The organism is Halomonas sp. 328 (assembly GCF_015645095.1).
GTDB lineage: Bacteria > Pseudomonadota > Gammaproteobacteria > Pseudomonadales > Halomonadaceae > Bisbaumannia.
Window position 1 is genome coordinate 1 of record NZ_JADOTW010000011.1, and the last position, 55,954, is coordinate 55,954.

Below are 55,954 nucleotides of genomic sequence, written 5' to 3' on the forward strand. Positions count from 1 at the left end.
GGGGGCGCGGGAGGACGCGCCCCCTCACGAGAAACCGCAGCCCCACCTTTCGGGGCGCCCGCCCCCGGAAAGACGCCCGGGGCCGCGGCCCGGGGCCCCCTCCCCGTCGTCATGAAGGCCTGTCGCTCACTTGGCGAATAGCTGGTTTCTGTCCTTGAAGGCCTTGAACTCCAGGGCGTTGCCGCAGGGGTCGAGCAGGAAGAGGGTGGCCTGCTCGCCCACCTGGCCCTCGAAGCGGATATGGGGGGCGATCACGAAGTCGGTGCCGAGCGACTTCAGGCGCTCGGCCAGGGCCTCCCACTCCTTCCACTCCAGCACCACCCCGAAGTGGGGGACCGGCACGTCATGGCCATCCACCGCATTGGTATGGGCCTGCTCCTGGTGGGGCAGCTTCGGATGCTCGTGGATCACCAACTGGTGACCGAAGAAGTCGAAGTCGACCCAGTGGTCGTCGGCGCGGCCCTCCGCCAGGCCGAACACCTCGCCGTAGAAACGCCGGGCCGCCGGCAGGTCGTGGACGGGAATCGCCAGATGGAAGGGGCTAAGGCTCATGGAAGGGCTCCTGGCAGGGGAGGGAAGCCCCGCGGGGACGCGGGGCGACTCCCGCCAGGATAGCACCGGACTGTCGCCCTCCATCAACGCCGTCCGCGGGCTACCCTTTTAGGGCCGCTATCGTCGGGAGAGCCAGCCATGAGCCACGTCGTACGAGACCCCGCATGCCTGCGCAATATCGCCCTGGTCGGCCAGGCCGGGGCAGGCAAGACCCGCCTGGCCGACGCCCTGTTGGCCGCCGCCGGGGTCGAGGAGCCGGCCGCGCCACGCAAGGGGGCGCCTCCGGGAGAGGGTCAGGAGGCGGCCCTCGAGCACTCCATCACCGCCACGCCCCTGGGCCTGCCCTGGCGAGAGGCCTGGATCAACCTGATCGACACCCCCGGCTACGCCGACTTCCAGGGCGCGGCCCTTTCCATCCTGCCCTCCGTGGAGACGGTGGCGGTGGTGATCGACGCCGAGCGGGGCCTCGACGCCATGGCCCGGCGCCTGCTGGCCTGGGCCGGGGAGCGCGGCCTGTGTCGGATGATCGTCATCAATCGCATCGATGCGGCCCCGGCACGGCTGCCGGCGCTGCTGGAGGCCTTGCGCGAGCAGGTCGGGCCGGAGTGCCTGGCCCTCAACCTGCCGGCCCGGGGGGCGACCCGGGTGGTCGACTGCTTCTTCACCCCCGAGGGGGAAGCGGACTTCGCCTCGGTGGCCGAGGCCCACGAGCAACTGGTGGACCAGGTGGTGGAGCTGGACGACGACCTGATGGCGCTCTACCTGGAGCAGGGCGAGGCCCTGGAGCCGGGCCAGCTCCATGACCCCTTCGAGGCGGCCCTGCGCCAGGGCCATCTGGTGCCGGTGTGTTTCGTCTCGGCGGCCACGGGCGCCGGGGTCGAGGAACTGCTGGAGGTCTTCGCCCGGCTGATGCCCAGCCCCCTGGAGGGCAACCCGCCGCCCTTCCTGCGCATCGATGACGAGGGCGAGAGCGAGTTCCCGGCGCGACCGGATCCCCGGGCCCATGTGCTGGCCCATGTGGTGCGCATCGAGCACGACCCGTATCTCGGCAAGGTGGCGCTGTTCCGGGTCCATCAGGGCACCGTGGGGCGCGATACCCGGCTGTTTGCCGGCGAGGCCCGCAAGCCCTTCCGGGTCGGGACCCTGCTGCGCTTCGAGGGGCGAAGCCCCCGGGAGGTGGCGAGCTGCGGCCCCGGCGAGCTGTGCGCCCTGACCAAGGTGGAGGAGGCGACCCTGGACAGCGTGCTCCACGACTCCCACGACGAGGATCATATCCGCCTGCGCCCGCTGGCCCTGCCGGCCCCGGTGTTCGGCCTGGCGATTGCCGCCACCCGCCATGGCGACGAGCAGCGCCTCTCCGAGGCCCTGACCAGGCTGGTGGAGGAGGACCCGGGGCTCGCCGTGGAGCAGGACGCGGTGACCCAGGAGACGGTGCTGCGTGGCCTCGGCGAGCTGCACCTGCGCACCGCCCTGGAGCGGCTCGCCCAGCGTTTCAAGGTGGAGGTGGCCACCAGCACGCCTTCCATCGCCTACCGCGAGACCATCGCCGCCGCCGCCGAGGGGCATTATCGGCACAAGAAGCAGAGCGGCGGCGCCGGCCAGTTCGGCGAAGTCTTGCTGCGGGTCGAGCCCTTGCCCCGCGGGGCCGGCGTCGAATTCGCCGACACCATCCGCGGCGGCGCCATTCCCTCGTCGCTGTTGCCGGCGGTAGAGAAGGGCGTGCGCCAGGGGCTGGCCGCCGGCGCCCTGGCGGGCTATCCGCTGCAGGACCTGCGCGTCACCGTGCTCGATGGCAAGACCCACCCGGTGGACTCCAAGGAGATCGCCTTCGTGATCGCCGGTCGCAAGGCCTTCCTCGAGGCGGTGCGCCAGGCCAGTCCCCTGGTGCTGGAGCCGGTGGTCGAGCTCACCGTGGAGGCGCCGGGGCGTGCCATGGGCGACCTGACCGCCGACCTGACCACCAGTCGCGGGCGCATCCTCGATACCCAGACCCTGGGCGAACTGGTCAGCCTCCAGGCCCTGGTACCGCTGGCCGAGGTGCTCGACTATCCCCACCGCCTCAACGCCATGACCGGCGGCGCCGGCACCTATGCGCTGCGCTTCAGCCACCACGAGCCGGCCCCGGAGAGCGTGCAGAAGCCACTGATCAAGGCCTATCGTCCGCAGGAGGACGAGAGCTGAGCGCCACTGAAGGCGCCGTCACCCTGGGCAATGTCCCGGCGCGTAGCCGGTGATCGCTCCACCAGCCGATGGTTTCGCCCGGCGGGGGCTTATCCGGAGGGCAGAGGTCCCCGGGGAGGTCGAGAGAGGCTGGCCACCAGCTCGCGCATCCGTGGCAGGTGACTGCCGTGCCAGTAGAGCCGGTCGCAGTCGCGGCATCGCAGGAAGTGGCGCACATGGCGGCGGGTCAGGGGAGCCAGGCGATCGACGATCTCGGCCTTGGGCACCGGCCCGAGGGGCCCGTTGCAGTGGCTGCAGCGGGTGAAGGGGGCGAAGGCATTGAAGAGATCGAAGACCGTGCAGACCTCCTCGAGCTGGTGGCGCGGCGCCGTGGCGCGGACATAGTGGCCGAGCGTGATACAGCGGCGCATCAGCAGGCGACGGTCCCGGGTCAGCAGCACCCGGCCCTCCGACGCGCTGCAGGCGGCCAGCGTTGCGTCATCCAGGTCGTTGCGGTAGCGACAGTCGAAGCCGAGCAGGCGCAGGTAGCCGGCCAGGCGCCCTAGGTGGACGTCCAGCACCCAGCGCGGCGGCCACTCGGGCCGCGGGCGCAGGTGATGGACACGCACCAGGGCGGGGGTCTGAGACCAGGGATAGATATCGAGGCGTCGCGGGACCCCCTCGGCGGGGTCGAGGCGGTGATCGAAGCCCACCGAGACGCCGTCGGCGACGATGACATTGACCTCGGGGTGGGGCACGCCCTGGGCCTCGATCAGGTCCTTGACCGAGGCACGACGACTCAGGACCTGGCGGAAGGGGCGCCGGCGCCGCGTCGGCGGCAGGAAGTCGTTCAGCTCGGCATGGGCCCGAATCTCGATCTCGATACTGGCCATGGCACCTCCCGGGGAGATTCCTTTCAGGGTAGTCGCCGAGCCGCGACACTGAGGGGGGCGACCCAGACCACGCCCCGGGCGCTCAGGGCGTGGGCGGGGCATCCTGCCGGCGCTTCAGGCGCAGCAGGCCGGTGGCGATGGCGGTGCCCACCAGGGTGATGGCCATGCCGGCGAGGACCTGCAGCCCGAGCCGCTCGCCCAGCAGCAGATAGCCCCACAGCAGGGCGCTGACCGGCACCAGGAAGGTCACCGTGGAGGTGGCGGTGGCCCCGGCGCTGGCGATCAGCCCGAAGTAGAGCAGGAAGGCGCCGGTGGTGCTGAAGGCGGCGAGCGCCAGGCCGTTGGCCCAGGCCAGGCCGCCGATCGGCTCCGCCGGCCACAGCCAGAGCCCCGGCAGCAGCAGGAGCAGCGCCGACATGGCCGCGCTGCCCGCCGCCAGGACCCGCACCGGCAGGTGGGCCAGGTAGGCCTTGGAGTAGTTGCTGGCCAGGCCGTAGCAGAAGGTGGCGCCGAGCACGGCGAGGATAAACCAGCCGTCGCCGCCCAGGGCGAAGTCGAGGCGATCCGCCGAGAGCACATAGACGCCGAAGAAGGCCAGGGCCAGCCCCAGGTACTGCTGGCGCCGGATCGGGGTGGCGAAGCAGAGCGCCCCCAGCAGGGCGGTGAAGATCGGCGTGGTGGCATTGATCAACGAGGTGAAGCCCGCCTCCAGCCGGGTGGTGGCCAGGGCCAGCAGCGAGAAGGGCAGCACATGGTTGACCAGGCCCAGCAGCAGCAGGCCACCCTTGTTCTGCCACACCAGGCGCAGGTAGCGCAGGCTGAGCAGCAGCGGAATCAGCAGCAGGGCCCCCACCCCCATGCGCACCAGGATCAAGGGCACCGGGCCGAACTCCGGCACCGCCACCCGCATAAAGATGAAGGAGAGCCCCCATAGCGAGGAGAGCAGCAGCAGGCGCAGGGAATCGGCCGGTGACATAGGGGCTCCGTCAAGAGGGGGCAAGGCCTGGCATCGCCTGGCACTAGGGTCTGGCGATGGCTCTGGTATAGTAGGGGAGCATCCCCAGGGAACACCAGATACGCCTATGTCCGCCGATCTGAATGACTTCGAGGAGAGCATCCGTCGCGAGATCGATGCCTTCACCAAACCCAAGAAGCCCCCGACCCCCAAGCCGCCGAAGCCGGCGGTGAGCTCCCATCGCGTCGGCTACCGCGTCAAGCTGGCGGTGCGACCCCGACAACTCGCCCTGGACGAGGTCTTCGAGTACGAGTCCTCCAGCATCTCCAAGCTGGAAGCGCAGATGGAGGCCGAGAAGGCCGCCCGCCAGGCGGGCTACCCCATCATCGGCTACCTGATCGATATCGAACGGCTCTGAGCCGGCTTCCCCAACGCAAAGGACGGCACCCATGGAGCTATGGACCTGGCTGACTTACGTGGGCGTGATCAGCGCCCTGATCATCTTTCCCGGCCCGGTGGCGCTGCTGTGCACCGCCCACGGGCTGCGCTTCGGCCGCCACCGCGCCACCGCCACGGTGCTCGGCGGCACCCTGGCCTCGCTGGTGATGATGACGCTCTCCGCCCTGGGGCTCGGTGCCATCCTGGCTACCTCCGAGGCCGCCTTCCAACTGCTCAAGCTGCTCGGCGGCGCCTACCTGATCTTTCTCGGCCTGCAGGCCTGGCTGGCCCGGCCCGAGACCCCCAGCCAAGGGGGACCGGCGCCGGAGAGGGTGGTCGGCACCTCGATTCCGCGGCTGTTTCGCCATGGTTTCATGGTGGGGATCAGCAATCCCAAGGACCTGCTCTTCTTCGCGGCCCTGTTTCCCAACTTCATCAGCGTCGGCGAGCCGCAGTTCATGCAGTTCGCCATCCTGGCGCTGACCTGGCTGGTGATCGACATCAGCCTGATGTCGACCTATGCCGCCATGGGCTCCGGCCTGGGGCGCTGGTTCGACCGCCCCGGCCGGGTGCGGGCCTTCAATCGCGCCACCGGCGGACTCTTCATGGCGGCCGGGGGCTCCCTGGTCGCTACCAGTCAGTAGGCCTATCGTTCAGGAGTCGAGGATGCAGATCACCCATGTCGCCATCTATCCGGTCAAGTCGCTGGGCGGCATCGCCCTGGACGCGGCCGAGCTCGGTCCCCGAGGGCTCGAGTGGGACCGCCGCTGGATGGTGGTGGACGAGAGCGGGCGCTTCGTCACCCAGCGCCAGTTGCCGGCCATGGCGCGGGTCTCCGTGCGCCTGGAGGCGACGGCCCTGGTGCTGGAGCACCCCGAGGCGGCGCCGCTGAGCGTGCCGCTGGCGCCGCGGGAGCGCCCCCGTCTCGAGGTCGAGATCTTCAAGCAGCGTTGCCCGGGCCTCGATGAAGGGGAGGCGGCGGCCGGCTGGCTGACCGAGGTGCTGGGCCGCGTCCGGGGGCAGGGCCTGCGGCTGGTGCGTTTTCCCGACGACCATCGCCGCGCGGTGGAACCCGACCATCTGCGCGATGGCGAGCACGCCCATACCGGCTTCGCCGATGGCTACCCCCTGCTGGTGGCCAACCAGGCCTCCCTGGACGCCCTCAACGAGGTCTTGCGGGGCAAGGGCCTGGCCCCGGTGCCCATGGCGCGTTTCCGGCCCAATCTCGTTGTCGCCGGTGCCGAGGCCTTCGCCGAAGATGGCTGGGAGAGCCTGGTGGCCGGGGATGGCCGCTATCACCTGGGGCTGCGCAAGCCCTGCAAGCGTTGCCAGATTCCCACCGTCGATCAGAGTAGCGGTGAGATCCCCCAGGCCGGCGAACCGCTGCAGACCCTGATCGAGATGAAGACCCAGCCCCACCTCAAGGGGGGGTATTTCGGCCAGAACGCCATCCTGCTGGCCGGGGAGGGGGAGACGCTGCGGGTGGGAGAGACGCTCACCACGAACTAAGCTGGGATCAGGGTCGCCGGGCCACGGCGGCCGCCCCATCCGGGGCCTGTGGAGGGAGAGGCGCGCCATGGCCCAGCGACCCCTGATCCTGCTGCATGGCTGGAACGACACCGGCGAGGCCTTCGAGCGCCTGGCCGGTCACCTGCGTCGCCACCTGGGGGCCAGGCGCATTCAGCGCATCGCCATCGGCGACTACCTTTCCCGCCACGACGCCCTGCGCTTCGATGACCTCCAGGCGGCCCTGGAGCAGGCCTGGACCCGGGAAGGCTTGCCTCGCGCCCCGGCCAGCGTGGATGCCATCGTCCACTCCACCGGCGGCCTGGTGATCCGCGACTGGCTGGCCCGCCACTTCGCCCCCGACGCCTACCCCATCAAGCACCTGGTGATGCTGGCCCCGGCCAACTTCGGCTCGCCCCTGGCCCATCACGGGCGCTCGCTGGTGGGGCGGGCGATCAATGGCTTCTTCCATGCCCAGCCGGAGCAGCCGCGCTTCGAGGCCGGCGCCGGGATCCTGCGCGGCCTGGAGCTGGCCAGCCCCTACAGCTGGGAGCTGGCGCTGCGTGACCGCTTCGCTAGCGAACCGGGCCCCTTCGCCCCGGGGCGCACCCTGTGCAGCGTGCTGGTGGGCAACCAGGGCTATGGCGGCATCCGCTCGGTGGCCAACGAGGCGGGGGGCGATGGCACGGTGCGCATTTCCACCGCCAACCTCAACTGCGCCCGGGGCCAGATTCACTTCGAGGAGGGCCACCAGGCGGGGCAGCCGGTCACGGTGCCGCGCCTGGCGGGCTGGCAGGACTCCAGCGGACGCTGCGCCTTTCGCCTCGTCGACGGCCTGGATCACACCACCATCAAGCTCGATGCCCCGGAGAGCCGGTTCAGCGGTGCCCAGCGCCTGGCCCTGGGGCTGATCCTCGAGGCCCTGAGGGTGGAGGATGACGGCTTCACGGCCCACTGCGACGCCTGGGAGGCGGCGACCGCGGCCCTGACCCAGGCCCCCGGCGAGCGGCGGGGCAAGCCCGGCTACCAGAACACCCTGGTGCGGGTGGTGGATCAGTTCGGGGCGCCGGTGTCGGACTATTTGATCGAGTTCTACGATCCCCGGGACGATCGCCGCGACGGTGGCGCCCTGGCCCGGGTGATGCACGAGAAGGTGATCCTCAAGGTGCATCCCTACGGTGATGACACCTCCTACCGCAGCTTCTATATCGATACCGCCCGGCTGCGTCACGAGGTGGCCAAGGCCGGCACCGAGCTTGGCCTGTCGATCACCGCCGACCCCATGCTGGGGCCGGAGGCGGCGGATCCCCCGGTGGGTTTTCTCACCTACGCCGACGAGGATATCGACGACCTGCGGCTGGACGCGGGCCAGCTGGCCGCCTTCTTCCGGCCCCATCGTACCTTGATAGTGGACATCGTCCTGCATCGTTCCCAGCACGAGCGGGTCGTGACGCTGCGCGACGCTGCCGCCCCGGATTAGCGGCTGGCACGCACCCGGCGCAGGTCGGTGAGCACCGGGGTGCCGGTGGCCGGGTCGCTGAGCAGGGTGCACTCCACGTCATAGAGCGCGCGGACCAGCTCCCGGGTGACCACCGCGGCGGGCGGGCCCTGGGCGATGATGCGCCCGTCGCGCATGGCCACCAGGTGATCGGCGTAGCGGCAGGCACTGGGCAGGTCATGCAGTACCAGGGCCAGGGTGCGGCCGGCCTCGGCCAGGCGGCGCACCAGCTCGAAGACCTCCAGCTGGTGGCCCAGGTCCAGCGCCGAGGTGGGTTCGTCGAGCAGCAGCAGCGGGGTCTGCTGGGCGATGGTCATGGCGATCCAGGCGCGCTGGCGCTGGCCGCCGGAGAGCGATTCCAGGGGTCGCTCGGCCAGGCTCTCCAGGTCCGCCGCGGCCAGGGCCTCCTCGACCGCCCGCTGGTCGTCGCCGGACCACTGCCGCAGCCAGCCCTGGTGGGGCTGGCGGCCGAAGCGGATCAGGTCGCCCACGGTGAGCCCCTCCGGGGCCGTGGCCTCCTGGGGTAGCAGCGCCAGGCGCCGGGCCAGGGTGCGCGCCGGCAGGCGCCGGATGTCCTCGCCGTCGAGCAGTACCGCGCCGCCCCCCGGCGTATGCAGCCGGGCCAGGCCGGCCAGCAGGGTCGACTTGCCGCAGCCGTTGGGGCCGACGATGGCGGTGACCCGGCCCGGCGGCAGGCTCAGGTCGAGGCCGTCGATCACGGCCTGGCGGCCGTGGGCCAGGCGGAGGTCCTGGGCCTGGAGGCGATGGGAGTGGGCGGCGGTCATCTCGGACTCCTTTCGATGGGGGCTTCAGGCCAGGGATTTGGCGGCGGGGCGCAACAGGATCCACAGCAGCCAGGGGCCGCCGACGATGGCGGTGACGATGCCCACCGGCAGCTCGATGGGGGCCAGCAGCAGCCGTCCGGCCAGGTCGGCCAGGACCATCACCAGGGCCCCGGCCAGGGCCGAGGCGAGGATCGGCACGCCGCGTCGAGAGGCCAGGGAACGGGCGATCTCCGGCCCCACCAGCCCCACCAGGCCCACCGGGCCGGCCACCGCCACCGCCAGGCCGGTGAGCAGCACCGACAGCGACAGCACCTGCCAGCGGCGCCGGCGCAGCATGACGCCGAGGCCGCTGGCCACGGCGTCGCTGAAGCGCATCAGGTTCAGTGAGCGGGCCAGCGCCAGCGCCAGCGGCAGGCCGACGGCCAGGCCGATGGCCAGCACCGTGACCGCCTGGCCGGAGCGGGCATTGAGGGTGCCCACCGTCCAGGGGTAGGCGGCATTGGCGGTATCGATGGCCACCCGCGCCAGCAGCAGTTGGGTGACGGCCCCGAACACTGCCCCCACGCCGATGCCGGCGACGATAAAGCGGTAGCCCCGGGTGTCGCCACCGCTGGCCAGGCCGAAGGTGAGGGCCGCGGCGGTGGCGGCCCCGGCCAGGGCCATGGCCGGCGGGGCCAGGGAGACGCCGAGGCCCACCACCGAGGCCACGGCGAAGGCGGTGGCGCCGTTGTCGATGCCGATGATCCCCGGAGTGGCCAGGCGGTTGCGGGCCAGGGTCTGCATCAGGCAGCCGGCCACGGCGAAGGCGGCGCCGGTGAGCCAGGCCGCCACCAGGCGTGGCAGGCGCAGCTCCTGAACCAGGAAAACGGCCATGGGGTCGCCGCCGCCGATCAGGCCGGCGAGGAGTTCGCCGGGGCCCAGGGTCACGCTGCCCAGGGCCAGGTAGGCGGCGGAGGCCGCCAGCAGGCCGAGCAGCAGCAGCAGGGTGACGACCAGGTCGCGCTTGTCGATGAGCAGGCTATGGCCGCCCCGGGCCAGGCGCCAGCGCCCCGGCGGTACACCGACCTCGGAGGACGTCTCGGCGCGCCGGCAGGCGGTATCGACGGAACTTAACAGCATGAGGGCTCCAGGCGTTTCTTTCCTGACTCAGAGGGTCGGCAGGCGGCGGGCGCGGACCACGGCCACCAGCACCGGGGCGCCGCACAGGGCGGTCAGCACGCCCAGCGACAGCTCTGAGGGGGCCACCAGCAGTCGCGAGACGATATCGGCGGTGATCACCATCAGTGGGCCCAGGGGCAGGCAGAGCCAGAGGGTACGGCGAATGTCCGGCCCGGCCAGGGCGCGGGCGGCGAAGGGCACCACCAGGCCGACGAAGGCGATGGGGCCGGCGATGGCGGTGGCCGCCCCCACCAGTAGCGCCACCGCCAGGACCACCAGGCCGCGCACCCGTCCCGGGCGATGGCCGAGCCCCGAGGCGACCCGCTCGCCCAGGGCCAGGGCCGCCAGGGGGCGGGCCACCAGCACGGTGATGGTCAGTGCCAGGGCCAGGCTGGGCAGCACCGCCAGCAGGTCTTCCAGGCGGCGCCCGGAGAGGCTGCCGATCACCCAGAAGCGGATCTCGTCGGCGGCGCGCTGATCGAAGAGCAGCAGCAGGGAGGTGAGGGCGGCCAGCAGGGCCGAGAAGGCGGCCCCGGCCAGTACCAAGCGAACAGGATCGTTGCCCAGGCCGCGCAGTCGCGCCACCCCCAGCACGCAGAGGCAGCCGGCCAGGGCGCCGAGCTGGGCCACCGCCACCCGCAGGGTGGCGGCGCTGGCACCCAGCCACAGGGCCAGGGCCACGGCGAAGGCGGCCCCGGCGCTGACCCCCAGCAGGCCGGGCTCGGCCAGGGGGTTGCGCGAGACTGCCTGGAGCAGGGCCCCAGCCACGCCCAGGGCCAGGCCCACCGCCGCGCCGACCAGGGTGCGCGGCAGGCGCAAGGAGCCCACCACGAAGCGGGCCTCGTCGTCACCGCCCCCGGCCAGCACCGCCAGGGCCCGGGCCGGGGTCACCTCCCCGGCGCCCAGCAGCAGGCTGCCCAGTGCCGCCAGGGCCAGCAGCAGGCCGAGGCCGATCAGCGGCCGGCCCAGCCCCTCGGGCAGGCCACGATGCGACAGGACCCGGGCGGTCATCGGGGCAGCAGGGCCGCTTCGATATCGTCGAGCACCGCCTGGGCGGCCAGGGGGCCGCTGGCGCTGGTCCACAACTGGCCATCCACCGCGACCACCCGATCATTGGCCACCGCCTCGAGGCGGGCGAAGGCCGGCGAGGTGCGCGCCGCCTCCAGGGCTTCCTGCCCATCGGCATTGAGGGTGGCCAGGAACAGCCAGTCGCTATCGACCCGACCCAGGTTCTCCAGGCTCAGCGGATCGCTGTGGGCACTCTCGCCGGGAATCAGGCCGGCGTCATTGATCGTCAGGCCGGCGGCCTGCATCAGGCCGGTGGTGAACAGCTGGTCGGACATCACCAGGGGGCCCTGGGGCATCCAGCGCACCAGGCTGGCGTCGCCGCTAACCTCGGCCTCATCCAGCGCCGCGGCGAGCTCATGGGCGCGACTTTCCACCTCGGCGAGGGCCGTCTCCATTTGGGCTTCGCGTCCCAGCGCCTGACCATAGAGCCGTGACTCCGCCTTCCAGGCCTGCGGATCCAGGCCCTGACTAAGGGGCACCACGGTGGGGGCGATACGCGACAGCAGGGCGTACTGTTCGTCGGCGAGTTGCGGTGGCGCCAGGATCAGGTCCGGGCGCTGGGCCAGCACCGCCTCCAGGTTGATCTCGCGCACCACGCCGACGATGGCCAGCGCCGCGTCGGGGTGGTGAGCGGCCAGGTAGTCATCGATATAGCCGGCCACGCCATCGCCGCCGCGGGTGGTCACGGCGCCCAGCGGTACCACGCCGCTGGCCAGGGCCGCGTCCAGGGCGCCTTCGTAGAGGGTCACGACCCGCTGCGGGTCGTCGCCGACCTCCACGGGACCATGGGCGGTCTTCACGGTGGTGGCCAGGGCGGATTGGCCGGTGGCCAGGCCGAGCAGCAGGACCAGGCCGGCGAAGGGGCGGCGAGGTAAGGCAGACGGTGACATGGGACTCTCCTTGAGTGTCATGCGGGTGTCGTCCCCGCGAGCGGGGACGACAAGGGGGGGAATGTTAATCAATTTCAAACGCACCTTCGTGCCGAGAATGTCGAACGGGGCGTTCGAAGAGTCGCAACGGGCTCAGAAGCTGACGTTGAGGCCCAGCCACAGGCGACGACCGTCCTCCACATAGCCGTACTCCTCGTAGGTGACTGCCTCGTCGAAGAGGTTGTAGATGCCGGCATTGATCCGCGCATTGGGGGTCAGCTGGTAACCGAGACCGGTATCCACGAAGGTGTAGGAGGGCGCCACCAGGGAGCCCTGGGAGGGGCCGGTGGTGGGCTGGCTCTCTTCGCCGCGGTAGGTCACCCGGGTCCATTGGTCGAGGCGCTCGGAGGCCTGCCAGTCGAGGCTCAGGCTGGCCTGGTGGCGCGGCAGCTGGGTCAGCGGCTCGCCGGCGTACTGGCCGCTATTCTGTTCGGAATCGGTGAAGGTGTAGCTGCCGGTGAGGGCCAGGGCCTCGCCCAGGGGAGCGGTGACGAACAGCTCGACGCCCTGGGTGACCGCCTCGTCGACATTGACCCGGTAGGTGGGGTCGCTGCCGAACTGGTTAGGGCCGTCGGTGCAGACGTCCGTGGGGCAGGCAATCCGGGTGATCTTGTCCTCGAAGTCGTTATGGTAGAGGGTCAGGCCGCCGCTCAGGCCGCTATCATTGGCATAGAGCAGCGACAGCTCCTTGTTCAGCGAGGTCTCCGGCTGCAGGTCGGGGTTGCCGTAGATATTGCCGCCGCGGCTCACCTGTCCCCAGTCCGGGGTGATCTCGCGCAGGCTCGGCGAACGGTAGCCGGTGGAGACGCCGCCCTTGAGGGTCCACTCCGGGGTCAGGCTGAAGACGCTGTAGAGGCGCGGGCTGAGGTGGCTGCCGTAGTTCTCGTTGTCGTCCAGGCGCACCCCGCCGGTCAGTGCCCAGCGTTCGGTGAGCATCCATTCGTCCTCGATGAACAGCGCCCACTGGCTGCTGGAGACCCGGGTGCGCTCGGAGATCTGGTTGCTGGTCTGGTCATCCAGCGACTCCTCCCGGTACTCGGCGCCCAGGGTCAGCATATGCAGGCCCAGCGGCAGCACCAGGCTGCTGCGGGCATGGGTGTTGGTGATCTCCATCTCGCGAGAGGCGTTCTCGCTCACCTCGCGCTGCAGGTGGGTCTCGCTGGTGCCGATGGCCCAGCGTCCGCTGTGGGTCAGCGCCACCTGCTCGTTGGTGTAGTCGCCGAAGCTGTCCGAGCAGCCGCCGCGGCAGCCTTCGCTGGGTGCCGAACGGCCCATCAGCGACTGGCGTTCCTGGCGGGTGCGTCCGGCTTCGAGGGCGATATCGTGATCCTGGTGGGGCGTCAGGGTCAGGCGGGCGGTGAGGTTCTGCAGGCGCTTGTCCTCGTAGCCGTTGAGGATGTCGTCCTCGTCGCGCTGGGAGGTGCGGCCATAGACCTGCAGGCCCAGCAGGTCGGGCACCAGGGGGCCGCTGAGGTAGACATTGGCCTGGCGACTGTCGCCGGAGGCGCGATCCTCCTGGAGCACGGTGTCGAGTTGCAGCTCGCCATGCCACGCCTCGGCGACCTTGCGGGTGATAACGTTGATGACCCCGCCGATGGCGTCCGAGCCGTAGAGGGTCGACATGGGGCCACGGATCACTTCGATACGCTCGATGGCGGACAGCGGCGGCAGCCAGTCCTGCTCGAAGCCGGCGCTGCCATTGGGCCGCGACTCCCGGGAGTTGCGTGGCCGGCCATCCACCAGCAGCAGGGTGTACTGGGCCGGCATGCCGCGGATGCTGATATCGGCGCCGCGATCGCCGGCGCCGCCGCCGGTGACGATCACCCCCGGCACGTCGCGCAGGGCATCGGTGATGTCCCGGTAGTGGCGTCGCTGGAGTTGCTCGCGGCCGATCACGCTGATGGAGGCCGGGGCGTCCTGGGCCTGCTGCTCGAAGCCCGCCGCGGTGACGACGATATGGTCGAGTCGCTGGCCGTCATCGGCCAGGGCTGCCTGGGAAGAGAGGGCCGCCAGGGTGGCGATGGTGCCGGACAGCAGGGGTCGGGCCAGGGGATGAGACATGAACTCGCTCCTTGAGTAGGATGCCGACAGATCAGGGGATGGCTTAAACGATAACGAGTCCCATTATTGCATTATGTTTGCAGCCTAATCGTCGAACGGTACGTTCGCCGAATCACAACGGGGTGAGGAGAGGCCATGCGGGAACGGCTGGAACAGTACCAGGTGGGGCTCTACCTGCTGGCGGTGGGGGCTGGCCTGTGGGTGGGCGCTTACTGGGGGAGCCTGGCCGAGGCCCTGACGGCGGAGCTCTGGCTGCTGCTGGGGGCCCTGCTCTATGCCACCTTCACCCAGGTGCCCCTGGCCGGGGCCTGGCGACGGTTGGCGAGGACTCGCTTGCTGGCGGCGGCCCTGCTGGGAAACTTCCTGGTGATACCGCTGCTGCTCTGGGGGCTGGCGCAGTTGCCCCTGGCGCCGCCGGTACTGCTGGGCATCCTGCTGGTACTGCTGGTGCCCTGCACCGACTGGTTCCTGGTCTTTACCCATCTGGGCGGCGGCGACACTCCCGCCGCCCTGGCCCTGACGCCGCTGAGCCTGTTGCTGCAACTGCTGTTGCTGCCCCTCTACCTCTGGTGGTTTCTCGACCAGGCGGCCCTGGCGGGACTGCTGCGGCAGGAACTGCTGGTGGCCTTCGTCGGGTTGATCCTGCTGCCCCTGGTGGCGGCCTGGCTGACCGAGCGCTGGGCCGGACGGGGCCCGAGCGAGCGGCGCCTGCCACGGCAACGTCTGGTGGCCGGATTGGGCTGGCTGCCGGTGCCGCTGCTGGCCCTGGTGCTCTTGCTGGTGGCAGCGGGTCAGGTGGGGGTAGTGAGCGATCACTCGGGCCTGTTGCTCGGCCTGGTGCCGCTATTCGCCGCCTTCCTCGGCGTGGCCCTGGGGCTCGCCTGGCTGTTGAGTCGTGCCTTCCGCCTGCCCGCCGCCCAGGGCCGGGTGCTGGCCTTCGGCTTCGGCTCGCGCAACTCCTTCGTGGTACTGCCGCTGGCCCTGGCGCTGCCCGCCGGCTTCGAGGCCGCGGTCAGCGTGGTGGTGATCCAGTCCCTGGTCGAGCTGCTCGGCATGCTGCTCTTCCTGCGCTGGGTCCCCCGCCTCTTTCCGCTGCCTTAGGCCTTTGACCCGATGGGGGGAGCCTGCTGGAGCAGGCGATGGGTAGGCCACCGTCCCCCTGCATCGCGTCAAGGAAACACCCCCTCCGTGGGTTGCCCCGCGGCCTCGATGCCGGGGGTCAGCGGCGGGCCTCGAGGGCGAAGTCGAGGATCCGCCAGCGCCCCAGCCACACCTTGCCCAGGTAGATGCCCGGCTCCACCTCGCGGATCTCGTCGCGCACCGCGCGGAAGAAGAAGGAGGTGCTGGCGTAGTCGATGACGATGGTTTCCTTGCCGTCCATCCAGCTCTCGCCCCGGTACACCTTGGCGACCACGAAGCTGAGACTGAAGGGGGTGATCTTGTTGACCAGCACCCCGGCGGAGCCGTCCTCCGCGAACATGTCGAAGACCTTGCCCTGCCAGGCGAAGAGCCGCGCGAAGCGGGCGTAGGCCCGGGCGAAGAGGCTGCCGGTGACGATGGGGGTACCGCGGGTCTCGCCCCGGGGCATCTGGCCCGGGCTGGCCTGACGATAGAGCTCGTCGAGGCGTTCCCGGCTCAGGCCCAACCAGGCTTGCACGGTCGCACTCATGGCCCTTCCTCCTGTGTCGATGGGCGCTCAGGGCGGGGATTCGCCCGAAAGCGTGGCGTTGTGGGTGGTGCGCTGGGCTCCGGCGGCCTGGTAGATGGCTCGGCGCAGGCGATTGATGCCGCCCAGGGGGCGGTGGGCCGGATGGGTGTTCCAGGGGTTGAAGACCAGCGATTCGCAGCGTGCCAGGGCCTGGGGCGTATCGATGGTTTGGCGATGCAGGAGCAGCCGGCCCACCGGGCGGAAGGGGGAGGCCGCCTCGTCCCACACCACCGAGGCGTCCTCGATGGGCATGGCCTCGGGGTCGGTCTGGAACTGCACCTGGAAGCTCAGGCAGGCGGGCCCCTCCTCGAGCCGGGCCGCCAGGGCATGGCGCAGGTGGTCGGGGTGGTCCGGCGCCGCCACCGGGGGCGGTTCGCCGGCGCAGGCGCGCAGCGAGTACTTCACCGCGCGGCCCTCGCCGAAGCGGTAGGGGGTGGTGCTCCAGTAGGTCACGGCCAAGGGGCTCTCGGGTTGACCGCGGGCGCGCAAGGCGATCATCAGGGAGCGGGGCTGGGGCGCCAGGGGATTGACGAAGTACCACCAGAGGCGCTCGTCGGCCACCGCATTGACGAAGCGGTAGAAGGCCTCGGGGGTGCCGGCGAAGAGCGCCGGATGGCTGTTGAACAGGAAGTCCTGCTGGCCTGGCGGGCCGGCGAGGCTCTCGGCCCCCGGCACCCCGAACAGGCGCAGCGAGGCGCCGCGCAGGTCCTTGTCTCGGTCGTCGTCCCGGGTGGCGTTGGCGAAGCGCACCAGGGCCTCATAGCGGCCCGGCTCGGCGAAGAGCCCCTCCGCCAGGTCGTCGTCCAGGGGCGGCACCTCGAAGGTGGCGGTGGCGCAGGCCACCGTCTTGGGCTGGTTGAAGCGCGGGATGGGCTCGCCGGCGGCCCGGTGGCGCTCGCCGATCTCGAGGATGCGTTCGGTCATCACCGCGGCCAGGGCCGCCTCGCCGGGGCCGACGCGCTCCTCGCCCAGGGCCGGGGGCGGTGGCTCCTCGCCGCAGCCGGCCAGCCCCGCCAGCGCCGCCACCAGGGCCAGCCGCCGGGCGGCGAGGCCCCAGCTAGTCGGCGAAGGCATCATCGCTCTCGGCGCCCGGCCGCGGCGTCCACTCCAGGGAGTAGTAGTCGCCGCGATCCCGGGCCCAGGGGTCGAAGGCATTGATCACCGGGTCGAGCTCCTCGGCCAGCGCCGGCACGGTGCGCTGCAGCACCCGCTTCATGGGCGACACCGGCTGGCGGTGGCCGTTGGGGGTGCCTTGCTCCATGACCACGCCGTCGGGGCCGTTGTTGAGCACCCACTCATGGCCCAGGCTGGTGTAGAACTCCGGGCGGAAGCTGGAGGTGAAGAAGCGGTCGCTGAACAGCCGCCGCGAGGCATTGAGGATAAACACCACGAACTGGGTCTCGGAGATGGCGAAGCCGTGGGGGCGCACCGGCTCGGCCAGCCAGCCGACCACGGCGTCCACGTCCTCGATGTTGTCCACCAGGCTGCCGTCCGGGTGGCCCAGGCAGTCGTTGGGGTAGTTGCCCTCGGCGTCCCGGTAGGCGTGGGAGATGATCTTGCTGGCGTCGCACTCGTGCTGGCCGTAGATCTCGCGCATGCGCTCCACCAGCTCGGCCTGGCGCTGGCGCTCGGGGTGCTCCGCCGGCAGCCGCGGGTCGATGAAGTCGTCGAAGCTGGTCAGCTGCCTGAGGCCATACTGGCGGCGGAACTCGTTGAAGCGCGGCACGCCCCGCTCGCGGTCGCGGATGATATCCAGGGCGGCGATATCCAGGCGCCCGGAGCCGTCCAGGTGGGGCATCGGCAGGTTCTGCAGGAACTGGCCGTGGTTGCCCAGGGTGAGCAGGCCCAGGCGCTGGCGGCCCAGGCTCAGCGCCCAGTCCTCCACCCCGTGGTCGCGCAGCAGCTCGCTGGCGCCGGCGCGGAAGCCTTCCACCGCCGGCACCTTGTGGGCGATGCGGTCGGGGGCGTCGAGGCGGCGCAGCTCCAGCAGGTCGGGCACCAGGGGGTGGAGGCGGTAGACGGTGATGAACTCCTCGGGGAAGTTGAACGGCGAGCCGAAGTGATTGATGCCGCCGTTGACGTGCTCGGGGTTGGCCAGCGACCAGACGTCCCGGCGGCCCGGGCGCAGGGTGGAGAACACCGAGCGATCCTCGTAGCGCTCGCTGCCCATGCCGAAGATGCCGGGGCCGGCGGCCAGCACCGAGTACCAGGCATTGGCGTGACGCTCGTCATCGGACTCGCGCAGCCGCTCCACCACATGGTTCATCACCCCGTCCATCAGCGGATGCTCGGCCAGCAGGCCGTGCCAGTTGGAGTTCATGCCGCGGTAGAGGGGCTCGTTGTAGAGCAGTTGGGGCGTCCACTCGATGGTATGGATCTTGGCGATCATCGCTGAGACCACCAGGCGCGCCGCCTCGAAGAGCTCGTCGTCGCTGACCTCGGCGTAATGGATCACCCGCTCCGGGTCGGCGGGGTCGCGCAGCCCGGAGTCTGCCTCGGGGGTGGCGGCGGCGCGCTCGCGGAAGGCATCGACGAAGGCGTTGTGTTCGCGGCTGAAGACGGTGTGGTAGAAGGCGATGCCCAGGGTCCAGTTGTCCGGGAAGGCGGCGGCCTCCTGGCCGCTCCAGACCGGGTGGATGGGGTCGCAGTCGGCGGCCTCGGCGGCCGTCTCGCAACTGGGGCCGAACAGCGGCAGGTAGTCCGCCTCGCCCCCCGGCAGGGGCTCGAGCAACAGCCGCGCGGGGTCGTCCGGGTCGCGCTTGACCCGCTCGCGGCTGCGCGCGTCGTAGCCGTAGAGCTGGGAGGCGTCCCACCAGGCGGTGACGGTGTTGTCGAAGGTGCGATGGGCGCGCTCCAGGTAGGTTTCGCCGTCGTGGGTGAAGGTGGCGGGGGCGCTATCCTCGGCCACCAGGCTGGGCTGGAAGCGATCCTCCGGGCGACAACCCAGGGCCGGGTCGTCGCAGCCCGTCGCCAGCAGTTGGCTGCGGTCGTTCTCGCCCTCGTCCAGGTGCGAGAACCAGTCGTGGGTCATGAACTGGATCCAGTAGGCGGCCAGCACATTGAAGAAGGGCGCCGCCTGGTAGTCGCAGTGGGCGGCGGGATCATGGCCGGGCAGGCCCTGGCCCTGGTTGCACAGCTCGGGCCGCGACTGGGGCCGGGTGAAGAGCTCGCGGCTGATGCGCTGCGGGTCCGGGGTCATCAGGTCGAGGCGCTCGCCGTGGCGGTTGCGGGTCAGCTCGGTATGGCCCTCATCGGGGAAGGTCTCGGTGAATGCCACGTTGCGGGCGAAGGGGGTGCGGGTCGCGCCCATGCGCGGGTTGTCGATGTCGTTGCAGATGCCGGTCAGGGTGCGGTGGCGGATCAGCTCACCCTGGCAGCGCTGCTCGCCGTCGCCGCCCACTGCCTCGAACTGGGGGTGATCCGGCGGCAGGCGCAGGGCGTCCCAACGGCGCAATGTGGTGCCGGGGGCGCCGTCGCGGCCCTGGACGTACTCCGCATAGGTGAGGTTGTCGAAGAGGTTGAACTTGATCAGCTCGACCCGGGCGTACTCCAGGTCGAGCAGGGCACCATCGATGCCGCGGGCATTGGGGTTGGCGTGGATGCGCTCGCTGAGCCCGCCCACCAGGGAGCGGATCCAGCCCTCGTCGTAGCGGGCATTGCGCGAGGCGCCGTCGCCGGTGGCCCAGTAGCTCTGCCAGTCGACCCAGGGGGTGTCGAGGGCCAGGAAGTCCAGGGCGCGGCGGCCGCCGCGGCAGTGGGCGGTGTCCTCGCGGACCTTGCCCAGGAAGCGGTCGGCGCGATCATCGGGGACCTCCAGCAGGCCGCGGCCGATCATCCGCCGGCAGGCGCGCAGGGCCTGCCAGGTCTGCATCCAGCTGGGGTGGTCGGCCTCGGGGTGGGAGCCGGCCTGCTCGGTGAGAGACACCTCGTCGGGCACCTCGTGGGGAGTCTGGCCGACGGCGGGCAGGGCCAGGGCGGCCAGGCTCGCCAGCAGCAGGGCCCGCGCCGACGGCCGTATCGACAGCCGGACCGATCGTTGCAGCCACCGAAGGAGAGGCGAGCCGGGGACGGGCTCGGCGGTGCGGGTGGCATCCTCGCGCACGGCAGACATGCCGGTATCCTCCTTGGGAACGCGCAGGGGCCGGGGGCGGCGTGCCGCGTCCTCCTCGATCGGCGGTAAGGCGAGAGAAGTATAGTCAACGCTTTTCTTAGGCTGCCATCGACGGGAGTGGCTAGACTGCTGATCACGGGCGGCCACCCGGGCCGCCGATCCCACGCCAACACAGGGACGGGGGGCAGGGCGATGCGCGGGCAGTCGGCACTCAACCTGGTGATGACCCTCAAGCCCGGCCACGAGGCCGAGGTCCAGGCGCGGCTCGAGGCCATGCGCGGCGACCCGGGCGGCAACGCCATCCTGCCCTTCGCGCGCCTCGAGGGCGTGCACTTCGCCCGCCTGGTGCTGCTCCCGGAGGCCTTTCGCCGCGGCGGGCGCCGCTACCCCGCGCAACTGGTGCTGGCCGCCAATATCGACGGCGAGATCGCCCCCTGCCTGGCGGCCATCACCGCGGCCGGCGGCGAGGGGCTCAATGAGCTGCTCCGCCACTGCGAAGATTTTCCCGATCACGCCGACCCCGCCCGAGTGCGCGCCTTCCTCGAGGCCCACCGGTTGCCGGTGCGGGCCTTCTACGTCAATACCCTGGGGCGCACCCTGGCCCAGGTGGCGCTCGAGGGACGCCTGCATGATGCCCTGCGCCACCACCTGGACGAGCACGACTGGCGGGGCCAGACGCCCCAGGCGGTGCGCCGGGCGCTGATTCGCTTCGTCGCCGACCGCGATGACCTGCGCGAGGCCCTGCGCCCCGCCGAGGGCCCGTCCCGCTGGCGCTGGCTGCAGGGCGGGGCGATGCTTGGCGCCATCGGCCTGGCGGGGCTGGCGCTGGCCCTGGTGCTGTGGCCGCTGACCCTGCTGGCGCTGGTCCTGCTGCGCGGCCACGAGATCGCCAATGCGCCCCATAACCGCCGCCCCCGGGACGCCCAGGTGCGTCGCCTGGAGGCCGACGAGGACCATGGCCTGCACAATCAGCTCTCGGCGGTGGGGCGCATCCAGGCCGGGCCCTTCCGGCGCCTGGTGTTGTATCCGGCGCTGTGGCTGCTGCACCTGGCCAGCGCCTGGGTCTTCTACCGCGGCAAGCTGGCCGAGGTGGACACCATCCACTTCGCCCGCTGGGTGATCCTCGACGGTGGCCAGCGGGTCTACTTCTTCAGCAACTTCGACGGCAGCCCCGAGAGCTACCAGGACGATTTCATCGAGCGGGTCGCCTTCGGGCTGAACCTGGTGTTCAGCAACGGCGAGGGCTGGCCGCGCACCCGCTGGCTGCTGTTCGGCGGCGCCTCCGACGAGCAGGCCTTCAAGGCCTACTACCGGGACCACCAGGTGCCCACCGCGGTCTGGTATCGGGCCCCGGCCTATGCCGGGCGCAGCGCGGTCAACCTGGCCAACCAGGCGGCGGTGCGTGCCGGGCTCTCCGGCGAGATGAGCGAGGCGCAGTGCCGCGCCTGGCTGCGGAGGCTCTAGCCCATGGCGACACTGGAGTTCGAGGATATCCAGGGCATCCTGCTCAGCGGCTACGCCGGCCTGCCCGAGGCGCGTTTCCTGCTGCTGAGCTTCGGCGAGGCCGAGGCGGCCCGGGCCTGGCTGGGAGAGGCGCTGCCGCGCGTCGAGGCCGCGTCGGCGGGGCGCCCCCAGGGCGGCAGCCGCCTGCACCTGGCCTTCACCTGGGCGGGCTTCGAACACCTGGGGCTCTCCTGGCAGGCCTTGAAGGGCTTCGCCCGGGAGTTTCGCGAGGGCATGGCGGGCTCCGCCCGGCGCAGCCGGATCCTCGGCGATACCGGCGACAGTGCCCCCGAGCAGTGGCAATGGGGCGGTCCCGGTGGCGAGCCCCTGCATGCGCTGCTGATGCTCTATGCCGCCACCCCCGAGGCCCTGGAGACCCGGCTGGACGGAGAGAAAGCGGCCCTCGAGGCCGCCGGCATCCGCGTGGTGAGCGCCCTGAATAGCCATAGCCTGCCCGGCGGGCGGGAGCACTTCGGCTTCCGCGACGGCATCTCCGACCCCAAGCTGGCCGGGGTCAGCGGCAGCCGCGACGCGCGTCAACGGGTCGCCCCGGGGGAGTTCGTGCTCGGCTACCCCAATGCCCGCGACCAGCTCACCCAGCGCCCGCAGGTCGACCCCATCGAGGACCCGGCGGGCCTGCTGCCCGAGGTGGTGGAGGACAGCGACCTGCGCGACTTCGGTCGCAACGGCAGCTACCTGGTGTTTCGCCAATTGAGCCAGGACGTGCCCGGCTTCTGGGGCTGGCTCGCCGACCAGGCCCCGACGCCGGAGGCACGCCTGGCCCTGGCCGCCAAGCTGGTGGGGCGCTGGCCCGACGGCGAGTCGCTGATCCGTGCGCCGCGGCGGCCCAGCGGGGCCGGGCCGGACAACGACTTCGGCTATCACCAGGAGGACCCCGACGGCCTGCGCTGCCCCCTGGGCGCGCATATCCGTCGCGCCAATCCCCGCGATATGCTGCCGCCCCGGCCCGGCACCGAGGCGTCGCTGGCCATCAACCATCGCCACCGGCTATTGCGCCGCGGCCGCCCCTATGGTCCGCCGCTGGTCGAAGGCCTCGACCCGGAGGCCCTGCTGGCCGCCGGCGACGACGGCGTCGAGCGCGGCCTGCACTTCCTCTGCTTCAATGCCGAGCCGAGCCGTCAGTTCGAGTTCGTGCAGCACACCTGGCTGGAGAACGCCAACTTCGCCGGCCTGCGGGGCGAGAGCGACCCCCTGGTCGGTGCCAGGCAGGACGGCGAAGACGCCGCCTTTAGCGTGCCCGAGGAGCCGGTGCGGCGGCGCTGCCAGGGCCTGCCGCGCTTCGTCAGGGTGCGTGGCGGCGCCTACTTCTTCCTGCCCGGGTTGCGGGCGCTGCGCTACCTGGCCGCCCCGCCCCGGGGGCTGACCACCGAGCCCAGTGCCCCGGCGCCGCCGGCGGTGCTGCTGCCGGATACCTGGTGGCTGCGCGGCGGGCGCGCCATCAACGATGCCCTGGAGCGCGGCGTGGCCCTGTCGCGGCGGGCCACCCGGTTGCGCAACGGCGTCGACCGCCTCCTGCAATGGCCGCTGACCCGTGCTCTCCAGGCCTGGCTGCTGTGGCGCCGGCGGCGTTATGCCATCGATGCCGACCTGGGGCTGGCCGAGGAACGCGAGCTGGCCGGCGAGGCCGAGGTGGCCAGGCGCATCACCGAGCAGATGAGCGAGTTCCTGCTGCGCACCTACCGGCACGGCACCGCCGAGCGGGCCGGCAACACCAAGACCCATGGCCTGTTAAAGGCCCAGTTCGAGGTGCTGGAGCTGCCCGAACCCCTGCGCGTCGGCCTGTTCCGCGAACCGCGCGCCTTCGAGGCCTGGGTGCGCTTCGGTGGCCCCGGCCCCCGGGTGGTGCCGGACATGCGCGACAACGGCGTGCTGAGCCTGGGCGTCAAGGTGCTCGACGTGCCCGGGGAGACGCTGCTCGACGACGAGGCCCATACCCAGGACTTCTCCGCCATCAGCGCCCCCACCTTCACCACCCCGGACGTCTACGAGAATGCCAAGCTGCAGCGGCTGATCGGCGCCGGCATGCCGGTCTGGTACTTCCTCAACCCCTTCGATTCCCACTACACCGACATGCTGCTCCAGGCCCTGCACGCCAAGGCCCACGGCAGCCCCTTCGAGGTCAGCTACTGGAGCTGCGTGCCCTACCTGTTCGGCAAGGGGAGGGCGATCAAGTACCGCTTCGTGCCGCTGCTCGAGCGCTGCTCCCAGGTGCCGCTGCCCGCCCCGGACGACTACCTGCGCCGGGCCATGGTCGACACCCTAAGTGAGGAAACGGAGGTGCTCTTCGAGCTGCGCATCCAGTTCCAGGAAGACCCGGTGACCATGCCCATCGAGGACGCCTCCATCATCTGGACCTCCGAGGAGATCCCCGTGGCCCGGCTGCGCCTCCCGCGCCAGGAGTTCGATACCCAGGCCCGCGAGCGCCTGGCCCGGGAGCTCACCATCAACCCATGGCACGCCCTGCCCGAGCACCGCCCCCTGGGCAACCAGAACCGTGCCCGCAAATTGATCTACTACGAGACCTCGCGGCTGCGCCAGCGCATCAACGGCGAAGAGCACTTCAAGCCCTGAGAGCACGGCCCCCGCTGCACCGTCTTCGACGCCGCCTACCGCACCGCGCGGAAGCCCGATGGACCGGGCGACCCGCGGGATCAAGATTCGCCTGGCCAGGCCGAAGCCACCTTGACTAGTCTGAATGTTACCAAGTGTGACCAAGCGAGGCGGATCGTCTCCCCAGGGAGACGACATAGCCCGGCTGCTAAGGAGGCGGGACCCGACATCTACCTCCTGTCCATGTGGAGGTCATATCCTGGGCCAGTTCAGGGGGCAAATTCCACACCCAACGACGAAGAGCCCGCAGCGGGCCTCGCTGTTTGTCGTGGCCAGGAAACCCGAGCCGACCTGAACCGACCGGCCGGTGGCACGCATCACTTGCGGCTGTCGATTCGCCGCCGCCCCGTTCGATACCCCATAGGTGAATCAACCGGGAGGAAGAAGGATGCGCTTTATGATTCTGGTGAAGGCGAGCCAGGACTCGGAGGCCGGCAAGCTACCGAGCCAGGCATTGCTGGAGGCGATGGGCGAGTACAACGAGGCCCTGGTCGAGGCCGGCATCCTGCTGGCTGGGGAGGGGCTGCGGCCAAGCAGTGAGGGCGCGCGGGTGCGCTTCAAGGACGATGAGCGCCTGGTTATCGACGGGCCCTTCGCCGAGACCAAGGAGCTGATCGCCGGCTACTGGCTGTGGCAGGTGGCCTCGAAGGAGGAAGCCATCGAATGGGTCAAGCGCTGCCCCAACCCCATGCCCGGTACCGAGGCGGAGATCGAGATTCGTCGGGTCTTCGAGGCCGAGGACTTCGGCGAGGCGTTCACCCCGGAACTGCGTGAGCAGGAGGCGCAGCTACGCGAACGGCTGGACGAGTGAATTCGGGTTCATCGCACTCTGGCGTGAGTACTAACGCGGGGGCGCAACGATCCGATGTTGCATCGCCGGCTAAAGCCGGCTCCTATGAGGTAGGGAAGGCCACCGGTGTGGGGCCTGCCCAACGCCAAGGCCCGCGATTTCTCGCGGGCCTTGGCGTTTATGGGGTGGTGAAGCGACTACTCGGCGGCCGCGGTGCGGAAGTGCTCCCAGGCGTGGTGGTAGAGCACGCTGGCGTAGCCGTTGCGTTGCATGACCTTGAGGATCTTGGCCGGGTCGTTGTCGCCCAGCGCCTTATGCAGTTTTGCCCGCTGTTCGTCGTCCAGGGCCTCGTACCAGTGGTAGGGGTCGCCCTTGGCGTTGCCTTCTTCGGCCTTGGTGATCAGGTCGATCTCGATGCGCCCACCGTGTCGATAGAGGGTGTCGTAGCCTTCTTGTAGCTCGATCGACGGCACATCGCAGGGCTTTTCCAGGCCTTCCAGCACGTTGTAGTAGTAGTAGCTCAGCGGTTGCATTGGGCTCCTCCAGCGGTATGCCGTGGCTTGTTCATCCTAGCCGTGCTTGTGGTGTTCCTGGGGTCATCTTGCCTCACAGATGGCGGTGGGCTCAATCGAATAATGCGCCCGCCGCGCCTCCTGGCTCAGTGCCGTGCAGGAAGGCATCGAGCAGGGCGATGACCTCCCGGGAATGGCTGCGGGTCACCCAGTGAGAGCCGGGCAGGCGGGCAATACGCAGGTCGCGGACATAGTCGCCGAGGTTGCCGTAGCTGACCTCGGAAACGAAGGGATCGCGCTCGGCGATGATCAGCTGCACCGGGCAGGTGACGCTGCCCTTGGGTGGAAGCGGCGGCGGGTGCAGGACGTTCTGGCGGTACAGCGCCATGGGGCCCAGGGTCAGGGCGCGCACCTGGGCGCGGTCCTCGTCGAGCAGCGGATCCCCCTTGGGCACGCCGGCCAGGCGCAGCACCCATTGCCAGCCGCGCACGCCGCCCAGGCGCCACAGCGCCTCGCCCAGCGGCCAGACGATCAGCGGGATGGTGTAGCCGGTGCGCAGCAGTTGGGCGACCGCGACGGCGATACGCCGCGGCCGCCCGCTGGTCAGTTCCTCCCGGGCCCAGCGCAGCCAGATCGCCAGGTGGGGCCCGGAGACGAAGCTCCAGCTGCGTATCCGTTTGCCGTAGTCGGGATGGGTGACATAGGACCAGCCCACGCTGGCGCCCCAGTCGTGGCCCACCAGGTGCAGGCGCTCGGCGCCCAGTGCCCGGACCGCGGCCTCGATATCTTCCAGCAGGCGGTCGATGCGGTAGCGCCGCGCCGGCTGGCGGGGCTCGCCGGCGGGAATGCCCGGCCAGTCGAGGCTGGCCACCCGGAAGTCGTCGCCGAGGGCCAGCATGATCTCCCGCCACATGCGCTGGCTGTCCGGGTAGCCGTGGAGGAAGAGCACCAGGGGCCGCGCCGGGTCGCCGCCGTGGCGCAGGTGCAGCCGGTAGCCGTCGCGCTCGACGAGCCTCTCCTCCAACTGCCCACCACTCATCGGGCCTCCGGCAGGGCATAGGCGACGATGGCGTCACCGGGGTCGGAGAGCACATGGCCGCCGGCGGCCACCACCAGGAACTGGCGCCGCTCGGGGCCCAGCCGGTAGGTCAGCGGGGTGGCGTGGGCGGAGTAGGGCAGGCGGGTGCGCCACAGCCGCTCGCCGGTGGCCAGGTCGAAGGCGCGCAGGTAGTTGTCCGGGGTGGCGGCGATAAACACCAGGCCGCCGGCGGTGACGATGGGGCCGCCGATATTGGGCACGCCCCATTCGAACCACAGCGGCCAGGGCGCCAGGCCGCGCAGGGAACCCAGCGGCACCTCCCAGCGGATCTCGCCGGCCGCCAGGTCCACGGCGGTGAGGGTGCCCCAGGGCGGGGCACTGCAGGGGGCGCCGAAGGGCGAGCGCAGCAGCTCCACGCTGACCGCATAGGGGGTGCCGCGCATCTCGCCGTAGAGGCGGTTGGCATTGGCCAGGCCGCCGGCGTCGATGCGTCGTTCCTCCTCGGGCAGGGCCTCGAATTCCTCCCGGGGAATCAGCTGCACCGCGGTGGGGATCCGCGACTGGTTGACCACCATCAGGTTGGCGGCGGGGTCGAAGGCGCCGCCGCCCCAGTTGATGCCGCCGGTGGCGGCGGGGTAGACCACCGTGCCCTCGAGGCTCGGCGGGGTGAAGAGGCCCTCGGAGCGGCGCGCTTCGATCTGTCGGCGGCAGTGGCCGCGGTCCCAGAAGGTGAAGCCCCAGGCGTCCTCGGGGCCGAGCGCCGGCGGGAAGAGGCTCGGCGGCTTGACCGGGAAGGGCTGGGTGGGGGCGAGCCAGTCGCCGGGCACCGGGCCCTGGGGCACCGGCCGTTCCTCGATCGGGTGGAGGGGCTCGCCGGTCTCCCGGTGCAGCACGAAGACATGGCCCATCTTGGTGCTGACCACCACCGCCGGTACCGGGCCATCGGCGGTATCGAGCTCGAGCAGCGAGGGCTGGGCGCCGATATCGTAGTCCCAGAGGTCGTGGTAGACGGTCTGGAAGCGCCAGGCCACCTGGCCGGCGGCCTCGCTCCGGGTGTGCAGGGCGACCACCGAGGAGGCGTAGTAGTCGAGCCCTTGGCGCTGGCCGCCGAAGTAGTCCGGTGGGGCATTGCCGGTGGGCACGAAGAGCAGGCCGCGCTCGGCATCGGCGCTCATGGGCGCCCAGACATTGGCGGTGGCGCGGCGATAGGGGCCTTCCATGGGCGTGGGCGGATGGAGCGGCGGGAGCGGGTCCCAGGCCCAGGCCAGCTCACCGCGGCGGGCGTCGAAGGCGCGCACCACCCCCGGCGGGGCGTTGGCGCGCACGTTGTCGGCGACCAGGGCGCCGACCACCACCAGGTCGTCCACCACCAGGGGCGCGGAGGTGACGTAGTACTCCCAGGCGGGGATGTCGTCGCCGAGCCCCTCGCGCAGGGCCAGGCGGCCGTTCTCGCCGAAGTCCATGCAGGGGCGGCCGGTGGCGGCGTCCAGGGCGATCAGTTCGGAATCCTGGGTGCCGGTGAAGATCCGCTCCCGGCACTCGGTGCCGGGGGGGACCGCGGTGTCTTCCCAGTAGGCCACGCCGCGGCAGATCATCGGGTAGGCGCCGTGCAGCTCGCGCAACTGGAGCTCGGGGTCGAAGGCCCACAACTCCTCGCCGGTCTCGGGATGCAGGGCGATGACCCGGTTGTAGGGGGTGCAGAAGATCAGCCGTTCGCCGACCACCAGGGGGGTGACCTGCAGGGAGGTGCGGGTCTGGCCGGCCTCGCCGGCGGAGAAGTCGCCGTGGTGGTAGCGCCAGGCCTCCTCCAGGTGGGCGACGTTATCGACGCGGATCTGGTCGAGGGGCGAGTAGCGCTGCCCGGCCAGATTCTGGCCGTAGTGGGGCCAGTCGGCGGTGGGGCCGCCGAGGTCCGGCGGCGGTGGGGGCGAGGGGTAGTGGCGTGCCACCAGCAACAGCGCCACGGCCAGGAGTGCCACTAGCATCCATTTCCAGCGCATGGTCTTGCCTCCCGCTCGGCTCGGTCGATGCGGCCGACCCATGCAGTGAAGTTAGTTTATCGCTGCCGGGTCGGCGAGCCGGGAAGGGGCCGAGAGTGGGGCTGATCCGGGGGGATGCGCAAGGATCAGGGGCCCAGGGCCACGCCGTGACGGTCGAAGATGGCGGCGATCCGCGCCGGGTCGGGACGCTCCGCTGGCAGGGCGTCGCTCAGCTCACGAAACAGCGCGATCGCCTGGCTGGCGCTGCCGGTGATCTCCAGCATGCGGCCACCGCCCGGGCCATAGCGGAAGGCATGCACCCGGCCGGCGGGCACATGGACGAAGGTGCCGGGCGAGCAGTGGTGGGTCCGGCCGTCGCAGCTCAGTTGCACCTCGCCATCGAGGATAAAGAAGGCCTCGTCCCAGTCGTGGGCGTGGGGCGGGGGCCCGGCGCCTTCTGCTCCGGACTGCAGGGTGATGTGGTAGCCGGCGCCGTCGCCGATCAGCGGCTCGATATGGGTGCCCAGTACGCTGAGGCGTTCCGGGCTGTCCTGGGGGGAGATGATGGTGGTCGTGGGAGTCATGGGCGTCGCCTCCTGAGGTCGCTTACCCTCAGCCTAGGTCAGCGCTTGTGAAGTGATAATGGTGCTATTTTAGAAATCATTATCCCGAAGAATGGGGCGCTGGCATGGATACGCTGAAGGCGATGCGGGTCTTTCTGGCGGTGGTGGAGCATCGGGGGTTCGCCCCCGCGGCGCGGGCCCTGGGGCTTTCCACTTCGGCGGTCAGCCGTAGCGTCATGGAGCTGGAGGACTGGCTGGGCACCCAACTGCTGCGGCGCACCACCCGGCGACTGTCGCTGACCCCGGAGGGGCGCTTCTACCTGGAGCGCATCCAGCCCCTGGTGGCTGGGGTGGCGGAGCTCAAGGACCTGGCGGAGCGGCGCCAGGGCGAACCGGAGGGACTGCTGCGGGTCACGGCGCCGCCCTATGTGAGCCGGGCCTGGCTGCAGGCGCTGCTACCGGCCTTCCTGGCCCGCTATCCGCGGATCCGCCTGGAGCTGACGGTGCTCGACCGGGTGGTGGATCTGGTGGCCGAGGGGTTTGACCTGGCGATTCGTGTCGGCCACCTCGACGACTCCTCGCTGATCGCCCGGCGCCTGGCCGAGATGTGCCTGGCGCTGGTGGCCAGCCCGGCCTACCTGGCGCGCCACGGCCACCCCGACCACTGGCGGGAGTTGAAGCACCACAACTGCCTGGTGGACACGGTGGCCGGCTATGGCAACCGCTGGCCCTTTCGCGAGGGCAGGCGCTCCCGGGTGGTGACCGTGGGTGGCAACCTCAGCGTCAACAGCGGGCCCCTGTGTCGCGATCTGGCCATCGCCGGGGTGGGGCTGACCCTGCTGCCGCGTTTCATGGTGGCCCGGGCGCTGGCCGATGGACGCCTGGTGTCGCTGTTCGATGAGGCCATCGACTTCCGGGCCGGCATCTACCTCGTCTACCCCCGGCGGCGGCACGGCTCGCCGGCGCTGCGCTGCTTCGTGGACTTTCTCGCCGAACGGCGCCAACCTTTGATGAATTAGCGTCGGACGCCTCCGGCGCTGCAGCCCGACAAGGAGATCCCGATGGGCCGACTCTTTACCCTGATCGTGGTGGCGGGCCTCGCCTATGGCGGGCTCTATTTCTATTACGGCGTCGTGGTCAAGCAGGCCGTGGCCGAGCAGCTGGATGCCTATGGCCTGGAGGCCCTGGAGGTGAAGAGAATCGATTACGAGCCCCTGGCGCCGCTGCGGACCCAGTCCACCGTCACCGCCACGCTCGGCTACCGGGGCGCCGAGGCGGGATTGATGATCCGCCTCGATGGACACCCGATCTTCTCCGATGAAGTGCGCATGGAGCTGCAGGGCCTGCAGGCCCTGCGCCTGACCCTGGGCGCGGGCCAATAGCCCCGGCCTTGCCGCCTGGCTTCCCCGAGGCCCGCACCGGCCGAGTCCTGGCTAAGTTGCAGGGATAAGGCGCCGGCGGTCGATGTGGTGGTGAGCGAAGGGGCCGCGCCCCTGGCCACGCGGCCTGCCATGCGCCGGGGGGAGCCCTGAGGCACGCCGCTTCGATGGGAAGGAGGCTTCGTGGCAAAGCTTGACCCAGCTCAACTCGCCCGGGCGGTTCTTGTGCTGAACTGAAGTGGATATGGCCCCACGGTTACCGCTGACTCTGCCAAGGAGAGCCCCATGCCTGCCATGATGAAAGCCGCCATCTTCGTCGAACCCGGCCGCATCGAGATCGATGACAAGCCGATTCCCGAGATTGGTCCCAACGACGCCCTGATCCGGGTGACCACCACCACCATCTGCGGCACCGACGTGCATATCCTCAAGGGCGAGTACCCGGTGGAGAAGGGGCTGACCATCGGCCACGAACCGGTGGGGGTGATCGAGAAGCTGGGGGCCAACGTACAGGGTTACCAGGAGGGGCAGCGGGTGATCGCCGGGGCCATCTGCCCCAGTTTTACCTCCTACGCCTGCCAGGACGGCTGCAGCGCCCAGGATGGCGGCCATCATCACCATCACGGCTACAAACCCATGGGCGGCTGGCGCTTCGGCAATACCATCGACGGTGCCCAGGCCGAGTACCTGCGGGTGCCGGATGCCCAGGCCAACCTGTCGCCGGTGCCGGATGGGCTCAGCGACGAGCAGGTGCTGATGTGCCCGGACATCATGTCCACCGGCTTCGCCGGGGCCGAGTCGGCCAATATCAAGATCGGCGATACGGTGGCGGTCTTCGCCCAGGGCCCCATCGGCCTGTGTGCCACCGCCGGCGCGCGGCTGCGCGGTGCCGGCCTGATCATCGCCGTGGATGGCGTCGATGAGCGCCTGGAGATGGCCAAGCAACTGGGCGCCGATGTGGTGATCGATTTCCGCAAGGTGGATGTGGTCGCGGAGATCCTCAAGCTCACCGGGGGGCGTGGCGTGGATGCCTCCATCGAGGCGCTGGGCCTGCAGTCCACCTTCGAGGCGGCGCTGCGGGTGCTCAAGCCCGGTGGCACCCTGTCTAGCCTGGGGGTCTACTCCGGCGACCTGACGATTCCCCTGGACGCCTTCTGTGCCGGCCTGGGGGATCACAAGATCGTCACCTCCCTGTGCCCCGGTGGCAAGGAACGCATGCGCCGGCTGATGCAGATCATCGATAGTGGCCGCATCGACCTGGGACCCATGGTCACCCACCGCTACGCCCTGGAAAACATCGTCGAGGCCTATGACCTCTTCTCCCATCAGCGGGACGGCGTGCTCAAGGTGGCGGTTAAGGCCAGTTAAGCCAAACGCTGGCCGATTGCCTACGCTAGTGGTAGCGAGAAGGGCGCCCCGGGTGCCCTTCGAGACAGGAAGGCGCCGCCGGCGCTGTCGTTAATCAGCAGGGGTTGATCATGTACCAGTCGATACTCGTACCCGTGGATGGCTCCGCTCATGCGGAGAAGGCCCTCAAGGTGGCGGCACAGCTGGCCAGCAGGCCGGCCAAGCTCTACCTGATCAATGTCCAGCAGCCGCCGGACGATATCGGCCTGCTGGTGGGGGGGAGCGGCATGCCGGTCAGCGAGGAGGTGATCCAGAAGCTGGTCCAGGAGCGTGAGGACGACGCCCGCCGGGTGCTGGACAAGGCCTATGCGGCGGTGAAGCTCGATGGCCTCGAGGTGGATGAGATCATCGCCAGGGGGCGGCCCGCCGAGGCCATCGTCGCCGAGGCCGAGGCCCTCAAGGTGGATGCCATCGTCATGGGCAGCCGCGGCATGAGTGACCTCAAGGGCATGGTGATCGGCAGCGTTTCCCACCGGGTCGGGCATACCGCCCACTGCATCGTGGTCACCGTCAATTAGGCCCGTATATCGTCATTTGAGCCGTTTACCCGAGGCGCCTCTTTTGGCGCCTCGACTTGTTACACCCTCTTACGTTTTGCTAGCTTTTGTAAGCAAGCCCTCGGGGATGCTCGAGGTTCCGCCATCGACGGCCGTGGCTCGAAGGAATGGCTGTGCCCCGCCACATCGGGGCCCTAGAGGATAATAATGACAACAGAACAGTGCTTGATGACCTGGCTGCTGGTTGGCTGCCTGAGTTTTCCCCTGGTGACCCAGGCCCAGGTGCGGGTACCTGAGATCGCCGATCCTTCCCTTCCCGATATCGCCATGGTACGCCCCGATCCGACGCATGGGGCGGTGATCATCTATAACCCCGTTTACTGTCAGCAGATAGGGCAGGCCTGCGGCTTCTTCCGTGCGCACGAGTATGGGCATGTGGCGCTGGGGCACCATCTGCGGCATCCCGCTCACTACCCTGCCCAGCGCGAGGCCGAGGCCGACTGCTGGGCGGCGCATCATGCCCACCCCTACGAGATCCTGGCGGCCTACCAGCTATTCATGAGCGGCCATAGCAGTCACAACTGGCAGATCTACGGGCATCCCCAGCAGCGCGCCGAACGGGTGCGTCAATGCGCCCTCCAGGCCGGTCGCTGGATTGGCCACTGACACGAGGCAAGGACATGCCAGATTCGAGACGATATGCCCTGGTGTGGGGCCTGATGATTGTCGTCCTGCTGGGGGGCGGCTTGCCTCCTGCCTGGGGGGCGGGGGTGCCGGCCACCGGGGCGGTGCTGGATATGGACGCCTACAGCCAGGTGCCCCGGGGGGCGCCCCTGACCCGGGGTAACTACCGGGGGTTGCCGGCTCGTCACAGCCTCGAGGCCTTCTCCCCGACCCCGGGGGATCAGGGGGAGCAGGGGAGCTGCGTTGGCTGGGCCGTTGCCTATGCGGCTCGTACCATGGCCGAGGCACGAGTGCAGGAGCTCTCGCCCCGCCAGGTGGTGGATCGCCATGTCTTCTCGCCGGCTTACGTCTACAACCAGATCCTTGCCGGGGACTGCAGTGCCGGTTCCCAGATCCATCATGCCCTCGACCTTCTGGAGCGTCAGGGGGTGCCGCTGTTGCGTGACTTCCCCTATGACCCCAATACCTGTGCGCAGCCGATTCTGCCTCACCATCGCCAGCAGGCCGCCGAGTACCGTATCGAAGGCTGGCGCGCCCTGTCTGCGGCAGGAGCCCGGGCGATCCATGTGCCTACGCGCCGTGCTGTGGCCGCGGATCGTCCGGTGATCATCGGCATGCGGGTGCCCGACAGCTTTTTGGACAGCCGCGCCATTCGCGCCAATGGCGGGCGTTGGGTACCGACCGAGAGGGACTATCAGACCCTCGAGCGAGCGCCTCGCAGTCTCTATGGCCATGCCATGACGGTGGTGGGCTATGACGATCAGCGTTTCGGTGGCGCCTTTCGCGTGATCAACAGCTGGGGCACCGACTGGGGCGAGAACGGCTATGCGTGGATCCGCTATGACGACTTCTCGCGTTTCGTGGTTCAGGCCTTCGAGATCATCCCCCAGGAACCGACGCCTCCCGCGGTGCCGAATGTGGGGGGTGAGCTGCGTTTCCTGCATATCGATGGCAGCCCCATGACGGCCAGTCGCCGTGGGGACCTGACCTGGCGGTTGGATCGTCCTTATCCGTCGGGCACTCGCTTTCGTGCCGAGCTGGACAGTGCCCACGATGGCCACGTCTATGTGATCGGTGGTGACCTCACCGGCGCCTATGTGGAGCTCTTTCCGCGCAGCCGCCAGACCAGCGCCATCCTCACCCGCGGCGAGACCCTGGTGATGCCAGGGCCCACCGAGGATTTCTACACCCGCCTGGATGACACCGTCGGTACCGATTTCTACGTGGTGCTCTTCTCCCGGGAGCGCCTCGATATCGAGGCCCTATTGACGCGAGTCAACAGGGCCTCCGGTACGGTGCAGGCGCGGCTGGCCGAGGCCCTGGGGCGGCGCCTGGTCGAGCCCGAGGTGCTGACTCATGCCGAAGGTGGCATTGGCGCCGAGGCGCATCTGCCGGAGGGGGCGGTGCTGCCCCTGGTGGTGGAGATCGAGCATATCGAGGCGCCGGCCGAGCGTGAGGATCGCCAGCCGCCGCGCATCGTGGTGCAGACCCCGGCGGCGGATCTTTTCGAGGAGGTGGCCAGTGGCGAGCGCCTCCACCGTATCGGCTCGCGGCGCTTCCAGATTCGCGGCGTTGCCCAGGACGAGAGCGCCATTCGCGAGCTGCGCATCGCGGGCGCGCTCTCCAGTCGCTACTCCTCGCGGGGGCCCTTCGAGGCCACCCTGGAGCTGCCCGAGGGCGCAGAGGAAGCCGAGGTGGAGATTATCGCCACCGACGCCGCCGGCAATACCGCCAGCAAGAGGATTCGAGTGGTTCTGGACGACGCCTAGCCACCTGCATCGAAGGGAGTAAACACCAATGACAAGACCCCTGCCGTTACCCTTGTTGGGCTGGCTCCTGTGGCTAGGACTCGTCCTGGCCGGAGTCGCCCATGCCGACTATGCCCACCACACCCCGCGGGCGCTGGTCGAGGCCAGTGTCGATTCGCCCAGTAATATCGAACGCGGCATCATGCGTCGTTACCTGGCCGACCATCACGGAGAGACCCCAGAGGGCATCTTCGCGAGGGCCTGGCTGGCGCGTCAGGAAGGGCGCAATGACGAGGCGCAGCGCATCTATCGCCAGGCCTATGAGGCCGACCCCAGCCTCACCTCGGCGGGCATCAATCTCGCCCATGGCCTCAATGACGAGGGGCGCGCGGAAGAGGCGCTGGCGCTCTTTCAGGAGGTGCTGGCCCGCGCCCCCGAAGATCAAGAGCTGGTGCGCACCATCTACTTCCATCTGCTGGAGGGCATGGAGGCCCCCGAACGGGCCGAGCGTTTCCTGGCCGAACAGGAGGCCAGGCTGGGAGCTGATGCCTGGGTCATCCAGTTCGTCCGTGGCCTACATGCCCAGTTTCATGGCCACGATCGCCCGGCGGCCGGCCGCTACTATCTGGCTGCCGCCGAGGCGGGGGGCAGTGACGAGACCATTCGCCGTTACATGAACCTCGCCCTGGATCACCTGGGCATGGACACGAACCAGGTGCTGCGTCAGGTGATGGCCTATGCCCAGCGCCATGACAGCGCGGTGACCTATCGAGACCTGGGGGATCGGCTGGTGCGACTGGGAGGGCGCCGCGAAGCCCTCGAGTTCTATCAGCGGTCGATGCAGGCCCATCCCAATGCCGAAGCCCTCAAGAGCGCCTTCGACTCGATCCTCAGCTATCGCACCGAAGAGACGCTGGCCTTCGTCGATCACTGGGCGCCGCGCCTTCCCAACAACTGGCAGGCCCAGGCGACCCACGCCGACAGCTTTGACTTCGCGCGCTTCGATCTGAGCCGCGCCCAGGCGCTGCGCCAGCGCTCCATCGAGCTAGCCCCCCATGGGCCGGCCCGCGCCACGGCCGTCTCCCAGGCGGTCTATGCCCTGCATGACATCTACCAACTCGAGCCGGCTCGCCAGCTCTTGAGCGAGTATGCCGAGTCGCTGCCCACCGAGGAGGGGCGCAACCTGATGCAGGCGCTGCTGATCGAGAACGGCCTGCGTGCCAGCGATTATGCGGCGGCGACCGCGGCGTCCAACCGCCTGCCCGAACGCGACGTTCCCGGGGTGAGCGATAACTGGCTGGCGGATATCCGCGAGCGGCTGACCCGTGCCATCCAACTGGAAGCGCAGCGCCGTGGCTTCTACGAGCGCCACCCCTTCCTCGGCAACTGGGAAGAGCGCTTTGGCGAGAGCCTGGTGCTGGCGGTGGAGTTCGAGGTGGGCTCGGATCGTCTGCGTCCCAGTGCCCATCGGCTATTGGCCCAGGCCGCCCAGGCCCTTCAGTCGCCGGGAGGCGAAGAGTATGTGTTCCTGATCGAAGGGCACACCGATAGCACCGGCAGCGATGCCATCAATCTGCCGCTCTCCGAGCGGCGTGCCGCGGCGGTGGCCGACGCCCTGAGCCGTGAGCATGGCATTCCCCGGGAGCGCCTGCAGAGCGTGGGGCATGGCCCCTACCACCCCCTGGCCACCAATGACACCGACGAGGGGCGCCAGCGCAACCGTCGGGTGGAGATTCGCCCCTATGGCAATATCGGTGAGCCGGAGGTGGCGGTTTCCGGGCAGCTGGATGCCAGTGCCCTGACCGCCTCCGCGGATGGACGCCTGCTGGCCACGGGCATGGGGCCCATTCAGCTCTGGGACACCCGGCGCGGGGTCAAGGTGCGGGAGCTGTTCCGCGGCGGCAGGGTGCGGGCTTTTTCTCCGGATAGCCGTTACCTGGCGGTGGGCAGTGGCTATACCGAAGTGAGCGGTAGCACCACCCATACCCTGTATATCTACGACACCAAGACCGGTCATGCGGTGGCCCAGCTGCCGGATGACTCCACCATCAGCAACCTGGCCTGGAGCCCCTTCGGGGATGCCTTGGCCTATACCAGCATGAGTGGTTACCTGCGCATCTACGACCTGAGCGAGCGGCGGGTTCGGGTGGTAACGCGGGTGGGGCCCACCAACAGCACCGGCCTCATCGAGTGGCTCGCCGATGGTGAGCGCCTGGTGACCGATCAGGTCACCGGGGGCGGCATGCGGGTGTGGCGTGCCGCCGACCTCAGCGTGCAGCGTGAGTTGCCCGGCGCCGACTGGCCCCATGCCATGCGCGCCAGCCGAGATGGGCGCTGGCTGGTGGTGGCCGATAACAACCGCCGAGCGACCATCTATGACACCCGTAACTGGGAGTCGCGCAGCCTGGCGTTGCCTCTGGTTCCCAAGCGCATGGAGCCTCACCCCACGCGGCCCTGGATGGTGATGAATGACTTCACCCGGGGGAGTGCCGGCGTCGCCATGCTGGATATGGAGCAGGCCCGCATCCTGGCCACCGCCGACGAGAATCAGGTCGAAGTGGGGATCGGTTTCACCCCGGATGGAGAGCAGGTGGTGATCGGCAGTGGCGATCGTATCCGCTGGCGTGATAGCGCCACTCTGGCGGAAGTGAACGCCCTGGAAGGTCTGGCGGTGGAGTCCAGCGGCCTGCGCCTGGATCGCGTCAATGACTACGCGATCACCGAGGATGCCGACGGGGCCTATGTGTTCAGCCTGAGCAGCGGCCGCCGGGTGCACCGCATGGTGACCGACACCGAGCAGGGCTGGAGCCAGCCCGATGCCGAGGGCACACGCCTGGTCACGGTGGATCGCGACAATCACCTGGTGGTCTTCGATAGCGACACCTTCGAAGAGCGCCGCATCAAGCGCCTGGACTTCCAGGTGACCCGCAGCGTGCTGGCCAGCCGTGATGCCCTGGTGGTGGCTGGGGTGCCCCATGGGCAGGGTGACCGTGAGGATGCGGTGGGTATCGTGGTGATACTCGATGGGGAGGACTACAGCGAACGAGGCCGCCTGCGCCTGCCCCTGGTGACGGCCCCGATCCGCTATGGGCGAGTGATCGACCCGAACCTCGGCCATATGGCCATGGACAGCGATGCGGGCCTGCTGGCGATCAATACCGCCTGGCAGGACGGCTTTGGGCGTCCCAGGGTTTCTTCGGAGCAGGTGGATATCTATCGCCTGGCCGATGCCGCCGAGGTTAGCCGGGTCGCCGTGGGACGCGACCTCTTCGGCCTGCGTCTCGACGCCGGCACCCTGGTCGCCAGCTATCGGGGGCGCGACAGCCGCCGCTATGACCCCCAGACCGCGGCCCACCTGAGCAGTGAGCCGGGTCGCAGTACCTTCCGTATTGCCCTGGAGGAGGGGCGTGAGCTCACCTGGGCGCGGGATCACCTGGCGCTCGGCGAGCGGCGAGTGTCGCTGCCCGACTCCCTGCGCCATGTTCGGGTGCATGAGGCGCGCAATCTGGTGGTGGCCCAGACGCAGGCCAACGAACTGCTCTTCTTCGATCTGGCCACGCTGACCCATCACCTCACCATCGTGGTGAAGCGCAACGATCAGTGGATCGCCTATACCCCGGAGGGGCACTTCGCCGCCTCCCAGCGTGGCACCGAAGGGGTCTACTGGTCGCTTGGCGATAACTACCTGCCCTTCGAGGCCCTGCGTAGCCGCCTGGAGCGGGGGCACCTGGTGCAGCAGCGCCTGCAGGCCCTGATGGAGGGGCGTCGGGCACCGGAGCCCAGCCCCCAGGAGGAGGCCGCCATCGATCCGGCGCTCTTCGAGACCCCCTACGAGGTGCGGCTGGTCTCGGCCAGCGGCATCGAAACCGATGAGGAGGTGTATCGGCTGCGTCTGGAGGTGACCAAGGCCAGCGACGAGCTGCCGGATCCCGAGTTCCGCTATGTCCTCAATGGGCGCCCCATCGTCCAGAGCCGCGGCTTCGAGGAGGAAGCGGTGTGGGATGGGGAGGAGATCCTCGGCGTGGAGCGCGCCTTCAGCCTGCAGCCGGGTTACAACCGCATCGAGGCGGTATTGCGTTTCCGCGACGCGGAGCTGGAGCGACAGGTGGTAGAGGTCACGCGGCGCGAGCGCCAGAGCCCCGCTCAGCTCTCCGCCAATACCCAGCTCTGGTTCTTCGGGGTCGGTGTCTCCGACTACGAGATCGCTACCCAGAACCTGGAGTTCGCTCACCGGGATGCCGAGGCCCTGGCGGCCATGCTGGAGTCCCAGGAGGATGGGCTCTTCGATCGGGTCAATACCCGTGTGCTGACCAATGCCGAGGCCACCGAGCGTAATGTGCGCATCGAGCTCAATGACTTCCTGCGTCAGGCCTCGGCGGAGGACCTGATCGTGATCTTCCTGGCCGGCCATGGCGTCCAGGACAACGAGCAGAACCTCTACCTGATGACCCATGATGCGGACATGCAGCGGCCCTATACCGGCATGTCCATCGACCGATTCCGCGACTTCCTGCAGTCGCGGCCCATCAACCAGAAGGCGGTACTGATGATGGATATCTGCCATGCCGGCAGCATGGGACCGCGCCGGCGCGGGCGGATCACCGCCGAGGATGCGGTGCAGCAGCTCTCCGACGGCACTGGCACCGTGGTCTTCGCCTCCTCCACCGGGGCCCAGTCATCCCTGGAAGATGCCAGCTTCGGCGGCGGTCATGGCGCCTTCACCGCGGCCCTGCTGGAGGCCCTGTCCGGCCAGGCCGACCGTGAGGCCGGCAACGGCGATGGCTTCAACAGCATCCACGAGATCATCTCCTACACCTCGCGGCGGGTACCCCAGATCACCCAGGGGGCTCAGCACCCCACGGTGCCGATGCTGGAGAACGTGCGTGACTTCCCGATCAGTGTGGTGGAGCCGTGATGATGCACTATGCCAAGGCAATCCGATGGCTGGGGATCACCAGCCTGGTCGTCGCCGTGCCGGCCCTGGCCGGTGACTGGCGGTTGGTCGAGCGGGACTGGGACTATTACCTTGCCCACCCCGAATGGGGGGAGGTGGAAGTCCGGCCGGCGGCGGGGGCGCCGCGCTTGCTGGCCGAGGTGCCCTGGGGACAGGGGCTGACGCGACTGGTCTATGACGCCGGCGAGGCGGGGACCTCGGTGCTGGTGGGCATCGAGCGGGCGGTGCTGCTGGATATCGAGGGCGGCGAGGTGCTGGGCGACTTTCCGTATCGCTACCGGCAGCGTGAAGGGGGACACCCCTTCACCCAGCCCCAGTGGGTGCTCAGTGGCGACCACTATGCGATTCGCGACCCCAACGAGGGGCTCGATCATCGCCAGGCGCTGCCCGAGGCCCTGGCGGAGGCCTACCGGGTCGATCCCTGCGCGGATATTCATTTACGCGCCGAGAGTCAGGTCGACCCCCAGGTCGCCTTGAGGGAGCTGGGCGGCTGTCTGGCGTCCCGTCAGCGCGCTGAGGTCTTTCCGCCGGTGGCGGCGGCGATGGTGCGCCAGAGCGTGGCGGCCGGCGAGTTCGAGGCGGCCTGCCGTTATGGCGAGTTGCTGGTGGAGATGCGGGCGTCGGTGACGCTCTTGGCCGATGCCCGTGATGCCCGCGATGCCGAGGCCCAGGGCCTGGCCTACTGTCCGCCCTGAAGGTCGCGGGCGGCGCCAGCCAGGTAGCGCAGTTGGCGGTAGTTCTCCCTCAGGAAGGTCTCCAGGTCGGCCAGTTGGGCCTCGCTGACCCGCCCCTCCTCGAGGTGGCTCTCGAGGATGGCGCAGAGCTTCATGGAGTAGCTGTGGCTGTTCGGATAGCGGGCATAGACCGGCGCGCAGAGCAGCTCGTCGAAGGCGGGCGGTGGCGTCTCCACCAGGACTCGCAGCAGGTCGTAGGTGGCCTGGGTGCCGATATCGGCCTGCTGCACGCCCTCGGGGCTGTAACGGGCCAGGGCCTCGGCATAGTGGCCGCGTTTGATCAGGCTGGCCACGCTCGCCTCCTGGGGCTGCCAGGGCACGCAGCCGGTGATCAGCGCGGCCAGCAGGGCCATGATCCCGTATCGATGCATCATCCTCAGGCTCCGTCTTCTGTCGTCGTTTTGTCGTTGTGGTTGGCCGGGCCACCGCCAGCCTCGGCATCCGCCTTGTCGCCCGACGGGGCGCTTCGGCCGAGACGAGGGTCAGTGGGCCGGGTCGATGATGCCGTTGAGGGAGGCGTTGCGGCGGAACCAGCCGGCGATGCTGGCGCGGGGCCGGGTGGTGGGCAGCACTTCGTGGGGCACCCGGTCGGCCAGGAAGCAGGCGAAGTTGCCCGCCTCGGGGCGGACCCGGGCCACCTCGCGGCTCTCGTCCTCGGGGTCATAGAGCACCATCTCGCCGCCATCCGCCGGGCCCCAGTCGGGGTTGAGGTAGGCGACCGTGGAGATCACCCGATTGGCGCGGCCGCGGAAGCTGTCCCGGTGCTTCCTGTAGAAGGTGCCGGGACCATAGTGGGCGAAGTGGGCCTCGAACTCGAAGAGGCCCAGGTAGAGGGCCCGGTTGAGCTCCTGCTGGAGCTCCGCCATGGCCCCCAGGTAGTGGCGCTGGGCCGTGGTGGCGCGATCCAGCCAGTGGATGGTGTCGCCGCGAATATCGCGGCGCAGGCTGTGCGCTTCACCGCGGCCGATACCGGCGGCCTGCATGGCCTGGCAGGCGACCCGCTCCCGCAGCTCGTCATGCAGGGCCTGGCATAGGGTGGCGTCGATCACGCCTTCGCCGAGGTACCAGCCGCGCTCGACCAGGGCATCCACCAGGTCGGTGAGGGTGGAGGGGGATAACGAGGGAATGGCCAGGCTCATGGGCGCTCCAGGCGTCGGGCGGGGCGGGGGAGAGAGCAGCAGAGACGCCCGTCGGCGGGCGCGTATCCTAGGGAGAAAATGGCCAGGCTCATGGGCGCTCCAGGCGTCGGGCGGGGCGGGGGAGAGAGTAGCAGAGACGCCCGTCGGCGGGCGCGTATCCTAGGGAGAAAATGGCCAGGCTCATGGGCGCTCCAGGCGTCGGGCAGGATAGTAGCAAAGGCGTCCATCGGCGGGGGGACGATAGAGGCTGATGGGGCGCTCGAAGCCCTCCGCCAGCAGCTCCACCAGCATCATCGCCGAGAGGCCCCAGATCACCTGGCCATCCACGTGGTAGCTGGGCACGTAGTGGGGGCGTCCCTCCACGGTGATCACGTCGGTATGGTTGCGGCGATCCTCCAGGAAGAGCCGCAGCGGCACCTCGAAGATGGTGTCCAGCTCGCCGGGGTCGGGGACCAGCGGCAGGTCCGGGGGAATCAGCCCCACGAAGGGCGTGACCCTCAGGCCATGCAGCGAGATGACCTCGCTGAGGCGGCCCAGCAGCTCGACCTGACCACGGGCCAGGGCGATCTCCTCCTCGGCCTCGCGCAGGGCGGTGGCCAGCAGGTCCGGGTCCTGGGCCTCCCGCTTGCCCCCGGGGAAGGCCACCTGGCCGCGATGGGTGTTGAGGTGGTCGGCACGGCGGGTGAACAGCAGGGTCGGCTCGGGGCGGTCGACGATGGGCAAGAGCACCGCGGCCTCGGGCAGCTGCAGGGTGATGCGCCCGGGACGGTGTGCTTGCAGGCGCTCGCGAAGTTTCTCTAACATGGGACTCCCACACGATTTCTCTTCTTGTACTTAGCCCCCGGAAAGGCGTCAAGGGCAAGCCGAGCACCCCCGCGAGGAGCCGATGAATTTCTGCAGCCACTGTGGCCACACCGTTCGCTTCGCCATTCCCGAGGGCGATGACCGTCCCCGCTACCTCTGCGACGCCTGCGGCACCATCCATTACCAGAACCCTCGCATCGTCGCCGGCACCCTGCCGGTGCGGGGCACCAAGATCCTCCTCTGCCGGCGTGCCATCGCCCCGCGCAAGGGGTTCTGGACCCTGCCCGCCGGTTTCATGGAGAACGCCGAGACCACCGTCCAGGCGGCGGCCCGGGAGACCCGCGAGGAAGCCTGCGCCGAGGTGGCCATCCAGGGGCTCTACACCCTGATCAACCTGCCCCATATCAACCAGGTCTATATGATTTTCCTGGCCGACCTGGAGGGTGGCTTCGATGCCGGGCCCGAGAGCCTCGAGGTGGCGCTCTTCGAGGAGGAGGAGATCCCCTGGGACGAGCTCGCCTTCCCCACCATCGAGCGCACCCTGCATCATTTCTATGCCGACCGCCGCGGCGAGGCCTTCCCCCTGCATATCAGCGACATCACCGCCGAGGATCGCGAGCGCTACTTCGGTTCCGCCTGACATGATGCGCCGCGGCGAGGCCGCGGCGCCCTTCCTTACAGCGTTTCCAGCTTCCACACATCATAGGCGGGCTCCTCATAGGGGTGGGCGGCCTTCAGCGCCGTCACCGCCTCGCGGATCAGGTGATCCGCGCAGACCAGCTCGACCTTGAGCTCTTCCACCCGCTCCAGGTCGCCGACCCGGCCGATATGCGGGTTGGCGCCGTCCAGGGGGCGAAACTGCCCGGTGCCCGGGGTCTGGAAGCAGCACGCCTCGTAGTCGCCGATGCGTCCGGCACCGGTGGCGAAGACCGCCTCCTTGACCGTCTCGGCATCCGCCACGGGGACGAAGAAAGCCAGCTTGTACATCGTCGTTCTCCTTCAAGGGGGGAGTGACCTTTGTGCCATATCGGCGGCCAAGGCGTCAGCCCGAGATGGGGTGACGCGGGCGTCGGAAGATTTTTCTTGTTCATATCCTATGCACAATCTACATTGTGTATAGGTTGGGGCGAGCGTCCTCGACCGGTGTCCATCACGCGGTCCCCATGGGGACCAAAGGAGAGCTAGCATGCGTACCCGCCTTCCCCTGACACTCGCCGCCGGCGTCGCCGGTCTGATGCTGGCCGCTGCCGTCCAGGCCGACCACCATGGCGAGATGAAGCAGGATATCGTCGCGACCGCCGTCGAGGCGGGGCAGTTCACGACCCTGGTGGCGGCCATCGAGGCCGCGGGCCTGGTCGAGACCCTCCAGGGCGAGGGACCCTTCACCGTTTTCGCGCCCACCGACGAGGCCTTCGCGGCCCTGCCGGAGGGCACCGTCGAGACCCTGCTGCTGCCAGAGAATCAGGCGCAGTTGCAGGCGATCCTGACCTACCATGTGGTGCCGGGTAGCGTCATGGCCGAGCAAGCCATGTCCCTGGACAGTGCCACCACCGTGCAGGGCCAAGACCTGACGATCACCACCGACTACGGCAAGGTCATGATCGATGAAGCCACCGTGATTCAGGCCGATATCGAGGCCAGCAACGGGGTGATCCATGTGATCGACGCGGTGCTGATGCCTGAATGATCGCTATGGCAAGCCTTGGGTGACTCGACATTCACCTCCGCCCCTCGGGGCGGTTTTTTTATGCCTCGTCTCAGGCCTGGCGGTGATCCTGTCTTATGCTGAGAGGCAGCTTCCGAGCAGCGTGGAAAAATCGCGCATCCGGGTTGCCAGGGAGTGGATTCAGAAAAGAAACATGCGACAATGTATGTATATACCCAGTCCAGCCATCAAGGATGAGCCGATGACGCCATCACCCAGCCCCCAAGCCACTCTCCGTCGTGCCGGTTTCCGCCGGGCCCTGTTGCCCGCCTTGCTGGCCTCGCTGTTCAGTACCTCGGCCCTGGCGGCGGATCTCCTCACCATCACCCGGGATGCCCTGAACAACAACGCCGAGCTGGCCTCGGCGCGTTCGCTTTCCGATAGCGTGGAGGCGGGGCGTGATGTGGAACGAGGCGACCTGCGCCCCCAGCTCAATGCCCAGGGCAATGTGACCCATACCCGCCAGTTCGAGAGTCAGACCGCCACGGGGGCCGCCCCCGGGGACGATCGCTTCACCAGCGCCGGGGTGACCCTGGAGGCCACCCAGGCGCTGTTCGATGCCCGCAATCGCCGCGAGCTGGAACGCGCCGAGCGGGAGATCGATCAGCAGCTCTACCGCCTGGCGGCCACCGAGCAGCAGGTGCTGATCGATGTGGCCACGGCCTACTTCAATATCCTGCGCGCCCACGAGATCCTCGAGGCGCGGCGGGCCCAGGAGCGCGCCATCGGTCGCCAACTGGAGCAGGCCCAGGAGCAGTTCGAAGTGGGGCTGATCGCCATCACCGAGGTGCAGGAAGCGCGGGCCAGCTTCGACCAGTCGCGGGCCGAGCGGATCACCGCCGAGAGCAACCTCCAGGTCAGCTTCGAGGCCCTGGAGCGGCTTACCGGCCAGCGCTATGGTGAGGTGGATACGCTGGGCGAGGGGCTGCCCATCGCCGCTCCGACCCCCGCCGGTCGCGACCACTGGGTGACCCTGGCCATGGAGAACAACCCCCTGGTGCTGGCCAGCCGGGCCGGCGTCGAGGTCTCCCGCAGTACCGTCGAGGTGGCCCGTGCCGGCCATCTGCCGACGCTCAACGCCTTTGCCAACTACCAGTACAGCGATAGCGACCGGGATAACCTGAGCGGCCATGACTCCCGGGCCCAGGTGGGCATCGGCGTCAATCTGCCGCTCTATACCGGGGGCCGTACCCAGGCGGGCATCCGTCAGAGCAGCTTCCTGCTGGAGTCGAGCCAGTACGATTTCGAGGCCCAGCGCCGCGATACGGTGCAGCGGGTACGTTCCCTCTATACCCAGGTGAGCAACGATGTCTCCACCGTCGAGGCACGTGCCCAGGCCATCGTCTCCAACCAGAGCGCCCTGGAGGCGACCCGTGCCGGTTATGAGGTGGGGACCCGCAATATCGTCGACGTGCTCAATGCCGAGCGTAGCCTCTTCGATGCCATTGCCAACCATGCCGAGGCCCGCTACGACTATGTGCTCAACCTCTTGACCCTGCGTCAGCAGTCGGGGGTGCTCGACCTGGGCAGCATCGAGGAGATCAACGGCTGGCTGGCGTCGGAGAGCATTCGCCTGAGCCTGCCCGATGAGGGGGCCCATGAGGCGGCCCTGAACATCGGCGCACCGCCTCGACTGGATGATTAAACGACTAACGTTTACATCCATACATGGATGAATGTAATCTCCGCGATATTTCGCGCATACACAGGGATCGACACACCATATGAATGCCTTAACTCGTCGTGGCCTCGTCGGCCTGCTGGTGGGCGCGGCAGCCTCGCTGCTTGTCGCTTGTGGGCAGGATGACGCGCCGCAACAACAGGCCGCCCAGGAGCGGCCGCCCTTGCCGATGACAGTCATGGAGATGGCGCATCGGGATCTGCCCCTGGAGAAGTCCTATCCGGCGCTGCTGCGCAGCGACGACGAGGTGACCCTGGTGGCCCGGGTCACCGGTTTCCTCGAGGCACGGCACTTCGAGCCGGGCGAGCTGGTGGAGGCGGGCCAGCCGCTCTACACCATCGAGCCGGACCTCTACCAGGCCCAGGTCAATCAGCGCGAGGCCGACCTGCAGAGCGCCCGGGCCCAGCTCTCCCGGGCCCAGCGCGATGCCGAGCGCTTCGAGCGGCTGCTGAGCCAGAACTCGGTCAGCCGCCAGCAGGTGGACCAGGCCCGTGCCGAGCTGAACGTGGCCCGGGCCAATGTGGCCCAGGCCGAGGCCGCCCTGGCCAGTGCCACCATCGATCTCGACTACGCCCAGGTCACCGCGCCGGTCAGCGGCATGATCGGCCTGAGTCAGATCAACGTGGGCAACCTGGTCAATGTGGGCACCGAGCTGGCCACCATCACCCCGCTGGACCCGCTGGAGGTGCGCTTCCAGTTGCCCCAGCAGGAGGCCCTGGAGCTGCGCCGTCAGTTGCAGGATCAGGAGCTCTCCACGATCGGTGCCACCCTGCAGGTGCCGGGACAGGAGGTCCTCGAGGGACGCTTGAGCTTCCTCGGTTCGCGGGTCGGCGAGGGCACCAGTACCGTCCAGGCCGCTGCCGTCTTCGCCAACCCCGAGGCCGGCGTGCTGCCGGGGCAGTTCGTGCGGGTACGTATCGAGGGGCTCAAGCGCTTCGCGGTACTGGCGGTGCCGGAGATCGCCGTGACCCAGGGGTTGATGGGCCCCCAGGTGTTCGTGCTCGACGAGGAGAACCTGGCCCGGGCACGCCCGGTGGCGCTGGGTGACGGGGCGGGTCCCTGGCAGATCATCCGCGAGGGCCTCGCGCCCGGTGACCGCGTCGTGGTGGGCGACCCCGCCGGCCTGCAGCCGGGCACCCGGATCGATCCGCAGCCCTTCGATGGACCGGAGGCGGCGCCCAGCAGCGAGGCGATGGAAGCTGCCGCTGAGGCGGCCGAGGACGACGCCTGATGAACTTCTCCAACTTCTTCATCAAGCGGCCGATCTTCGCCACGGTGCTGGCGATCATCCTCACCGTGATCGGGATAGTGAGCATGCGGGTGCTGCCCATCGAGCAGTACCCCAGCGTGGTGCCGCCCACGGTTTCGGTGCAGGCCACCTTCCCCGGGGCCAATGCCGAGACGGTGGCCCAGACGGTGGCCGCCCCGCTGGCGGAGGCGATCAATGGCGTCGAGAACATGCTCTACATGACCTCGAACAGCGCCGATAACGGCCTGATGAGCCTGGACGTGGCCTTCGATATCGGCACCGACGGCGATATCAACACCATCAACGTCAATAACCGGGTGCAGGGGGCGCTCTCCCAGCTGCCGGAGGCGGTGCAGGCCCAGGGCGTCACGGTATCGCTGAAGTCCAGCTCGATCCTGATGCTGGTGGCGCTGATCTCGCCGGAGGGCGACTACGACAACGTCTACATGCAGAACTACGCCACCCTCAATATCCTCGACGAGCTGCGCCAGGTGCCCGGCGTCGGCGAGGCGTCGGTGCTGGGGGGCGGCGATTTCGCCATGCGCGTGTGGATGGACCCGGACAAGCTGGCCCAGTATGACCTGACCCCCACCGAGGTGGCCCGGGCGATTCGCGCCCAGAACACCGAGGTGCCGGCGGGTAGCCTGGCGGCCACGCCCCAGAGCGAGCCGCGGGCCTACACCTATACCATCACCGCCGGTGGGCGACTCTCCAGCGTCGATGATTTCCGCGATATCTTCCTGCGTACCAACCCGGATGGCTCGGCGCTGCGCCTGTCGGATGTGGCGCGCATCGAGCTGGGGGCCTCCTTCTACGGCGTGGAGGCGCGACTCAACGGCGCCGAGATGACGCCGATCATCATCAACCAGCAGCCCGGGGCCAATGCCCTGGAGACCGCCGAGGCGGTGCGTAGCACCATGGAGGGCCTGGCCGGGCGCTTCCCGCCGGGGCTCGAGTACGTGGTGCCCTACGACACCACCCTGTTTATCGACGCCTCCGTGGAAACGGTGAAGCATGTCTTCATCGAGGCCTTCCTGATCGTCGGCGTGATCCTGTTCATCTTCCTGCAGAACTGGCGTTTCACGGTGATCGCCATGTCGGTGGTGCCGGTCTCGGTGCTGGCCACCTTCGCCGGCTTCTACCTGTTCGGCTTCTCGATCAACCTGTTGACGCTGTTCGCCCTGGTGCTCTCCATCGGTATCGTGGTGGATGACGCCATCCTGGTGGTGGAGAACGTGGAGCGGGTGCTCGCCGAGGACGAGGAGATCAGCGTTCGCCAGGCCACCATCCAGGCCATGAAGGAGGTCGGCGGGCCGGTCATCGCCACCTCGCTGATCATGGCGGCGGTGTTCGTGCCGGTGGCCTTCCTGGGGGGCTTCACCGGGCAGATCTACCAGCAGTTCGCCCTGACGGTGGCGATCTCGGTGGCCTTCTCGGCGCTGATGGCGCTGACCTTCACCCCGGCCCTGTCGGCGATCTTCATCAAGCACAAGCCCAAGCTGGGGCAGTCGAAGCTGATGCGCGCCATCCATACGCCGCTGCGCCTCTTCGATCGCCTCTTCGCCGGCATCACCGCCGCCTACATGTGGGTGGTCAAGGCGCTGGTGCGCTTCTGGGGGCTGGCGCTGCTGCTCACCGCCCTGGTGGGCGCGGGCTCCTGGTGGCTCTACCAGACCACGCCCTCGACCCTGGTGCCGGAGACCGACCAGGGCATCGTGCTGGCCGCGGTGCAGTTGCCGGATTCCGCCTCCCTGGCGCGGACCCGGGAATACATGGCCGAGCTCAGCGAGCGCATCGAGCAGATCCCCGGGGTGAACTACTCCACGGCGGTGGCCGGCTACGACATCCTCTCCAGCGCGGTGAACACGGCGCGGGGGATCATGTTCATCAGCCTGGATTCCTGGGAGGAGCGGGAACTGACCGCCGATGAGCTGGTGGGCCGCATCATGCAGCTGGGCGCCGAGGTGCCGGGGGGCTCGGCCATGGCCTTCAACGTGCCGCCGATCATGGGGCTCTCCACCACCGGGGGCTTCACCGGCTACCTGCAGTCCTTCGACGGCGCCTCGCCCCAGGAGCTGTTCCAGGCCTCCCTGGCGGTGATGCAGGCGGCCAACGAGCATCCGGCCCTGCAGCAGGTGTTCACCACCTTCAACGTCAACGTGCCCTCCTTCCGCGCCGAGATCGATCGCCAGAAGGCGCTCAGCTATGGCGTGGCCCTGGAGGATCTCAATGCCACCCTGTCGAACACCTTCGGCAACGGCTTCGTCAACTTCTTCAGTTACCAGAACCGCAACTTCCAGGTCTATCTGCAGAACGAGGACGAGTTCCGCCGTACCCCGGACGACATCGGCAACGTCTATGTGCGCGGCGGCAACGGCGAGCGCATCCCGCTCTCCGAGTTCGTGACCCTGGAGCGTCAGACCGCGCCGGCGGTGGTGTCGCGCTTCGGCGTCTACCTGGGCGCCCAGTTCCAGGGCGGCGCGGCGCCGGGCTACAGCTCCGCCCAGGCGATCACCGCCATGGAGGAGGTGGTGTCCGAGACACTGGGCAGCGGCTGGGGCATGGGCTGGACCGGGACCGCCTACCAGGAGAGCCAGCTGGGCAACACCGCGGTGCTGGCCATCGTCTTCGGCATCCTGATGGTGTTCCTGATCCTGGCGGCCCAGTACGAGAGCTGGTCGCTGCCGCTGGCGGTGCTGACGGCGACGCCCTTCGCCTTCCTGGGGGGCATCGGCGGCATCGTCCTGCGTGGCCTCGACACCAGCGTCTATGTGGAGATCGGCATGCTGGTGGTGGTGGGGCTGGCGGCGAAGAACGCCATCCTGATCGTCGAGTTCGCCGAGCTGCAGCGCAAGGAGCTGGGCAAGACGATTCGCGAGGCGGCCGTCATCGCCGCGGAGCTGCGCTTCCGACCCATCGTGATGACCTCCCTGGCGTTTATCTTCGGCACCCTGCCGCTGGCCCTGGCCACCGGCGCCAGCGACGTCAGCAGCCACCATATCGGCACTACGGTGGCGGTGGGCATGGCCTCGGTGGCGGTGCTGGGCAGCCTCTTCGTGCCCAGCTTCTATGCCATGATCGCCAGCGTCTCTGACCGGTTGCGGCGCCGGCTGAGTGGCGAGCCGACCCCGCCGGCTCTGGAGGAGGGGGCGACCCGTTAATCCAGGCATCGGTGAGAATCGCGCGGGCTCCCGGTAGGGGGCCCGCGCTTTTTTCTGGGCGAGCACCGGCCATGGTCTACGCTGATTAGAGAAAACTACTTTGTCGGCTAAGCACTTCGTTGGCTAAACACCGATCAAGGAGCGCGCCATGGATGTCCTGATTGCCACCCTCGTCGGTTTCCCGCTGGGAGTCTTCACCCTGGCCCTGGGGCTCCTGGCCCTCTACTGGCTGCTGGTGGCGCTACGCCTGGCGCCATTGGAGCTCTTCGAGCACGACAGCCTCAAGGGCGACCACCTGGCCAGCACCCTGGTGGCCCTGGGCTTCGCCGGGGTGCCGGCGACCTTCGCCCTGACCGTGCTGCTGGCGATCGCCGCGGCCTTGACCCTGGTCCTGGAGCTCCTGGTGCTGCGCTGGCTGCCGCTGGGGCTGTTCCGCATCCCGGTGGGGGTGGCGGTGCTGTGGGCGGCCCTGGCCCTGGCCTCGCCCCTGGCCGCCGCGCTCTGCCATGCCCTGCACCGCTGGTTCCATCGCCATGCGGGGCGGCGCTGCCTGCTGGGGGAGACGGTGGTGGTCCAGAGCGACTGCGGCGGCGACGACTGCACCCGGGCGGCCCTGGAGGACGACCCGGGGCATGGGGTGCGCCTGCATGGCAAGGCGGGGGCCTTGCCGCGGGCCGGCGAGCGCCGGGTGCTGGTCAAGTACCTGGCCGGGGAGGAGAGCTATCGCAGCGTGCCGTTGAGCGAGTTCGAGGAGGCGCGCAGCCGGGTGCATCGCCTGCGTCGCGGCCGGCGGCCGCGGCGTGCCGCTCCCCAGTGAGGCTGGCTCAGGAGCGGCTCACCAGGCGCAGCAGCCGTTGCCGCCACCCGGGCCGGGGCGATCCCGACAGGAAGGCACGAATCGGCTCCACCTGGGCCGGGGTATCGAGCATGGGGGCATGGCCGCATCCCGCCACCTCCAGGGTCACCAGGCCGGGCTGGACCTCGGCCATGCGCGCCACCGCCGCCTGGCTGAGCAGCGCCGAGCGGGCGCCGCGGATCGTCATCAGGGGGCAGGCCAGGGCGGCCCAGTCCTGCCAGGTATCCCGGGGCCGATCATGAATGAATTGCTCGACGATGCGCGGATCGTAGTGGAAGGTCCAGCCGCCATCGGGCAAGCGGCGGGCGCTGCTCAGGGCCAGCTCCCGCCAGCCCTGCTCATCGCTGATGCCGAAGTCGGCATGGTGGCGACGCAGCTCCCGGCACAGGTCGCCGAAGCGGCTGAAGTAGCGCGGCATGGCGAAGTAGCCGCCCAGCTCCACCAGGCCCTGGAGTTCCAGCTCCGGTCCCACGTCATTGAGAATCAGCCGCTCGATGCGGGATCCGTGCTGGGCATCCGCCGCCAGCAGCATGCCCAGCAGGCCGCCCATGGAGGTGCCCAGCCAGGCGGCCCGGGGCAGGGCGAAGTGATCGAGCAGTTGCAGGGCCAGGGCCTGGTAGCGCTCGTAGCGGTAGTCGTAGGCGGGAAACAGCGGCCAGCTGGAGAGGCCGCGGCCCGGGGTGTCCGGGGCCAGGATGCGCCAGCCGGGCCCCAGGAGCCGTGCCAGGGGCGCGAAGTCGCCGCCATGTCGGGAAAGGCCGTGCCAGGCGATCAGGGTGCGGGAAGCCCTGGGGTGCCAGATGCGCACCGCCACCTCCGCTTCGCCCAGGGGAATCAGGGCCAGGTCGTCCATGGCGCTCTCTCCACGGGTGGGGCCAGGCCTTCAGTATAGCGGAGCTTTGTTGCAATGCAGCAAATTGCGCCGAAGTGGGCTCAGGAGCGGCTCACCAGGCGCAGCAGGGTCCCCACCAGCTCATTGCCCCGGGCCTCGATGGAGAAATCGTCGGGGTTGCGCAGCCAGTCGTGGAAGAGACCGCCCAGGGTCGCTTGCAGCAGCTGGGCCGCCTGTTCGGGGGCGATATCGTCGCGCAGCAGGCCTTGGGCGGCGGCACAGGCGAAATACTCCTCCAGGGCGCCGCAGGACTCGTTCGCCATGGCGTTCTGCATGGCGATGGGGTCGATGTCGCCGAAGAATTCGCAGCGATGAATCAGGATCGAGTAGACCCGCTGGTAGCGGGGCTGCGCCAGGCGGACGAAGCCCTTGTGACAGGCCAGCCGAATGGCTTCCAGCGGGGAATCGCCGTGGCTGTCGGCGTCGACCTCCTCCACCAGTTCCTGGAAGGGCAGGCGGACGCGATCCAGCAGGGCGGCGAAGAGGTCACCCTTGTTCTTGAAGTGCCAGTAAACGGCGCCCCGGGTCATGCCGGCCTGGCGGGCGATCTCCTCCAGGGAGGTGCGGGCCACTCCCTTGGCGTAGAATACCGCCTCGGCGGCCTCCAGTAGCGCCTCGCGGGTCGCCTCGGCTTCGGCTTTGGTCTTGCGGGCCATATCGGGTCTCGGTGATGCGGGGAGTGCCTCCTAGTTTACCCCAGTCATCGTGAAACTTACATTCATGATTGTATATATAAGCCGTTGCCGGGCGTTGAGGCCCGGGGCTCGTGCCGAAGCGCTCGGACGAGTATAAGGAAACCAGCCTTTCGACATAGGAAGTGTGCCATGGCGCGTGCCCCCTTCGAACTCGCCGGCGTCAAGGTGGCGCCCGGTGCCCGGGCCCAGATCGATGTCCCGGTGGCCAAGCTCTATACCCATGCGCCCCTGCATATCCCGGTGGAGGTGATCCACGGCCGCCAGAGCGGGCCGGTGCTGCTGGTATGCGGGGCCATCCATGGCGACGAGATCAATGGCGTGGAGATCGTGCGCCGCCTGCTGCGTTCCAGTGCCGTGCGCGGCCTGCGCGGCACCCTGATCGCCGTGCCCATCGTCAATGTGTTCGGCTTCGTCCAGCACAGCCGCTACCTGCCCGATCGCCGCGACCTCAACCGCTGCTTCCCCGGCAGCGAGGCGGGCTCCCTGGGCTCCCGGGTGGCGGCGCTGTTCCGCGAGCAGATCGTCGACCTGGCCACCCATATCATCGACCTGCATACCGGGGCCATTCACCGCACCAATTTGCCGCAGATCCGCGCCCAGCTGACCCCCGGAGGCGAGACCGAGGCGATGGCCATGGCCTTCGGCGTGCCGGTGATCCTCAATGCCGAGCTGCGCGAGGGCAGCCTGCGCCATTATGCCCAGGGCAACGGGGTGCCGGTGCTTACCTATGAGGCGGGGGAGGCGCTGCGCTTCGACGAGTGGGCCATCGCTCCCGGGGTGCGCGGGGTGCGCCGGGTGATGCGCAGCATCGGCATGCTGACCAGCGACCGTCGCCGGGCCGCGCCGCCCGCCGCCGAGGTGGCCAATGGCTCCAGCTGGGCCCGGGCCACCATCGACGGCATCCTGCGCCCCAAGGTGCGCCTTGGCGCCCGGGTCGCCAAGGGCGAGCTGCTGGGGGTGGTGGCGGATCCCTTCGGTAACGTGGAGGGGGAGGTGCGCGCCAACGCCGACGGCATCGTGATCGGCATGAGCAACCTGCCCCTGGCCAACGAGGGGGAGGCGCTCTTCCACGTGGCGCGTTTCGATGCCATCGAGGAGGCGGAGAGCGCCATCGAGACCTTCCAATCCGACTATGAATCGCTACCCGAGGGATTGAACCTCAAGTAGTGGCGGGCTCCGGGGCGCGCTGGGCGGGGTGCTCCGGGACCAGGCCCAGGGCATCGTCGAAGACCGCCAGCCCGGCCCCCTCGCGGTGGGCGTGCTCGGAGAGGTGGCGGCGGAACTTGCGCCCTCCCGGGCAACCCTGGAAGAGGCCCAGCAGGTGGCGGGTCAGGTGGTTGAGTCGGGCCCCCTCTGCGAGACGCCGGGCGATATAGGGGCGGAAGGCCCGGGCCGCGGCATGGCGGTTCTCGGCGGGGCCAGGCTCGCCATAGAGGGCCGCGTCGACGCCGGCCAGCAGCCAGGGGTTCTGGTAAGCCTCGCGGCCGACCATCACGCTATCCACGTGCTCGAGCTGCTCGCGGCACTCGTCGAGGGTCTTGATGCCGCCGTTGATGCCGATATGCAGCGCCGGCCGCTCGGCCTTGAGGCGGTGCACCCGGGGGTAGTTGAGGGGCGGGATATCCCGGTTCTCCTTGGGGGAGAGTCCCTGCAGCCAGGCCTTGCGGGCATGCACGATAAAGGTGTCGCAGCCGGCATCGGCCACCACCTCGATAAAGTGTGCCAGGTCGGCGTCCTCGTCCTGGTCGTCGATGCCGATGCGGCACTTCACCGTCACCGGGATCGACACCGCCTCGCGCATCGCCTTCACCGCCGCCGCCACCTTGTCGGGGTGGCCCATCAGGCAGGCGCCGATCAGGTTGTTCTGGACCCGGTCGCTGGGGCAACCCACGTTGAGGTTGACCTCGTCATAGCCCCAGGCCTCGGCGATGGCTGCGCACTCGGCCAGCTCGCCGGCATCGCTGCCGCCCAGCTGCAGGGCCAGGGGGTGTTCCACCGGGTCGTAGCCGAGGAAGCGTTTCCGGGGGCTGCCATGAATCAGGGCCCCGGTGGTGACCATCTCGGTATAGAGCAGCGCCCGCCGGCTCAGGGTGCGGGCGAAGGCGCGGTAGTCACGGGTCGTCCACTCCATCATGGGGGCAACGGAGAAGGTGCGGTCGAGTCGGGGCATCGGCATCACGGGGTCGATCGGAAGAGGCGCCCATTCTACCAGCCCCGCCGCGGGATGCGAGGGGTGAGTGAGTGTTCGCTGGGTGGGGGCCTTATGGTCAGGACGGATAGGGGCTATGGGGGATGGTCGCCTGGCCCTGGTGTCGATGGGCGGGTATAACGGCGCCTTTATCGGGATAGTTCAAGGAGACGAGAGATGATCGAGACCCTGGCGACCGCCGCCATGTTCGTGATCTTCGTGGCCGCCTGGTTGGGCATCGCCATCGCCCTGGGGCGCCGGGGCGTCAACTGGCTGCTGCGCCAGCTGGTGGCCATGGGCGTGGCCTTCCTGCTGGCCATGGCCTTCGTGGCCCTGTTGCTGTGGCTGGGCGTGATCGGCGCTCCCGCCTGAGTTGACTCGGGTCAGGGCCGAGGCGGCGTGACTGTGCTATCACCTAAGGCACGACAGGTCATGGCGAGTGAGACGACGATGAGCGAACGACACGAGACCCTGCAGCGCCTGCGTGACGACCTGGAGGCGCGCCTGGCGCGCTACCGGGACCATCGGCGCCGCCCCCTGGACAAGGACAGCCGCGAGCAGGCCGGCGAGGTGCAGAACGACGAGGTGGTGGAGGCCCTGGATCAGGAGGCCCGCGAGGAGCTGGCCCAGGTGCGGCATGCCCTGGCGCGCCTCGAGGCGGGGGAGGGCGAGCTCTGCGAGCGGTGTGGCGAGGCGATCGATCCGCGCCGCCTGGTGGCCCTCCCATACACCACCCGCTGCCTGCGTTGCGCCGATGGCTGAGAGCATGGCCGGCGTGACACGCACCCGTTAAGACGAACCGCCGAGGGCGATGATAGTCTAGACAGGCATTGATCTCTCGGGAGGAGTTTCATGGAGGCGAGGCGCCGACTGACCTGGATGGGCGTGGTAATCCTGACATTGAGTGTGGCCGGCTGTGGCGGCGAGGCGGAAGAGACGTCGCCTCCCGAGCCGTCTCCCGACCCCGTGGCAGCGGTCGCCGAGCCCCAGGAGGCGGTGCCCGACGAGACGGCGGTTTCCCTGGACGCTCCGGTCTGGGTCGAGCTCGAGCCCGCGGTGCGGCCCGACCGGCGCCTGAGTGTCGCCGGCGAGACCAACCTGCCCGAGGGGACGCGGCTGCTGATCGTGGTGGTGCGTGATGCCAGTGGCGTCAGCTGGCGCCACCGTACCCAGGTCGGCGAGGCGGGGCGCTTCGAGGTGGGGCCCTTCGGCCCCGGCAGCGGCCTGGCGGCCGGGGGCTATACCCTGCGCCTGGAGATGTCGCCGGGTAACCTGCAACCGGCCTCGGTTCAGGCGGTCATCGGTACCCAGGGCGAGCACCTCGCTGGCGACTGGGTGCGGG

At 69.2% G+C, this 55,954-nt stretch carries 49 protein-coding genes (1 of these 49 cut by a window edge); 27 read left to right on the top strand and 22 right to left on the bottom strand.

All coding sequences use genetic code 11. The features are described 5' to 3' along the window. Positions 1-126: 126 nt before the first annotated feature. Entirely contained in the window at positions 127-552 is a 426-nt protein-coding gene (locus IHD13_RS06960) for a VOC family protein (protein ID WP_195860316.1), read from the bottom strand. A gap of 138 nt (positions 553-690) precedes the next feature. Here IHD13_RS06960 and fusA point away from each other — a divergent pair, with 138 nt between their 5' ends. Continuing rightward, positions 691-2,733, top strand: a complete 2,043-nt coding sequence (gene fusA / locus IHD13_RS06965; protein WP_195860317.1) for an elongation factor G — start codon at positions 691-693, stop codon at positions 2,731-2,733. An 89-nt stretch (positions 2,734-2,822) separates the two neighbouring features. Here fusA and IHD13_RS06970 read toward each other — a convergent pair whose 3' ends face one another. Then, positions 2,823-3,605 (bottom strand): Mut7-C RNAse domain-containing protein, encoded by a 783-nt coding sequence (locus tag IHD13_RS06970; RefSeq protein ID WP_195860318.1) that lies wholly within the window; start codon positions 3,603-3,605, stop codon positions 2,823-2,825. An 82-nt stretch (positions 3,606-3,687) separates the two neighbouring features. After that, the gene (locus tag IHD13_RS06975) at positions 3,688-4,581 is read right to left on the bottom strand and encodes a DMT family transporter (protein ID WP_195860319.1); all 894 of its coding nucleotides are present in this window, start codon (positions 4,579-4,581) and stop codon (positions 3,688-3,690) included. A gap of 106 nt (positions 4,582-4,687) precedes the next feature. Between IHD13_RS06975 and IHD13_RS06980 the strand changes: the two genes are divergently transcribed. From IHD13_RS06980 to IHD13_RS06995, 4 genes are all read left to right on the top strand, one after another. Next, positions 4,688-4,978: a hypothetical protein gene (locus tag IHD13_RS06980; protein WP_195860320.1), complete on the top strand. Its 291-nt coding sequence runs from the start codon at positions 4,688-4,690 to the stop codon at positions 4,976-4,978. 31 nt (positions 4,979-5,009) lie between these two features. Further along, positions 5,010-5,642 carry a LysE family translocator gene (locus tag IHD13_RS06985; protein ID WP_195860321.1) on the top strand — a complete coding sequence of 211 codons (633 nt, stop codon included), beginning with the start codon at positions 5,010-5,012 and terminating at the stop codon, positions 5,640-5,642. A 22-nt stretch (positions 5,643-5,664) separates the two neighbouring features. After that, positions 5,665-6,507: an MOSC domain-containing protein gene (locus IHD13_RS06990; RefSeq protein WP_195860322.1), complete on the top strand. Its 843-nt coding sequence runs from the start codon at positions 5,665-5,667 to the stop codon at positions 6,505-6,507. A gap of 67 nt (positions 6,508-6,574) precedes the next feature. After that, on the top strand, positions 6,575-7,984 hold the full coding sequence (locus tag IHD13_RS06995) for an esterase/lipase family protein (RefSeq protein ID WP_195860323.1): 1,410 nt from the start codon (positions 6,575-6,577) through the stop codon (positions 7,982-7,984). On the opposite strand, the gene IHD13_RS07000 is transcribed toward IHD13_RS06995, so the two are convergent. The 5 genes from IHD13_RS07000 to IHD13_RS07020 form a co-directional block, all read right to left on the bottom strand. After that, positions 7,981-8,787, bottom strand: a complete 807-nt coding sequence (locus IHD13_RS07000) for an ABC transporter ATP-binding protein (protein WP_195860324.1) — start codon at positions 8,785-8,787, stop codon at positions 7,981-7,983. The two genes, IHD13_RS06995 and IHD13_RS07000, sit on opposite strands and share 4 nt — an antisense overlap. Positions 8,788-8,811: 24 nt before the next feature. After that, positions 8,812-9,906 carry a FecCD family ABC transporter permease gene (locus IHD13_RS07005; protein WP_195860325.1) on the bottom strand — a complete coding sequence of 365 codons (1,095 nt, stop codon included), beginning with the start codon at positions 9,904-9,906 and terminating at the stop codon, positions 8,812-8,814. Positions 9,907-9,933: 27 nt separating this feature from the next. Continuing rightward, positions 9,934-10,956, bottom strand: a complete 1,023-nt coding sequence (locus IHD13_RS07010) for a FecCD family ABC transporter permease (protein ID WP_195860326.1) — start codon at positions 10,954-10,956, stop codon at positions 9,934-9,936. Further along, positions 10,953-11,903, bottom strand: a complete 951-nt coding sequence (locus IHD13_RS07015; protein ID WP_195860327.1) for an ABC transporter substrate-binding protein — start codon at positions 11,901-11,903, stop codon at positions 10,953-10,955. Before IHD13_RS07015 ends, IHD13_RS07010 begins: the two co-directional genes overlap by 4 nt. A gap of 132 nt (positions 11,904-12,035) precedes the next feature. Next, positions 12,036-14,003 (bottom strand): ligand-gated channel protein, encoded by a 1,968-nt coding sequence (locus IHD13_RS07020; protein ID WP_195860328.1) that lies wholly within the window; start codon positions 14,001-14,003, stop codon positions 12,036-12,038. Positions 14,004-14,138: 135 nt separating this feature from the next. On the opposite strand from IHD13_RS07020, the gene IHD13_RS07025 reads away from it, so the two are divergent. Next, positions 14,139-15,104, top strand: a complete 966-nt coding sequence (locus tag IHD13_RS07025) for an arsenic resistance protein (protein WP_195860329.1) — start codon at positions 14,139-14,141, stop codon at positions 15,102-15,104. A gap of 118 nt (positions 15,105-15,222) precedes the next feature. Here the strand turns inward: IHD13_RS07025 and IHD13_RS07030 are convergent, their stop codons facing one another. From IHD13_RS07030 to IHD13_RS07040, 3 genes are read right to left on the bottom strand one after another with little or no spacing between them, the layout of a single operon-like run. After that, the gene (locus tag IHD13_RS07030; protein ID WP_195860330.1) at positions 15,223-15,672 is read right to left on the bottom strand and encodes a hypothetical protein; all 450 of its coding nucleotides are present in this window, start codon (positions 15,670-15,672) and stop codon (positions 15,223-15,225) included. 27 nt (positions 15,673-15,699) lie between these two features. Further along, entirely contained in the window at positions 15,700-16,785 is a 1,086-nt protein-coding gene (locus IHD13_RS07035; RefSeq protein WP_195860331.1) for a hypothetical protein, read from the bottom strand. Continuing rightward, entirely contained in the window at positions 16,769-19,822 is a 3,054-nt protein-coding gene (locus tag IHD13_RS07040) for a peroxidase family protein (RefSeq protein ID WP_230086186.1), read from the bottom strand. The genes IHD13_RS07035 and IHD13_RS07040 overlap by 17 nt, the downstream gene beginning before the upstream one ends. A 192-nt stretch (positions 19,823-20,014) precedes the next feature. Here IHD13_RS07040 and IHD13_RS07045 point away from each other — a divergent pair, with 192 nt between their 5' ends. The 3 genes from IHD13_RS07045 (at position 20,015) to IHD13_RS07055 (ending at position 24,767) form a co-directional block, all read left to right on the top strand. After that, the gene (locus IHD13_RS07045) at positions 20,015-21,286 is read left to right on the top strand and encodes a hypothetical protein (RefSeq protein ID WP_195860332.1); all 1,272 of its coding nucleotides are present in this window, start codon (positions 20,015-20,017) and stop codon (positions 21,284-21,286) included. A gap of 3 nt (positions 21,287-21,289) precedes the next feature. Then, the gene (locus IHD13_RS18170) at positions 21,290-23,917 is read left to right on the top strand and encodes a hypothetical protein (protein WP_230086187.1); all 2,628 of its coding nucleotides are present in this window, start codon (positions 21,290-21,292) and stop codon (positions 23,915-23,917) included. Between the two features lie 427 nt (positions 23,918-24,344). Next, positions 24,345-24,767 carry a YciI family protein gene (locus tag IHD13_RS07055; RefSeq protein WP_195860333.1) on the top strand — a complete coding sequence of 141 codons (423 nt, stop codon included), beginning with the start codon at positions 24,345-24,347 and terminating at the stop codon, positions 24,765-24,767. Positions 24,768-24,943: 176 nt separating this feature from the next. Here IHD13_RS07055 and IHD13_RS07060 read toward each other — a convergent pair whose 3' ends face one another. The 4 genes from IHD13_RS07060 to IHD13_RS07075 all read right to left on the bottom strand — a co-directional run bounded on the left by IHD13_RS07060 (position 24,944) and on the right by IHD13_RS07075 (position 28,860). Then, on the bottom strand, positions 24,944-25,279 hold the full coding sequence (locus tag IHD13_RS07060; protein ID WP_195860334.1) for a hypothetical protein: 336 nt from the start codon (positions 25,277-25,279) through the stop codon (positions 24,944-24,946). Positions 25,280-25,370: 91 nt separating this feature from the next. Then, entirely contained in the window at positions 25,371-26,297 is a 927-nt protein-coding gene (locus IHD13_RS07065) for an alpha/beta fold hydrolase (RefSeq protein ID WP_195860335.1), read from the bottom strand. Continuing rightward, positions 26,294-28,282 (bottom strand): pyrroloquinoline quinone-dependent dehydrogenase, encoded by a 1,989-nt coding sequence (locus IHD13_RS07070; protein ID WP_195860336.1) that lies wholly within the window; start codon positions 28,280-28,282, stop codon positions 26,294-26,296. Before IHD13_RS07070 ends, IHD13_RS07065 begins: the two co-directional genes overlap by 4 nt. 140 nt (positions 28,283-28,422) lie before the next feature. Continuing rightward, positions 28,423-28,860, bottom strand: a complete 438-nt coding sequence (locus tag IHD13_RS07075) for a cupin domain-containing protein (protein WP_195860337.1) — start codon at positions 28,858-28,860, stop codon at positions 28,423-28,425. Positions 28,861-28,964: 104 nt separating this feature from the next. Between IHD13_RS07075 and IHD13_RS07080 the strand changes: the two genes are divergently transcribed. The 8 genes from IHD13_RS07080 to IHD13_RS07115 all read left to right on the top strand — a co-directional run bounded on the left by IHD13_RS07080 (position 28,965) and on the right by IHD13_RS07115 (position 40,203). Beyond that, complete coding sequence (locus IHD13_RS07080) at positions 28,965-29,858, top strand: LysR family transcriptional regulator (RefSeq protein WP_195860338.1); 894 nt, start codon at positions 28,965-28,967, stop codon at positions 29,856-29,858. 42 nt (positions 29,859-29,900) lie between these two features. Further along, positions 29,901-30,221: a hypothetical protein gene (locus IHD13_RS07085; protein ID WP_195860339.1), complete on the top strand. Its 321-nt coding sequence runs from the start codon at positions 29,901-29,903 to the stop codon at positions 30,219-30,221. Between the two features lie 282 nt (positions 30,222-30,503). After that, positions 30,504-31,586, top strand: a complete 1,083-nt coding sequence (locus tag IHD13_RS07090) for an NAD(P)-dependent alcohol dehydrogenase (RefSeq protein ID WP_195860340.1) — start codon at positions 30,504-30,506, stop codon at positions 31,584-31,586. A 110-nt stretch (positions 31,587-31,696) separates the two neighbouring features. Next, complete coding sequence (locus IHD13_RS07095) at positions 31,697-32,143, top strand: universal stress protein (protein WP_195860341.1); 447 nt, start codon at positions 31,697-31,699, stop codon at positions 32,141-32,143. 186 nt (positions 32,144-32,329) lie between these two features. Beyond that, entirely contained in the window at positions 32,330-32,788 is a 459-nt protein-coding gene (locus IHD13_RS07100) for a hypothetical protein (RefSeq protein ID WP_195860342.1), read from the top strand. 14 nt (positions 32,789-32,802) lie between these two features. Next, complete coding sequence (locus tag IHD13_RS07105) at positions 32,803-34,575, top strand: C1 family peptidase (RefSeq protein ID WP_195860343.1); 1,773 nt, start codon at positions 32,803-32,805, stop codon at positions 34,573-34,575. Positions 34,576-34,603: 28 nt separating this feature from the next. Next, a complete protein-coding gene (locus IHD13_RS07110) occupies positions 34,604-39,469 on the top strand; it encodes an OmpA family protein (protein ID WP_195860344.1) in 4,866 nt (1,621 codons plus the stop codon). After that, positions 39,469-40,203, top strand: coding sequence for a hypothetical protein (locus IHD13_RS07115; RefSeq protein WP_195860345.1), 735 nt, complete (start codon positions 39,469-39,471; stop codon positions 40,201-40,203). The genes IHD13_RS07110 and IHD13_RS07115 overlap by 1 nt, the downstream gene beginning before the upstream one ends. Here IHD13_RS07115 and IHD13_RS07120 read toward each other — a convergent pair. The 3 genes from IHD13_RS07120 to IHD13_RS07130 all read right to left on the bottom strand — a co-directional run bounded on the left by IHD13_RS07120 (position 40,188) and on the right by IHD13_RS07130 (position 42,185). Beyond that, positions 40,188-40,616 (bottom strand): hypothetical protein, encoded by a 429-nt coding sequence (locus tag IHD13_RS07120; protein ID WP_195860346.1) that lies wholly within the window; start codon positions 40,614-40,616, stop codon positions 40,188-40,190. The genes IHD13_RS07115 and IHD13_RS07120 overlap by 16 nt on opposite strands. Positions 40,617-40,724: 108 nt before the next feature. Further along, positions 40,725-41,381, bottom strand: a complete 657-nt coding sequence (locus IHD13_RS07125; RefSeq protein ID WP_195860347.1) for a 2OG-Fe(II) oxygenase — start codon at positions 41,379-41,381, stop codon at positions 40,725-40,727. A gap of 180 nt (positions 41,382-41,561) precedes the next feature. Then, a complete protein-coding gene (locus IHD13_RS07130) occupies positions 41,562-42,185 on the bottom strand; it encodes a CoA pyrophosphatase (RefSeq protein ID WP_195860348.1) in 624 nt (207 codons plus the stop codon). An 82-nt stretch (positions 42,186-42,267) separates the two neighbouring features. Here IHD13_RS07130 and IHD13_RS07135 point away from each other — a divergent pair, with 82 nt between their 5' ends. Next, positions 42,268-42,825 carry an NUDIX hydrolase gene (locus IHD13_RS07135; protein WP_195860349.1) on the top strand — a complete coding sequence of 186 codons (558 nt, stop codon included), beginning with the start codon at positions 42,268-42,270 and terminating at the stop codon, positions 42,823-42,825. A gap of 35 nt (positions 42,826-42,860) precedes the next feature. Here IHD13_RS07135 and IHD13_RS07140 read toward each other — a convergent pair whose 3' ends face one another. Continuing rightward, complete coding sequence (locus tag IHD13_RS07140) at positions 42,861-43,172, bottom strand: Nif3-like dinuclear metal center hexameric protein (protein WP_195860350.1); 312 nt, start codon at positions 43,170-43,172, stop codon at positions 42,861-42,863. Between the two features lie 199 nt (positions 43,173-43,371). Between IHD13_RS07140 and IHD13_RS07145 the strand changes: the two genes are divergently transcribed. The 5 genes from IHD13_RS07145 to IHD13_RS07165 all read left to right on the top strand — a co-directional run bounded on the left by IHD13_RS07145 (position 43,372) and on the right by IHD13_RS07165 (position 50,798). Then, complete coding sequence (locus IHD13_RS07145; RefSeq protein WP_195860351.1) at positions 43,372-43,872, top strand: fasciclin domain-containing protein; 501 nt, start codon at positions 43,372-43,374, stop codon at positions 43,870-43,872. 220 nt (positions 43,873-44,092) lie between these two features. Next, on the top strand, positions 44,093-45,535 hold the full coding sequence (locus tag IHD13_RS07150; RefSeq protein ID WP_195860352.1) for a TolC family outer membrane protein: 1,443 nt from the start codon (positions 44,093-44,095) through the stop codon (positions 45,533-45,535). Positions 45,536-45,614: 79 nt separating this feature from the next. Continuing rightward, positions 45,615-46,802 carry an efflux RND transporter periplasmic adaptor subunit gene (locus tag IHD13_RS07155; RefSeq protein ID WP_195860353.1) on the top strand — a complete coding sequence of 396 codons (1,188 nt, stop codon included), beginning with the start codon at positions 45,615-45,617 and terminating at the stop codon, positions 46,800-46,802. Continuing rightward, on the top strand, positions 46,802-49,981 hold the full coding sequence (locus IHD13_RS07160; RefSeq protein ID WP_195860354.1) for an efflux RND transporter permease subunit: 3,180 nt from the start codon (positions 46,802-46,804) through the stop codon (positions 49,979-49,981). Before IHD13_RS07155 ends, IHD13_RS07160 begins: the two co-directional genes overlap by 1 nt. A 148-nt stretch (positions 49,982-50,129) precedes the next feature. Then, positions 50,130-50,798, top strand: coding sequence for a hypothetical protein (locus IHD13_RS07165; protein ID WP_195860355.1), 669 nt, complete (start codon positions 50,130-50,132; stop codon positions 50,796-50,798). Positions 50,799-50,805: 7 nt separating this feature from the next. On the opposite strand, the gene IHD13_RS07170 is transcribed toward IHD13_RS07165, so the two are convergent. Both IHD13_RS07170 and IHD13_RS07175 read right to left on the bottom strand, forming a co-directional pair. Next, positions 50,806-51,690, bottom strand: coding sequence for an alpha/beta fold hydrolase (locus IHD13_RS07170; RefSeq protein WP_195860356.1), 885 nt, complete (start codon positions 51,688-51,690; stop codon positions 50,806-50,808). A gap of 80 nt (positions 51,691-51,770) precedes the next feature. Next, positions 51,771-52,385, bottom strand: coding sequence for a TetR family transcriptional regulator (locus IHD13_RS07175; protein WP_195860357.1), 615 nt, complete (start codon positions 52,383-52,385; stop codon positions 51,771-51,773). A gap of 168 nt (positions 52,386-52,553) precedes the next feature. Here IHD13_RS07175 and IHD13_RS07180 point away from each other — a divergent pair, with 168 nt between their 5' ends. Next, positions 52,554-53,591: a succinylglutamate desuccinylase/aspartoacylase family protein gene (locus tag IHD13_RS07180; protein ID WP_195860358.1), complete on the top strand. Its 1,038-nt coding sequence runs from the start codon at positions 52,554-52,556 to the stop codon at positions 53,589-53,591. On the opposite strand, the gene dusA is transcribed toward IHD13_RS07180, so the two are convergent. After that, positions 53,584-54,594, bottom strand: a complete 1,011-nt coding sequence (gene dusA / locus IHD13_RS07185; protein ID WP_195860359.1) for a tRNA dihydrouridine(20/20a) synthase DusA — start codon at positions 54,592-54,594, stop codon at positions 53,584-53,586. The genes IHD13_RS07180 and dusA overlap by 8 nt on opposite strands. 195 nt (positions 54,595-54,789) lie before the next feature. Here dusA and IHD13_RS07190 point away from each other — a divergent pair, with 195 nt between their 5' ends. The 3 genes from IHD13_RS07190 to IHD13_RS07200 form a co-directional block, all read left to right on the top strand. Next, positions 54,790-54,984: a hypothetical protein gene (locus tag IHD13_RS07190; RefSeq protein ID WP_195860360.1), complete on the top strand. Its 195-nt coding sequence runs from the start codon at positions 54,790-54,792 to the stop codon at positions 54,982-54,984. 78 nt (positions 54,985-55,062) lie between these two features. Next, positions 55,063-55,374 carry a TraR/DksA family transcriptional regulator gene (locus IHD13_RS07195; protein WP_195860361.1) on the top strand — a complete coding sequence of 104 codons (312 nt, stop codon included), beginning with the start codon at positions 55,063-55,065 and terminating at the stop codon, positions 55,372-55,374. Positions 55,375-55,464: 90 nt separating this feature from the next. Beyond that, a protein-coding gene (locus IHD13_RS07200; RefSeq protein WP_195860362.1) for a hypothetical protein crosses the window boundary here: on the top strand, positions 55,465-55,954 show its 5' portion. The gene runs 65 nt beyond the window's last position; 490 of the gene's 555 nt are visible here — the first part of the coding sequence; the start codon lies at positions 55,465-55,467; the stop codon falls past the right edge of the window.

Bases quoted from the DNA above. Each gene is read 5' to 3' on its own strand.
- IHD13_RS07015 (WP_195860327.1), bottom strand. From the start codon at position 11,903: ATGTCACCGTCTGCCTTACCTCGCCGCCCCTTCGCCGGCCTGGTCCTG.
- IHD13_RS07005 (WP_195860325.1), bottom strand. From the start codon at position 9,906: ATGCTGTTAAGTTCCGTCGATACCGCCTGCCGGCGCGCCGAGACGTCC.
- IHD13_RS07180 (WP_195860358.1), top strand. From the start codon at position 52,554: ATGGCGCGTGCCCCCTTCGAACTCGCCGGCGTCAAGGTGGCGCCCGGT.
- IHD13_RS07075 (WP_195860337.1), bottom strand. From the start codon at position 28,860: ATGACTCCCACGACCACCATCATCTCCCCCCAGGACAGCCCGGAACGC.
- IHD13_RS07145 (WP_195860351.1), top strand. From the start codon at position 43,372: ATGCGTACCCGCCTTCCCCTGACACTCGCCGCCGGCGTCGCCGGTCTG.
- IHD13_RS07150 (WP_195860352.1), top strand. From the start codon at position 44,093: ATGACGCCATCACCCAGCCCCCAAGCCACTCTCCGTCGTGCCGGTTTC.
- IHD13_RS07070 (WP_195860336.1), bottom strand. From the start codon at position 28,282: ATGCTAGTGGCACTCCTGGCCGTGGCGCTGTTGCTGGTGGCACGCCAC.
- IHD13_RS07055 (WP_195860333.1), top strand. From the start codon at position 24,345: ATGCGCTTTATGATTCTGGTGAAGGCGAGCCAGGACTCGGAGGCCGGC.
- IHD13_RS07000 (WP_195860324.1), bottom strand. From the start codon at position 8,787: ATGACCGCCGCCCACTCCCATCGCCTCCAGGCCCAGGACCTCCGCCTG.
- dusA (WP_195860359.1), bottom strand. From the start codon at position 54,594: ATGCCCCGACTCGACCGCACCTTCTCCGTTGCCCCCATGATGGAGTGG.
- IHD13_RS07060 (WP_195860334.1), bottom strand. From the start codon at position 25,279: ATGCAACCGCTGAGCTACTACTACTACAACGTGCTGGAAGGCCTGGAA.
- IHD13_RS06985 (WP_195860321.1), top strand. From the start codon at position 5,010: ATGGAGCTATGGACCTGGCTGACTTACGTGGGCGTGATCAGCGCCCTG.
- IHD13_RS06970 (WP_195860318.1), bottom strand. From the start codon at position 3,605: ATGGCCAGTATCGAGATCGAGATTCGGGCCCATGCCGAGCTGAACGAC.
- IHD13_RS07175 (WP_195860357.1), bottom strand. From the start codon at position 52,385: ATGGCCCGCAAGACCAAAGCCGAAGCCGAGGCGACCCGCGAGGCGCTA.
- IHD13_RS07035 (WP_195860331.1), bottom strand. From the start codon at position 16,785: ATGCCTTCGCCGACTAGCTGGGGCCTCGCCGCCCGGCGGCTGGCCCTG.
- IHD13_RS07065 (WP_195860335.1), bottom strand. From the start codon at position 26,297: ATGAGTGGTGGGCAGTTGGAGGAGAGGCTCGTCGAGCGCGACGGCTAC.
- IHD13_RS07135 (WP_195860349.1), top strand. From the start codon at position 42,268: ATGAATTTCTGCAGCCACTGTGGCCACACCGTTCGCTTCGCCATTCCC.
- IHD13_RS07085 (WP_195860339.1), top strand. From the start codon at position 29,901: ATGGGCCGACTCTTTACCCTGATCGTGGTGGCGGGCCTCGCCTATGGC.
- IHD13_RS06980 (WP_195860320.1), top strand. From the start codon at position 4,688: ATGTCCGCCGATCTGAATGACTTCGAGGAGAGCATCCGTCGCGAGATC.
- IHD13_RS07025 (WP_195860329.1), top strand. From the start codon at position 14,139: ATGCGGGAACGGCTGGAACAGTACCAGGTGGGGCTCTACCTGCTGGCG.
- IHD13_RS07030 (WP_195860330.1), bottom strand. From the start codon at position 15,672: ATGAGTGCGACCGTGCAAGCCTGGTTGGGCCTGAGCCGGGAACGCCTC.
- IHD13_RS07130 (WP_195860348.1), bottom strand. From the start codon at position 42,185: ATGTTAGAGAAACTTCGCGAGCGCCTGCAAGCACACCGTCCCGGGCGC.
- fusA (WP_195860317.1), top strand. From the start codon at position 691: ATGAGCCACGTCGTACGAGACCCCGCATGCCTGCGCAATATCGCCCTG.
- IHD13_RS07140 (WP_195860350.1), bottom strand. From the start codon at position 43,172: ATGTACAAGCTGGCTTTCTTCGTCCCCGTGGCGGATGCCGAGACGGTC.
- IHD13_RS07110 (WP_195860344.1), top strand. From the start codon at position 34,604: ATGACAAGACCCCTGCCGTTACCCTTGTTGGGCTGGCTCCTGTGGCTA.
- IHD13_RS07090 (WP_195860340.1), top strand. From the start codon at position 30,504: ATGCCTGCCATGATGAAAGCCGCCATCTTCGTCGAACCCGGCCGCATC.
- IHD13_RS07010 (WP_195860326.1), bottom strand. From the start codon at position 10,956: ATGACCGCCCGGGTCCTGTCGCATCGTGGCCTGCCCGAGGGGCTGGGC.
- IHD13_RS06975 (WP_195860319.1), bottom strand. From the start codon at position 4,581: ATGTCACCGGCCGATTCCCTGCGCCTGCTGCTGCTCTCCTCGCTATGG.
- IHD13_RS07160 (WP_195860354.1), top strand. From the start codon at position 46,802: ATGAACTTCTCCAACTTCTTCATCAAGCGGCCGATCTTCGCCACGGTG.
- IHD13_RS07100 (WP_195860342.1), top strand. From the start codon at position 32,330: ATGACAACAGAACAGTGCTTGATGACCTGGCTGCTGGTTGGCTGCCTG.
- IHD13_RS07115 (WP_195860345.1), top strand. From the start codon at position 39,469: ATGATGCACTATGCCAAGGCAATCCGATGGCTGGGGATCACCAGCCTG.
- IHD13_RS07155 (WP_195860353.1), top strand. From the start codon at position 45,615: ATGAATGCCTTAACTCGTCGTGGCCTCGTCGGCCTGCTGGTGGGCGCG.
- IHD13_RS07165 (WP_195860355.1), top strand. From the start codon at position 50,130: ATGGATGTCCTGATTGCCACCCTCGTCGGTTTCCCGCTGGGAGTCTTC.
- IHD13_RS07080 (WP_195860338.1), top strand. From the start codon at position 28,965: ATGGATACGCTGAAGGCGATGCGGGTCTTTCTGGCGGTGGTGGAGCAT.
- IHD13_RS07190 (WP_195860360.1), top strand. From the start codon at position 54,790: ATGATCGAGACCCTGGCGACCGCCGCCATGTTCGTGATCTTCGTGGCC.
- IHD13_RS06960 (WP_195860316.1), bottom strand. From the start codon at position 552: ATGAGCCTTAGCCCCTTCCATCTGGCGATTCCCGTCCACGACCTGCCG.
- IHD13_RS07170 (WP_195860356.1), bottom strand. From the start codon at position 51,690: ATGGACGACCTGGCCCTGATTCCCCTGGGCGAAGCGGAGGTGGCGGTG.
- IHD13_RS18170 (WP_230086187.1), top strand. From the start codon at position 21,290: ATGGCGACACTGGAGTTCGAGGATATCCAGGGCATCCTGCTCAGCGGC.
- IHD13_RS07095 (WP_195860341.1), top strand. From the start codon at position 31,697: ATGTACCAGTCGATACTCGTACCCGTGGATGGCTCCGCTCATGCGGAG.
- IHD13_RS06995 (WP_195860323.1), top strand. From the start codon at position 6,575: ATGGCCCAGCGACCCCTGATCCTGCTGCATGGCTGGAACGACACCGGC.
- IHD13_RS07120 (WP_195860346.1), bottom strand. From the start codon at position 40,616: ATGATGCATCGATACGGGATCATGGCCCTGCTGGCCGCGCTGATCACC.
- IHD13_RS07125 (WP_195860347.1), bottom strand. From the start codon at position 41,381: ATGAGCCTGGCCATTCCCTCGTTATCCCCCTCCACCCTCACCGACCTG.
- IHD13_RS07040 (WP_230086186.1), bottom strand. From the start codon at position 19,822: ATGTCTGCCGTGCGCGAGGATGCCACCCGCACCGCCGAGCCCGTCCCC.
- IHD13_RS07045 (WP_195860332.1), top strand. From the start codon at position 20,015: ATGCGCGGGCAGTCGGCACTCAACCTGGTGATGACCCTCAAGCCCGGC.
- IHD13_RS07105 (WP_195860343.1), top strand. From the start codon at position 32,803: ATGCCAGATTCGAGACGATATGCCCTGGTGTGGGGCCTGATGATTGTC.
- IHD13_RS07195 (WP_195860361.1), top strand. From the start codon at position 55,063: ATGAGCGAACGACACGAGACCCTGCAGCGCCTGCGTGACGACCTGGAG.
- IHD13_RS07020 (WP_195860328.1), bottom strand. From the start codon at position 14,003: ATGTCTCATCCCCTGGCCCGACCCCTGCTGTCCGGCACCATCGCCACC.
- IHD13_RS06990 (WP_195860322.1), top strand. From the start codon at position 5,665: ATGCAGATCACCCATGTCGCCATCTATCCGGTCAAGTCGCTGGGCGGC.